This is a genomic window from Archangium sp. Cb G35 (genome assembly GCF_001896145.1).
GTDB classification, from domain to species: Bacteria; Myxococcota; Myxococcia; order Myxococcales; family Myxococcaceae; genus Archangium; species Archangium violaceum.
The window spans coordinates 1-57,671 of the sequence record NZ_MPOI01000018.1; the positions used below are offsets into that span (position 1 = coordinate 1).

At 70.2% G+C, this 57,671-nt stretch carries 40 protein-coding genes and 1 rRNA gene (1 of these 41 running past the window's edge); 25 read left to right on the forward strand and 16 right to left on the reverse strand.

Annotation, left to right across the window (positions count from 1 at the left end):
* Positions 1 to 66: 66 nt before the first annotated feature.
* Positions 67 to 183: ribosomal RNA gene (gene rrf / locus BO221_RS43585) — 5S ribosomal RNA — on the forward strand.
* A 470-nt stretch (positions 184 to 653) separates the two neighbouring features.
* Here rrf and BO221_RS43590 read toward each other — a convergent pair.
* Both BO221_RS43590 and BO221_RS43595 read right to left on the reverse strand, forming a co-directional pair.
* Complete coding sequence (locus tag BO221_RS43590; protein WP_233166195.1) at positions 654 to 1,871, reverse strand: IS701 family transposase; 1,218 nt, start codon at positions 1,869 to 1,871, stop codon at positions 654 to 656.
* 8 nt (positions 1,872 to 1,879) lie between these two features.
* Complete coding sequence (locus tag BO221_RS43595) at positions 1,880 to 2,170, reverse strand: hypothetical protein (protein WP_073566848.1); 291 nt, start codon at positions 2,168 to 2,170, stop codon at positions 1,880 to 1,882.
* A 234-nt stretch (positions 2,171 to 2,404) separates the two neighbouring features.
* Between BO221_RS43595 and BO221_RS43600 the strand changes: the two genes are divergently transcribed.
* Both BO221_RS43600 and BO221_RS54410 read left to right on the forward strand, forming a co-directional pair.
* On the forward strand, positions 2,405 to 3,166 hold the full coding sequence (locus BO221_RS43600; protein ID WP_073566849.1) for an SDR family NAD(P)-dependent oxidoreductase: 762 nt from the start codon (positions 2,405 to 2,407) through the stop codon (positions 3,164 to 3,166).
* A gap of 331 nt (positions 3,167 to 3,497) precedes the next feature.
* Positions 3,498 to 4,355: a class I SAM-dependent methyltransferase gene (locus BO221_RS54410; RefSeq protein ID WP_143196029.1), complete on the forward strand. Its 858-nt coding sequence runs from the start codon at positions 3,498 to 3,500 to the stop codon at positions 4,353 to 4,355.
* A 13-nt stretch (positions 4,356 to 4,368) separates the two neighbouring features.
* On the opposite strand, the gene BO221_RS43610 is transcribed toward BO221_RS54410, so the two are convergent.
* Positions 4,369 to 4,986, reverse strand: a complete 618-nt coding sequence (locus BO221_RS43610) for a TIGR02265 family protein (RefSeq protein ID WP_073566851.1) — start codon at positions 4,984 to 4,986, stop codon at positions 4,369 to 4,371.
* A gap of 62 nt (positions 4,987 to 5,048) precedes the next feature.
* Entirely contained in the window at positions 5,049 to 5,330 is a 282-nt protein-coding gene (locus BO221_RS43615; RefSeq protein ID WP_073566852.1) for a hypothetical protein, read from the reverse strand.
* A 137-nt stretch (positions 5,331 to 5,467) separates the two neighbouring features.
* On the opposite strand from BO221_RS43615, the gene BO221_RS43620 reads away from it, so the two are divergent.
* From BO221_RS43620 to BO221_RS43655, 8 genes are all read left to right on the forward strand, one after another.
* On the forward strand, positions 5,468 to 6,670 hold the full coding sequence (locus BO221_RS43620; RefSeq protein WP_073566853.1) for an ABC transporter substrate-binding protein: 1,203 nt from the start codon (positions 5,468 to 5,470) through the stop codon (positions 6,668 to 6,670).
* Positions 6,671 to 6,815: 145 nt separating this feature from the next.
* Complete coding sequence (locus BO221_RS43625) at positions 6,816 to 7,247, forward strand: universal stress protein (protein WP_073566854.1); 432 nt, start codon at positions 6,816 to 6,818, stop codon at positions 7,245 to 7,247.
* 138 nt (positions 7,248 to 7,385) lie between these two features.
* Positions 7,386 to 9,203 carry a hypothetical protein gene (locus BO221_RS43630; RefSeq protein ID WP_073566855.1) on the forward strand — a complete coding sequence of 606 codons (1,818 nt, stop codon included), beginning with the start codon at positions 7,386 to 7,388 and terminating at the stop codon, positions 9,201 to 9,203.
* Positions 9,204 to 9,372: 169 nt separating this feature from the next.
* On the forward strand, positions 9,373 to 10,155 hold the full coding sequence (locus BO221_RS54415; protein ID WP_143196030.1) for a hypothetical protein: 783 nt from the start codon (positions 9,373 to 9,375) through the stop codon (positions 10,153 to 10,155).
* Entirely contained in the window at positions 10,152 to 12,878 is a 2,727-nt protein-coding gene (locus BO221_RS43640; protein WP_073566856.1) for a DUF4105 domain-containing protein, read from the forward strand. The genes BO221_RS54415 and BO221_RS43640 overlap by 4 nt, the downstream gene beginning before the upstream one ends.
* An 85-nt stretch (positions 12,879 to 12,963) precedes the next feature.
* Positions 12,964 to 14,301: a cytochrome P450 gene (locus tag BO221_RS43645; protein ID WP_073566857.1), complete on the forward strand. Its 1,338-nt coding sequence runs from the start codon at positions 12,964 to 12,966 to the stop codon at positions 14,299 to 14,301.
* Positions 14,298 to 14,924 (forward strand): TetR/AcrR family transcriptional regulator, encoded by a 627-nt coding sequence (locus BO221_RS43650; protein ID WP_073566858.1) that lies wholly within the window; start codon positions 14,298 to 14,300, stop codon positions 14,922 to 14,924. Before BO221_RS43645 ends, BO221_RS43650 begins: the two co-directional genes overlap by 4 nt.
* A 103-nt stretch (positions 14,925 to 15,027) precedes the next feature.
* A complete protein-coding gene (locus BO221_RS43655; protein ID WP_083682385.1) occupies positions 15,028 to 17,076 on the forward strand; it encodes an MASE1 domain-containing protein in 2,049 nt (682 codons plus the stop codon).
* Between the two features lie 2 nt (positions 17,077 to 17,078).
* Here BO221_RS43655 and BO221_RS43660 read toward each other — a convergent pair whose 3' ends face one another.
* Both BO221_RS43660 and BO221_RS43665 read right to left on the reverse strand, forming a co-directional pair.
* Positions 17,079 to 18,656 carry a DUF4388 domain-containing protein gene (locus BO221_RS43660; protein ID WP_073566860.1) on the reverse strand — a complete coding sequence of 526 codons (1,578 nt, stop codon included), beginning with the start codon at positions 18,654 to 18,656 and terminating at the stop codon, positions 17,079 to 17,081.
* Between the two features lie 21 nt (positions 18,657 to 18,677).
* Positions 18,678 to 19,457, reverse strand: coding sequence for a lipopolysaccharide assembly protein LapB (locus BO221_RS43665; RefSeq protein ID WP_073567036.1), 780 nt, complete (start codon positions 19,455 to 19,457; stop codon positions 18,678 to 18,680).
* A gap of 292 nt (positions 19,458 to 19,749) precedes the next feature.
* On the opposite strand from BO221_RS43665, the gene BO221_RS53165 reads away from it, so the two are divergent.
* Together BO221_RS53165 and BO221_RS43680 are read left to right on the forward strand one after the other, a co-directional pair.
* Entirely contained in the window at positions 19,750 to 26,556 is a 6,807-nt protein-coding gene (locus BO221_RS53165; protein WP_083682387.1) for an Ig-like domain-containing protein, read from the forward strand.
* A 103-nt stretch (positions 26,557 to 26,659) separates the two neighbouring features.
* On the forward strand, positions 26,660 to 27,676 hold the full coding sequence (locus tag BO221_RS43680) for a metallophosphoesterase (RefSeq protein WP_233166527.1): 1,017 nt from the start codon (positions 26,660 to 26,662) through the stop codon (positions 27,674 to 27,676).
* Here BO221_RS43680 and BO221_RS43685 read toward each other — a convergent pair.
* On the reverse strand, positions 27,666 to 27,998 hold the full coding sequence (locus tag BO221_RS43685; protein ID WP_073566861.1) for a cupin domain-containing protein: 333 nt from the start codon (positions 27,996 to 27,998) through the stop codon (positions 27,666 to 27,668). The genes BO221_RS43680 and BO221_RS43685 overlap by 11 nt on opposite strands.
* Before the next feature lie 27 nt (positions 27,999 to 28,025).
* On the opposite strand from BO221_RS43685, the gene BO221_RS43690 reads away from it, so the two are divergent.
* Positions 28,026 to 28,664 (forward strand): hypothetical protein, encoded by a 639-nt coding sequence (locus BO221_RS43690; RefSeq protein ID WP_073566862.1) that lies wholly within the window; start codon positions 28,026 to 28,028, stop codon positions 28,662 to 28,664.
* Here the strand turns inward: BO221_RS43690 and hemW are convergent.
* Positions 28,645 to 29,868, reverse strand: a complete 1,224-nt coding sequence (hemW, locus tag BO221_RS43695; RefSeq protein WP_073566863.1) for a radical SAM family heme chaperone HemW — start codon at positions 29,866 to 29,868, stop codon at positions 28,645 to 28,647. The two genes, BO221_RS43690 and hemW, sit on opposite strands and share 20 nt — an antisense overlap.
* 6 nt (positions 29,869 to 29,874) lie before the next feature.
* Positions 29,875 to 31,638: a hypothetical protein gene (locus tag BO221_RS43700; RefSeq protein ID WP_073566864.1), complete on the reverse strand. Its 1,764-nt coding sequence runs from the start codon at positions 31,636 to 31,638 to the stop codon at positions 29,875 to 29,877.
* A 192-nt stretch (positions 31,639 to 31,830) separates the two neighbouring features.
* Here BO221_RS43700 and BO221_RS43705 point away from each other — a divergent pair, with 192 nt between their 5' ends.
* On the forward strand, positions 31,831 to 34,434 hold the full coding sequence (locus BO221_RS43705; RefSeq protein ID WP_073566865.1) for a pitrilysin family protein: 2,604 nt from the start codon (positions 31,831 to 31,833) through the stop codon (positions 34,432 to 34,434).
* Between the two features lie 111 nt (positions 34,435 to 34,545).
* Here BO221_RS43705 and BO221_RS43710 read toward each other — a convergent pair whose 3' ends face one another.
* The 5 genes from BO221_RS43710 to BO221_RS43730 are packed head-to-tail and all read right to left on the reverse strand — an operon-like array spanning position 34,546 to position 42,855.
* Positions 34,546 to 39,801 (reverse strand): hypothetical protein, encoded by a 5,256-nt coding sequence (locus BO221_RS43710; RefSeq protein ID WP_073566866.1) that lies wholly within the window; start codon positions 39,799 to 39,801, stop codon positions 34,546 to 34,548.
* Positions 39,802 to 39,810: 9 nt separating this feature from the next.
* Positions 39,811 to 40,323, reverse strand: a complete 513-nt coding sequence (locus BO221_RS43715) for a hypothetical protein (RefSeq protein ID WP_043401591.1) — start codon at positions 40,321 to 40,323, stop codon at positions 39,811 to 39,813.
* 11 nt (positions 40,324 to 40,334) lie between these two features.
* Positions 40,335 to 41,501, reverse strand: coding sequence for a prepilin-type N-terminal cleavage/methylation domain-containing protein (locus BO221_RS43720; RefSeq protein ID WP_073566867.1), 1,167 nt, complete (start codon positions 41,499 to 41,501; stop codon positions 40,335 to 40,337).
* On the reverse strand, positions 41,501 to 42,067 hold the full coding sequence (locus BO221_RS43725; protein WP_073566868.1) for a hypothetical protein: 567 nt from the start codon (positions 42,065 to 42,067) through the stop codon (positions 41,501 to 41,503). Before BO221_RS43725 ends, BO221_RS43720 begins: the two co-directional genes overlap by 1 nt.
* Before the next feature lie 5 nt (positions 42,068 to 42,072).
* Entirely contained in the window at positions 42,073 to 42,855 is a 783-nt protein-coding gene (locus tag BO221_RS43730; RefSeq protein ID WP_073566869.1) for a Tfp pilus assembly protein FimT/FimU, read from the reverse strand.
* A 260-nt stretch (positions 42,856 to 43,115) separates the two neighbouring features.
* On the opposite strand from BO221_RS43730, the gene prmA reads away from it, so the two are divergent.
* Complete coding sequence (prmA, locus tag BO221_RS43735; RefSeq protein WP_073566870.1) at positions 43,116 to 43,988, forward strand: 50S ribosomal protein L11 methyltransferase; 873 nt, start codon at positions 43,116 to 43,118, stop codon at positions 43,986 to 43,988.
* Positions 43,989 to 44,020: 32 nt separating this feature from the next.
* Positions 44,021 to 44,509 carry a DUF962 domain-containing protein gene (locus tag BO221_RS43740; protein ID WP_073566871.1) on the forward strand — a complete coding sequence of 163 codons (489 nt, stop codon included), beginning with the start codon at positions 44,021 to 44,023 and terminating at the stop codon, positions 44,507 to 44,509.
* An 84-nt stretch (positions 44,510 to 44,593) separates the two neighbouring features.
* Here the strand turns inward: BO221_RS43740 and BO221_RS43745 are convergent, their stop codons facing one another.
* Together BO221_RS43745 and BO221_RS43750 are read right to left on the reverse strand one after the other, a co-directional pair.
* Positions 44,594 to 45,913 carry an adenylate/guanylate cyclase domain-containing protein gene (locus BO221_RS43745; protein WP_073566872.1) on the reverse strand — a complete coding sequence of 440 codons (1,320 nt, stop codon included), beginning with the start codon at positions 45,911 to 45,913 and terminating at the stop codon, positions 44,594 to 44,596.
* A gap of 17 nt (positions 45,914 to 45,930) precedes the next feature.
* Positions 45,931 to 46,932 (reverse strand): asparaginase, encoded by a 1,002-nt coding sequence (locus tag BO221_RS43750; RefSeq protein WP_073566873.1) that lies wholly within the window; start codon positions 46,930 to 46,932, stop codon positions 45,931 to 45,933.
* 152 nt (positions 46,933 to 47,084) lie between these two features.
* On the opposite strand from BO221_RS43750, the gene BO221_RS43755 reads away from it, so the two are divergent.
* From BO221_RS43755 to BO221_RS43790, 8 genes are all read left to right on the forward strand, one after another.
* Positions 47,085 to 47,390 (forward strand): hypothetical protein, encoded by a 306-nt coding sequence (locus BO221_RS43755; RefSeq protein ID WP_073566874.1) that lies wholly within the window; start codon positions 47,085 to 47,087, stop codon positions 47,388 to 47,390.
* Positions 47,391 to 47,412: 22 nt separating this feature from the next.
* Complete coding sequence (locus BO221_RS43760; protein ID WP_073566875.1) at positions 47,413 to 48,654, forward strand: endonuclease/exonuclease/phosphatase family protein; 1,242 nt, start codon at positions 47,413 to 47,415, stop codon at positions 48,652 to 48,654.
* A 51-nt stretch (positions 48,655 to 48,705) separates the two neighbouring features.
* Positions 48,706 to 49,440, forward strand: a complete 735-nt coding sequence (locus BO221_RS43765; RefSeq protein WP_073566876.1) for a 16S rRNA (uracil(1498)-N(3))-methyltransferase — start codon at positions 48,706 to 48,708, stop codon at positions 49,438 to 49,440.
* 125 nt (positions 49,441 to 49,565) lie between these two features.
* Positions 49,566 to 49,832, forward strand: coding sequence for a hypothetical protein (locus tag BO221_RS43770; RefSeq protein WP_073566877.1), 267 nt, complete (start codon positions 49,566 to 49,568; stop codon positions 49,830 to 49,832).
* A 126-nt stretch (positions 49,833 to 49,958) separates the two neighbouring features.
* Positions 49,959 to 51,248 (forward strand): RDD family protein, encoded by a 1,290-nt coding sequence (locus BO221_RS57495; protein ID WP_304528734.1) that lies wholly within the window; start codon positions 49,959 to 49,961, stop codon positions 51,246 to 51,248.
* A gap of 68 nt (positions 51,249 to 51,316) precedes the next feature.
* Complete coding sequence (locus tag BO221_RS43780) at positions 51,317 to 54,067, forward strand: FrgA protein (RefSeq protein WP_073566879.1); 2,751 nt, start codon at positions 51,317 to 51,319, stop codon at positions 54,065 to 54,067.
* A gap of 19 nt (positions 54,068 to 54,086) precedes the next feature.
* Positions 54,087 to 55,628 carry an ATP-binding protein gene (locus BO221_RS43785; RefSeq protein ID WP_073566880.1) on the forward strand — a complete coding sequence of 514 codons (1,542 nt, stop codon included), beginning with the start codon at positions 54,087 to 54,089 and terminating at the stop codon, positions 55,626 to 55,628.
* 69 nt (positions 55,629 to 55,697) lie between these two features.
* Positions 55,698 to 57,671, forward strand: partial view of a serine/threonine-protein kinase gene (locus BO221_RS43790; RefSeq protein ID WP_233166528.1) — the 5' portion only. The gene runs 1,281 nt beyond the window's last position; the window shows 1,974 of its 3,255 coding nt (coding positions 1-1,974); it begins with the start codon at positions 55,698 to 55,700; the stop codon falls past the right edge of the window.

Sequence of the window (57,671 nt, forward strand, 5' to 3'; positions counted from 1 at the left end):
AAGAAGGCACCAGCTTCTCTGAAGCAGAATTGAAAACTACCCTTTGTATGCACGAGTCACTCAGTTTCCGGTGGCAATGTCGGAGGGGTCCCACCCGTTCCCATCCCGAACACGGAAGTTAAGCCCTCCAGAGCCGATGGTACTCCGCGGGAAACCGCGCGGGAGAGTAGGTCGCTGCCGGATTTTTTTTGAAGGCCCCGAGTCCTCACAACACGTGAGAACTCGGGGCCTTCGCCTTTGCGGGCCCACGAGGCATGCGTCGCGTTCCGCACCGTGATGTCGGCGTACTCGCATTAGGGCGGGGAGCGCTGGGTCGGCACTTGGCTCGATCTGCGGACCCCATTGCTCCGCATGGTCGCACGAGGAGTTCGGACGCAGATGCTCGCTCTGACTTTGAGCGATTCTGCCCGCGCGAGGCACCGTCCGCCAGCTCCGCCTTTGATCAATTCCCTCTCGCCGATTTCGCGACCATGTTGGCCGCACCCGAGTTAGCACTACTGCGTCAGGGCCCGGACGGATGAACGGAAGAGCCCAGGGGCCCGCGAGATGAGTTCGGGCACCTCCGATGGCATGTGGGGCAGCGGGGCAGCCAGGAGGCAATCACCCGGGCGATGGCGAGCCGTGCGGTGATGACGCTGTCGTGGAAGTGGCGCTCAGGCCTGGAGCGGCTGCGCGTAGGCTTCATCCGCCCCTCTGGCCGAGGGGGGGAAATGCCGCACGCGTTCAGCAATGATGAACGCGTAGCAGCAAAGGGCCACGGAGACGTGGTGGTGCCAACCGGGAAAGCGACGGCCCTCGTAGTGGTCGAGTCCGAGCTCTCCCTTCAAGTCCTCGTAGACGCGCTCGGTTCTCCAGCGCTGCATGACGAGGCGGATGAGTTGCTTCTTGGTGATGCGGTCCGGCACGGAGATGAGGAAGTAGTTGGCCGGCTCGGGCTCGCCCTCGCGCCACTCGATGAGAAGCCAGAGGGGCTCTTGTTGGCCCTTGGGCACTCCCGCGGCGAAAACGCGACGCAGGGCAAAGCGCGCCGAGAGTTCCTCGCGGGTGCCGCTACGCCAGATGCAGCGTCGAAAGCCCCCACGCTCGTGGATGCTCAAAGCCATCTCTTTGACGCTCACCGCCTGGCCGTGAGGGCGCCCCTCGTTGTCGAGGAGGCAAATGGTTGTCTGCGGCTCTACCCCCACCGCATAGTGCAACCCCAAGGAGCGCACCTGCGCGCGGAAGTCACTGGAGGTTCCGTACGCGGAGTCCGCCAGGACGACTCCCTTGGAAACGCCGTCCGCCACGGCCCTCTCAATCATTTGCACAGCCAGCTGGGGTTTGGTCTTGAAGCCAATCCCTGGAGGGATTCGGGCCTCTTGGCGGCGAGTCGAGTCATTGGCCCAGGACTCGGGCAGGTACAGTTCAAAGTCGATGGGGAGGTGCTCGGTACGGGTGGCGACGCTGAGGCTGACGCCAATCTGGCAGTTGGTGATTTTTCCCGCCGAGCCGGTGTATTGCCGCTGCACTCCCACCGAATGCTTGCCCTGTTTGAGGAAGCCGGTGTCGTCGACAATCCAGGCTTCCACGGGCTCGCGTCGCGTCATGGCGGAAAGGGCATAGCGGGCAGCCTCCCGGCGTACATCCCGGTCGCTCCAGCGCGAGTCGACGGCGAAATGCAGCAGTCGCTGGTGCATCGCATCCGTCTTCGTGGGGTCAGGGCAGGCACGAGCCGCAATGGGTTCGATGCTCTTGCGCTCCCCATCTCCGAGCAGCCCCATGGCGTAAACAGCAAAGGAACTCCGGCGGCTCTCCTCTCCCAGGATGTCGCCAATCCTTCGGAAGTACTCCTCGAGCCGTTGAACCCCGCCAGCGTCCATGAAGGTGTCCATCGCCTGACTCACTGAATCGTGCTCCACCTCCCAAGTAGTACGCACGAGTCGACCTTTGACACCAAGCGACCGGCCAGCCGCTTCCTGGCTGCTCCGGTAGGGCTCCTCACGCTACTAACGCAGTAGTGGTAATCACCCTGCGGGCCCGGCCGGGACACACACAGCGCCATGTAATCCGCTGGCGTCAGCCGGAACAGCAGGTCCTCGGCGTTGGTGAACACCTCCGAGAGGTTCAGAGAGCTGGTCAGGGCCTCCGTCAGCTTGGAGATGAGTGTCCGTTCACGTGAGTCACGGCTCATGCGGTCGCTCCTCGGCGGGGAAGTGAAAGGGATGTCATGGTGACACAACCCATGGAGTCTTTCTTCCCGTACAAACCCCAACAAACGCTGTCACTACCACCTGAGTGGTATTGACAAGCCAGGTGGGAAAGAAGGCGCCACGGCGCCCGCTGGATTCACGTGGAGAACAGATGAAGCCACCGCCGCTGGCCGCTTCCACGCTCCCCGCGTCAGGCTCCGCCCAGGAGGAAGCCCATGAACGAGATGAGCTATCGGACGGCGCTGGTGACGGGAGCCTCCAGCGGCCTCGGACGCGGTCTGGCGCTGTGGTTGGGCAAGCGGGGCGTGAAGGTGTACGCCGCCGCCCGGCGCGGTTCCCACCTGGAGGCGCTCGCGCATGAAGCCAAGGCGGCCGGCGCCCACGTCGAGCCCGTGGAGTTGGATGTCTCCCACGCGGATGCCACGCTCGAGCGCATCCGCGCGCTGGATGACGCCTGTGGCGGCCTGGACCTGGTGGTGGCCAATGCCGGAGTGGGCGGGCAGACGAACGCCCGGGACTTCCCCTGGGAGCACGCGAAGCAGGTCATCGACGTGAACGTCACCGGGGCCGCCGCCACGCTGTCCGCGGTGCTGCCCCGCATGGTGGAGCGCGACCGCGGGCACCTGGTGGGCGTCTCCAGCCTCGCCAGTTGCCGGGGCCTTCCCCAGAACGCCGCCTACTCGGCCTCCAAGGCCTTCCTCAACACCTTCCTGGAAAGCCTGCGCGTGGACCTGCAGGGCACCCGGGTGCGCGTCACCTGCATCAAGCCCGGCTTCGTGAAGACCGAGATGACCGCCCGCATCCAGCACACCATGCCCTTCCTCCTGGAGGCGGACGCGGCCGTGGAGTTGATGGGACAGGCCATCCTTCGCGCCGAGGCCGAGTACGGTTTCCCCTGGCAGATGGCCAGCGCCGTCGGCGTGGCGAAGTGGGTGCCCAACCTCCTCTTCGATGCCGTCGCGAGCAAGGTGCTCTGAGCCTCGCGCGGATGATTCCTCTCACGCATCGTCCCGCCAGGGCAGCAGGCAGGAGGCATTTGCCGAGGAAGAGGCGGACCGTCACAAGCCATTTTACTCAACGTGGGCATCAGCCCATACAAACGGACCTCCAGGCGCAGGAGCCCTCACCTGGGGGGGAGAGGGGGGCGAGCCAACGAGAAATGACATGCAGGAACACGCGCATCAGGTGAATGGCAACTCTCACGAATCAAACGTGACGGAGGAGTGGGCCTCGCGGTGGCGGGCTCCCCTGACGGAAGGACTGGACTTGGCCCATGCGCAGATACTCGGCGGGGAGGTCTCCCAGGGCATGCGCACCCTGCTCTCGTCCCTGGGACATGCGCGCGCCACGCTCGTCCCCGAGGACTGGCGGCGCTTCTGCATCGAGACGTGCCGCCCCCACCCCGTTCATTCCCTCGTCCGTCAGGAGCCCTTCACCCGCCGGGGCTTCGAGAAGCCACGCCGGTACGCCGGTGATGCGGTGATGCTCGACTTCGTCTACGAGGATCTCGCCCCCGAGCGCCTCGGCACCACGGACACCGGAGTGGAGCTCAACCGGTTCTTGTGTGCGCAGAGGAGCACCGCCTCCCTCCGGGGGCGCAGGGACTATCTGGCGCGGTACATCGACCAGGTGTCGGCGGAGCGAGCCGATGCCCGGATCCTCTCCGTGGCGTGCGGCCACCTGCGGGAGTCCCGGCGCTCGCGGGCCGTGCAGCAGCGGCAGGTGAGCGAGTTCCTGGCGCTGGATCAGGATCTCCAGAGCCTGGGGGTGATCGACAGTGAGCTCGGATACCTGGGCGTCAAGCCGGTGGCCGGCTCCGTGAAGGACATCCTGCGCAACCAGTTGCGCTTCGAGGACATGGACCTCGTCTACGCGTCCGGGCTCTACGACTACCTCCCGCAGCCCGTCGCCATCCGCCTGACCGCCCAGCTCTTCTCCATGCTGCGCCCCGGCGGCCGGCTGCTCCTGGCCAACTACGCCGACCCGCACAAGGACTCCGCCTTCAAGGCATACATGGAGGCCTGCATGGATTGGTGGCTCATCTACCGCGACGAGTCCGAGGTGGCGGGATGGATGAGCGACATTCCCAGGAACCAGCTCCGCCGGCAGGCGCTCTTCCGGGACGAAACCGAGAACCTCATCTACCTCGAGCTCACCCGCCGCTGAACCCGCGCCCCGCCTATTCCCAGGAGAGCTCCAACTCCAGACTGAGCGGTCCCGTGGGCCGCGCATGTGCCTCCACGTTCTTCAAGCCCAACATGGCCCCGAGGGTGAGCGCTCCGCCCTCGTGATACGCGAGGGGCGTGAAGGTGCGTTGAACGGTGAGGACTCCTCGCTTGGGCCCCTTCCAGACCACCGTGGGCTCCGAGTAGACCATCGACACCTTGTAGAGCGCCTCCAGGGTCCGCACCAGGCGCATGGGGTCCGTCGAGGACACCAGTTGCGCGGACCTGCCCACCACGGACGTCATGTAGAGCTCCACGGTCCGCTTCGCGATGTACCGCAGGACCTCCGCGTAGCTCCCCTGGCTGCCGCCCAGCGACCCGGCCGCGGTGCCCAGCATCTGGAGGAGGGCGCTGGTGGGATAGTTGAAGAACTCCACGAACTCCGACTCCCCGCTCGCCTCCACGCAGCGCTTCACCATCTCCTCACCACCGAGTTCCCGGACGGACGCCAACGTGGCCAGGAACAGGATGCCGCGCGTGGTGTACTCCGGCGTCGCCAGGCGCAACCGGCTCTCCAGATCCTCCCGCGCATCATACGAGGGTCCCCGGCCCTCACCCGTCTCATCGCTCATTCGTCGGCCTCAAGCCTTCTCACAGGTCCCTCGCCGCCGGCCTGGGAGTCTACCCCTCGTGGCTACGACGGCCTGTCGCTCACACACTCCTTTGTCGGGCATTTGCAGATCTTCGGACCGCTCGGGTCGCTCAACGCCTCGCAGACATCGGCCCTCGGGGGGCAGTCCGTCAGGGTGGTACACAACTGCACGCACACCTTGTCCGTCGGATGGCAGAGCTCGGACTCGAGACAGTCCTCGGCCCCGGAGCACGTCAGGTCGTACCCTTCCGATCCACAGGCCGCCAGCACCATGCCCACCGCGACTGGCGCGATGAGCCTCCATGTCATTTCCCGAAGCCGCATTCCGGTGTCCTCCTGAGGGGGCCGAAGGAAAATCGGCCCCCCTACCGGGTGTCAACGTGGGCACGGAGGAGCCAGGCAAGCCAGCGGGACGGGAGTGCGCTAGAAGGCGGGCGACGCCATTCGTGGAGGAAGTACGCATGCGCCGTTCCGCCGTCCCGATGCTGCTCGCCGCACTCACCGTGCTGATGGCCGCTTGTGAAAAGAAGGCCCCTCCCGCGCCCGCTTCCCAGCCCGCCCCCTCGCCGGCCTCGGCCTCCACCGGGGCTCCTCCGGTGGACTCGGACACCATCCTCCTGGGCCAGGTGGGCAGCCTCACGGGCAGCGAGGCCACCTTCGGCGTCTCCGCGCGCAATGGCATCGCCATGGCCGTGGCGGAGGCCAATGCCGCGGGCGGGGTGAAGGGCAAGAAGCTGGAGGTGCGCGTCTACGACAGCCAGGGCAGGCCCGAGGAGGCCGCCCAGGCGGCCACGCGCCTCATCTCCCACGACAAGGTGTCCGTCATCCTCGGCGAGGCCGCCTCCACCAACTCCATGGCCATGGCGGAGAAGGCCCAGGCGGCCGGCGTGCCGATGATCACCCCCACCTCCACCAACCCCGCCGTCACCCGCAAGGGCGACTACATCTTCCGCGTCTGCTTCATCGATCCCTTCCAGGGCTTCGTGATGGCGAAGTTCGCCCGCGAGAACCTGAAGCTCAACCGGGTGGCCGTGCTGCAGGACAACAAGAGCGACTACTCGGTGGGGCTGACAGGCGTGTTCAGCCGGAAGTTCTCCGAGATGGGCGGCGCCATCGTCGCCAACGAGAGCTACTCCAAGGGCGATACGGACTTCCGCGCGCAGATCACCGCCTTCAAGCAGGCCCGGCCCGAGGCCCTCTTCGTGCCCGGCTACTACACCGACGTGGGCCTCATCGCCCGGCAGGCGCGCGAGCTGGGGCTCTCCGTGCCGCTGCTCGGCGGCGATGGCTGGGAGTCCGACAAGCTCTTCGAGCTGGGCGGCACCGCGCTCGAGGGCAGCTACTACTCCAACCACTACTCGGTGAATAACCCGGATGCGCGCGTGCAGGAGTTCATCGCGAAGTACAAGGCGGCCCACGGCGGCGCCTTGCCGGACAGCGTGGCCGCCCTGGCCTATGACGCCGCGAAGCTCGCCATCGACGCGATGAAGCGCGCGCCGGACCTGTCGCGCGCCTCCATCCGCGACGCCATCGCGGCCACCAAGGACTTCCCCGGCGTGGGTGGCACCATCAACCTCGACAAGAATCGCGACGCGGTGAAGGAGGCCGTGATTCTCCAGGTCGAGGGCGGGAAGACGAAGTTCGTCACCACCGTGAAGCCGTAACCGCCCTGGCGGCCCGGCTGACGGGCGGGCGGGCGCCTTCCCCCCCGCCCACGTCCGGGACCGGCTCCCGCTTGCCCCTGGCGCGCCCCGCCCCACCCTGACGGTATGGGGGTCCTCGCCCCCGGTTCCTTCCCTGGAGGCGGACGTGATCCACCACATCCTCGTCGCCATCGACGGCTCGCAGACCTCTCGCAAGGCCGCGCGCTTCGCTCATGACCTGGCTCAGCAGACGGGCTCGCGCATCACCCTCCTCTTCGTGCTCGAGCCCCCTCGCATGCTCTCCCTCGGCTTCCTGGACTCGGAGATCATCTCCGGGCCCCAGCGCTCCCCCGAGGAGTTGGACGCCGTCCGGCGCATGCTCGATGAAGTCGCCGCCGATCTCCCCAAGGCCCAGGTGGAGAAGGTCGTGGAGATCGGCCGCCCCGCCGATACCATCGTCTCCATGGCCGACAAGCTCGGCGCCGATCACATCGTCGTCGGCGCCCGCGGCCTCAATCCCGGCGGCAAGTGGTTACTCGGCTCCGTGAGCGACCGCGTCGTTCAGCACGCCGGACGGCCTGTCACCGTGGTGCACTGAGACGCGGTGATTCTCATTCGCTGACCCTCACCCCAACCCTCTCCCAAAGGGAGAGGGGGTTTACACGGGTTCAACCTGGGAGCCGGGTACCCTCACCCCGTCCCTCTCCCGGAGGGCGAGGGGAAGTAGGCTCCGGGGATGGTCCGGTTTCTTCTTCCGCTGTTCCTGGCCTCGGCCTGTGCGACGCCTCCTCGTCCCACGCCTCCCGCTCCTCCTCTTCCTCCCGTCGTCGCCGAGCCGCTTCGTCCTCTTCTACGGTTGTACCGGCTCCTTCCGGACGGCACTGCCTTCGACCTCGGGGCATTGCCCGCGGAATCCGGTTTCGCCAGGCCACCGGACGCCCGCATGTACGCCGTCCCCCTGGCTACCGTCCGCACCGAGGCGGAAGCCCTCGCGCTCGCATCGGTGCTGCGCGAGTACCAGGTCCCGGGTCTCTCCTTTGGCGAACAGGGACTCCCCACGCCCGCCCTGCTCGCCCGGCTCGTCGAGGGCACCCGCCTCACCACCCTGTACCTCTCGGATACGGCCCTTGGCGATGCGCATCTCGCTGCCCTCCGCGGCCTGGAGACGTTGACGTCGCTCCACCTCGAGCGCACCCGCGTGACCAACAAGGGACTCATCCACCTGGAAGGAAGGACAGGGCTCTCCGAGCTGCTGCTGAACGAGACCGCCGTGTCGCTCCGGGGCCTGCCGTCCCTCGCCAGCCTCACCGGGCTGCGCCGTCTCGGACTCGGAAGCACCGCCGTCGGACCTCCGGGACTCGACTTCCTCGCCCACCTTCCCCACCTGGAGTGGCTCGACCTCTCCGACACCATGTCCGATGACACCGTGCTCGCCCTGCTGCCCGGCTCGCACCTGCGCACGCTCATCCTCAGTGGAACCCCGGTCACCGACACGGGGCTCGCCGCCCTCCGCCACATGCCCCAACTGGTGGAGCTCGGCCTGGCGAGGACCGCCACTACCGACGCGGGGCTGGTCCATATCGCCGGGCTGCGAACCCTGGCGGCGCTCCACCTGGGCGGCACCCGGGTGTCGGACGCCGGGCTCGAGCACCTCGCCGGACTGGGCTCCCTGTCCGCCCTCGTGCTCAGCAAGACACGCGCCGGAGGCACCGGGCTCCGCTGGCTCTCCGGCCTCCAGAAGCTGGCGGTGCTCCAGCTCGAGGACTCGGCCCTCACCGATGCTGGTCTCCAGCACCTCATCTCCCTGCGCTCGCTGCGCGAGTTGGACCTGTCCCGCACCGCCGTCACCGCCACCGGGCTGCGCCTCGTCGGAGGTTTCGAGCGGCTGGAGTCCCTCGCCCTCTCCGGGCTCACGCTCGACGACGCCTCCCTGGAAGCACTCGAGCCCCTGCACTCCCTCGCCCGGCTCGACCTCAGCGCGACAACCCTCGGCGCCGAGGGCCCACGCCAGTTGGGTCCGCGCGAGGCCCTGCGTCACCTCGACCTGAGCCGCACCGGCATCACCGATGAGGGGCTCGCCACGCTGCGGCTCTTCCCGCGCCTCCAGTCCCTGCACCTCGTGAAGACGCAGGTGACGGACGCTGGGCTCCAGCACCTCACCGCGCTGACTGATCTGGAGACACTCTATGTCCGCTCCTCGCCCATCCAGGGGCCAGGGCTCTCGGCGCTCGAACGGCTGCCTCGCCTCACCGCCCTGGACCTCGGTGGCACGAAGGTCGAGGACTCGAGCGCTCCGCTGCTCACGAGGTTGAGCCAGCTCACCTGGCTCAGTCTGGCGAGCACCCGCATCACGGACGCGGGCCTCGCACACCTGCCCCATTCGCTTCGCACACTGTATTTGACGCGTGACACCGTAACGGACGCGGGAATGACGGCACTCCTCCAATTGCCGCGGCTGCGCGAGCTCGACCTGCGCGGCACGGGCGTGTCCGCCGAAACGCAGGCCCTGTTGGAGCGCGAGCACGGCGTGCGGCTCAAGCAACCCCAGCCCTGAGCGCACCGCGTCAATGCGCGGGACTCGTGCATGGGCCTGCACATGAGCGCCAAGTGCGCTTCGCATGGACCCGGAGTGAGTCCCCGCAACCCCCTGGAAGTCCGAGGCAGGACCGTCGGCACGCCAATGGCTAGGCTGTCCGCGCGTGAACATCACCTCAGGGGGCGACATGAAGATGAAGGGTCAGCGGACACGCGTCATCGGGGCAATCACCTGGCTGTTGGTCTCGGGATGTCAGACACCTGGAGCCGTGGGCGCGGGCTCCATGAGTGCCTCGGACTCAGGCTCGGGCGCCTCATCCAACGCGTCGAGCGACTCCAACTCGGGCAACTCGAGTGAGTCCAACTCGGGCAACTCGAGCGACTCCAACTCGGGCAACTCGAGTGAGTCCAACTCGGGTGACTCCAGTCAGTCCCAGTCCAGTGAGAGCTCGCAGGGGCCCTCGAGTGAGTCCAACTCGGGCAACTCGGGCGAGGGTGAAGCCAGTCAATCCCAATCCGGGGGGACCTCGGAGAACTCCCAGAGCAGCAGGGGCGGCAACGTCGTGTCCTTCAGTGTCGTGGGTGCCACCCTGGGCGGGCTGGGCCTCGCCTTCTGGATGATCATGAAGGCCCCGTCCGCTGGCCCCCCGCCTCCCGCGAACGTGGGCGAGGCCGCCCAGGCGTATCTGCGCGCACGCACCCATCAGCTGCGGGAGGACCTGGCGCTCGGAGCCGGCCCCAGCATCGAGGACCTCGCCGCCATGGCGCGCATCCGCCGCGAGAACCTCCGGGTCTTCGGCCGGGTGCTGCGCGAGCACCGGGGCGAGCTGCTCGCGCTCGCCGAGTCTTCCTCGCTCACGCCCGAGCGCGCCCTCGGATGGCTCGCGCGGGTGGGGCAGCTCGCTCGCACCGAGCAGCGGCTGGAGGAGGACCGGCTCGCGTTCCTCGCGGCCTACGGAGTCATGGAATGAGGACCCTGGTGGCGCTGGTGACCGGGCTCGTGGTGGCGCAACCCGCCGCCGCGCGGACACTGGCCGAGCGCGTCCGCACACTGGAGACGGAGCATGGACTGGTGCTGCGCGCTCCGGCCTCGGAGGTCGCGGCGCTCGTCACGGAGGTGGAGGCCGGGCTCACCGCGCTTCCCCCCGCGCTGCGCCGTCCTCCCGGCGGACCGCTGGAGCTGGTGCTGCACCCGGAACCGGCGCCGCTGGGCATGGGCAACGACTCCGAGCGCCGGCCGGACTGGAACGAGGACCGGCGCCAATTCCACCTCTATGACTTCGTTCCCACCCAGGAGCGGCGGGCCACGCTGCGCACGGCCCGCCTCACCGGCGCCGAGCTGGAGCGGTTGTGGCGCCGCCGCGCGGTGGTGCACGCGGTGATGCAACGCTGGGACGATGCGCGCCACTGGAGCCGCGCTCCAGGCTGGCGCCGTCTGTCCGGTTGGCTCGCCCCCTTCGATCGGCCGCTCACCCTGAGCGAGCAATCCCTCCTCTCCTATGCGGGAGCCTTCAGCCGGGCGCGCGGACAGAAGAGCGCGTCCCTGGACCTGGTCACCTTCGCCGAGGAGCTGTTCGTCCCGGCCGAGTCCCTGCGCGAGGAGGCCCTCCCGGTGGATGACCGGGTGTCCTGCCAGGAGCTCTCCAAGACGCGGGCCCTCGGGGAGCTGCTGGCCGCGCAGGGGCTCTGGACGCCGCCGCCCCGCGCGCCATGCCCCGCCTTCGACAGGTGGGCCAACGCCGGAGAGCTGTCACACTTCGAGCTGCTCATGGTGGCTTCCACGGGCCGGCAGCCCGAGTCCCTCTTCGGCCACCTGTTGATGCGGCCGGTGTGGCACGAGGGGGACATCCCGCGAGGGCCGGGCTTCGAGGCGGTGGTGCAGCCCGTGGCCCTGACGGGGGTGGAGACGGGAGGCCCGCGCTACATCGCCAAGGGGCTGGCCGGAGGCTTCTCGCTGGGCTTCCTCACCTCGACGATGGGGGACCTCGCGCACGAGACGCTGGAGTTGGAGCAGCGCACCATCCGCCGCTTCCGCCTGCGCCTCACCCCGAGCGAGCAGGTGCGGCTGCTGGAGCGCGTCTGGGAGATGGAACGGCGCGGCTACCTGCCCTACTACTTCCTGACCGACAACTGCGCGAGCGCGCTCGTCTTCCTCGTCAACGGCGCGCTGGAAGAGGGCCGCCGGGTGCGCTCGCCCGGCTCCCTCTGGGTGCTGCCCGGTGCCGTGCTGGATGCGTTCGCCCGGGTGGAGCTGCTGGAGCACATCCCGGACGACTTCGAGTCCACCGGCGAGCGGGCCCTGCGCGCCCACGAGTCCCGGGAGGAAGCACTCGAGGCCCTGGCCACGCGGGTGGGGCCCGAGGCGCACACGAAGCTGCGCCTGCTGCACCGGCGGCTCCAATCCCCCGAGCCGGAGAAGCGCCGCGACGCATGGTCCCGGGTGCCCGCGCTGGCCGAGGCCGTGCTCGCCTCCGCGCCGGAGCGGGAGCGCGAGTCCGTGCGCACGCTGCTGCATGCGTACCTCGCCTGGTCGGTGCGGGTGGAGCGCTCGGAAGTGGACCGGGCCGAGGACGAGCGGCTGAAGGTGGAGCGGGAGCTGCTGGTGAAGATCCACACGGCCGTGTCCACGCCCGAGGAAGACGTGCGCGAGCGCCAGCTCCTCTTCGAGCGGGAGGACGTGCTACAGCGCAAGCTCGCGACGCTCGATCGCATCACCCTGTTGCAGCAGGCGCTGGCCACCGCGGACAAGCGGGAGCCCACGGAAGAGGAGGCACGGATCCTCGCGCGGGCCGAGGCCATCGAGTCCACCTTCATCACCGCCACCGAGGTGCAGGGAGGACTTCAGACGGAGCTCTTCTCCGAGGTGGATCCCCTCGCCTTCCTGGAGAGGGATCGCGCGCGCAAGACGCGGGTGGAGCAGGAGCTTTCCTCACGCGCCCCGCGGAGCTCGGGCGCGGCGCGGACGGCGGTGATGGTGGGCATGGACCTGGCGCCCTCGGGACGGGTGCGGCCCGTGGTGGGGCTGCGGACAGCGGGCCTGAGCCAGGCCCTGGGCGAGTCGTACCTGCACGGCTACCGCTCCAGCAGCGAGCTGCGCGTGCTCGACGGTGAGATACGCCTGGAGCCCCGGCGGGGCCTGCCGCGCGTGTTGGACTCGCGGCTCACGCTCCTGGGCTACCGGACGTTGCTGCGCGAGCCACCCTGGCACCGGAGCACCCTGCTCGATGAGCTGGGCTGGGGCATGGAGGCCCAGCTCGAATCGAGGGAGCAAGGACAGACGCTGCCGCACCGGGCCACCGCCCAGGCCGAGGCGCTCCTCGTACTGGACGAGGGCCGCCACTTCGAGCACTACGCCGCGCTGGGCCTGGGTGCCCGGGCCGCGCTGCGCTGGGGGCGTGACGAGCTCGCGCCCGCCGTGGGTCCCCGGCTCTCCTTCTCGCAGCGCGTGGACCTGCCCGGCTCGCTGGCCAACGCGGTGCGCCTGGAGGCCGCCTGGTCCCCCACGTACACCCTGCACCGAGGACTGCGGCACGAGGCCGAGGCCTCGCTCCGGATGGACCTGCTCCTCGGACAATGGGGCCGCCGGGGTGTCCGGCTCTCTCCCCGGGCCCAGGTGCGCTGGGAAGGACAGCTCGACGCCCTGCCCTCGGGCCAGTTCGAACCCCGTCTGGACCTGGCCGTCGAGCTGATGTGACCCGAGCCCCGGGAAGGGTTGCCGGAAACTCTGGAAACGCTTATAGTTTCCTCAGTTTCCAGTGCCGTTCCCAGGAGGACGAGCCATGAGCACGCCGCAGCTGCCGTCCGGGCCCCGCATCACCCCGGTGCAGACGTTCCGCTTCATCCGGGACGTCACCCGCTTCTTCGTCGACTGCCGCGAGCGCTACGGAGATCCGTTCACCGCGCCGCTGCCGGTGGGCAACGTGGTCATCACGGGAAGCCCGGAGGGCATCCGCGACATCTTCAGCGCGGACCCCGCCACCTTCGAGCCGCTGGGCCAGCTCCCCCTGGCGCCCGCGGTGGGAGACAACTCGCTGCTGCTGATGGGCGGGCAGCGCCACAAGCGCGAGCGCAAGCTGCTCATGCCCCCCTTCCATGGCGAGCGCATGCGCGCCTATGGGCAGCTCATGCAGGAGCTCACCCTGCGCGCGGTGGAGACGCTGCGCCCGGGCGGCCCCTTCCGCGCCCAGGATCTCACCCAGTCCATCTCGCTCGAGGTCATCATCCGCGCCGTCTTCGGCATCGAGGAGCCGGAGCGCGTACGGCGCTACCGCGAGGTGCTGGCGGGCTACATGGAGGCCTATACGCCGCTGCTGATGATGGCGGTGCCGCTGCGCCGCTCCTTCGGCGGCATGGGCCCCTGGGCGCGATTCCAGCGCTACGTGACGGAGTTGGACCAGTTGTTGACGGAGGACCTCACCACCCGGCGCGGACACGAGGCCGGCCACACCGACATCCTCAGCCTGCTGCTCACCGCGCGGGACGAGGACGGCCAGCCCATGACGGACGGGGAGCTGAAGGACGAGCTGCGCACCCTGCTCATCGCCGGCCACGAGACGACGGCCATCGGCATGGCCTGGGCCCTCTACCACCTGCACCGCATCCCCGAGACGAAGCAGCGGCTGCTGGAGGAGCTGGCCCCGCTGGGCCCGGTGCCCGACCCGGAAGCGCTCGCGAAGCTGCCCTACCTCACCGCGGTGTGTGACGAGTCGCTGCGCCTCCATCCCATCGTCGCGGTGGTGGGCCGCCGCACCGTGGCGCCCTTCACCCTGCGCGGGCGCGAACTGCCGCCCGGCACCGCCCTCATGGCCGCCATCGCCCTGGCGCACGTGGACCCGGCCACCTACCCCGAGCCCGAGCGCTTCCGCCCCGAGCGCTTCCTCGAGCGCAAGTACTCGCCCTTCGAGTACCTGCCCTTCGGCGGCGGCGCGCGGCGCTGCATCGGGGCCGCCTTCGCGCAGTACGAGATGCGCATCGTCCTGGGCACGTTGCTGGCCGTGCACCGTTTCTCGCTCGCGAGCGACACGCCGGAGCGTCCGGTGCGCCGCAACGTCACCATCGGCCCCGGCGGCGGCGTGGGGATGGTGTACGAGGGGCCTCGCCAGGGAGCCCTCGCGTGACGGAAGCGGACGAGGCACGCACCCGCATCCTGGAGAAGGCCGAGCAGTTCTTCCTCACCCACGGCTACTCGCGCGTGACGATGGACGACCTCGCCACCGAGCTGCGGATGAGCAAGAAGACGCTCTACCGGCACTTCTCCAGCAAGGAGGCGCTGGGCGAGGTGGTCATCGAGGCCGGCCTCGCACGCCTCGGTGCGGCGCTGCAGGCCATCATCGAGGACGAGCGGGTGGAGTTCGGCGTGCGGCTGGAGACCTTCGTCCGCACGCTGGCGGGCCGCTACGGGAGCTCGGCCACGCTGCTGCGGGATCTCCAGCGGGACGCCCCCACGCTCTGGCAGAAGCTGGCGGAGCTGCGGCGCGAGTCGGTACAGGCGCGCTTCGGTGCGTTCCTCGCGGCGGGAGTGAAGGCCGGTGCGCTGCGCGCGGACGTGGAGCCCCGGCTCGTCGTCCGCATGATGCTCACCCTGGTGGACCAGCTCCTGCGGCCAGACGTGCTCGAGGAGCTGGAGATCACGGCGGAGCAACTCTACCCCCGCATGCTGGGAGTGATTCTCGACGGCATCCGCATGAAGCCGGAGGGCCCGCCGGCCCCAGCCCGGAAGCCGCGCGGCCCCCGGGCCTGACCGGGAAGCCTGGGCAGGTCCGTCTCCAGGCAGGGGAGCACTGGCGCCTGCTCGTGGGAAGTGCACCTGGGAAGCGGGGCATAGCCTTCCGGGTGGGGGCAGGATGGAACCTTCCAGGACAGTGTGGCTCCGCGCACTGGTGCTCGGGGCGGCGTTCATCGTGACGGGATGGTTCTCCAACCACTTCGTCATCCCGCCCCACCCGAGTGCCGTGCTCTGGCTGCCGAGCGGGCTCTCCCTGGCCTTCCTGCTGCGCACCCGGCCCCAGGGCTGGCCTGTCCTGCTGGCCGCCATCTTCCTGGCCGATCTCGTTTCGATACGGCTCCGTGGCTTCCCCATCCCCCTCTGGACATCCGTCATCTGGGCCCTGGCCAACAGCCTGCGCGCCCTGCTGGGCGCGTGGTTGATCTGGCGGTTCGTGGGCACCGACGTCCGGCTCACCCGCCGCTGGGAACTCGCGGGACTGCTCCTCTTCGGAGGACTGGTGAGCCCCCTGGTCAGCGCCACGCTCGGTGCCCTCGGCTATACCTTCTCGCACAGACCGGCCTCCTTCCTGGCGGACTGGGCCAACTGGTGGCTCAGTGATGGGCTGGGGACGATCCTCGTCGCGCCCCTGCTGTTGACGTGGACGCCCGCCGCCTTCCGCTCGAGACGGTTCCGCCACCTCGCGGAGCTCGGGGTGATGCTCTCGCTGACGGCGCTGGGCGCGCACCTCATCTTCGGCCACCCCGCCCCCAGAGGGCTCCGGGCCTCGCTGATCTACGTCACCTTCTTCTTCATCCTGTGGGGAGCGCTGCGGAGAGGCCCCCAGGGTGCGGCGAGCACCTCGGTGGTGGTGGCCTTCATCGCGCTCTGGCACACCCTCTTCGGGCGAGGACCCTTCAACACCCTGGCCGCCTCGCAGCCCGAGAAGTTGCTCACCCTCCAGGTCTTCCTGGCGATCCTCGGCCTGACGGCGCTGACGCTGGCGGCGGTGGTCTCCGAGCGGTGGCGCACCGAGGAGCTCCAGCGGCTCCTGGTGAAGACGGGCACGGTGCTCGCGGCGTCGCTGGACGTCCGGGAGACCCTTCCGCGCGTGGCGCGCCTCGTCGTCCCACGGACGTGCGCGGGCTGCGCGGTGTGGCTGGTGGGCGGAAACGGTCTGCTGGAGCGGGTGGCGCAGGCGGGATGGAGCCCCGCCCGGGAAGCGCGTCTGCGCGGGTACGTGCCGCCACTGCCCACCACCTCCAGGCGCTGGAGCACCCGGGAGGGCACGGTGGTGCTGGCTCCGATCTGGGTCCGGGACCAGGTCCAGGGAGTGCTCGTGCTCATGAGCGACGAGCAGGCCCACGGCGCGGAAGCGGCGGAGCTCTCCCTGGCCGGGGAGCTGGCCTACCGCTGCGGCATGGCCCTGGAGAGCGCGAGGCTGTACGCGGAGGCCCAACAGGCCATCGAGGCCCGCAACGAGTTCATCGCCATCGCCGCCCACGAGCTGCGCACACCGCTGACCGTGCTCATGCTGCGCATGCGGAGCCTCGACACGCTGCTGCGCCGGGAGCGGGCCTCCGAGGCCGCGCGCGAGAAGGTCCGCGCGACGTCACGCCAGCTCGAGCGGCTGAGTCAACTCGTCGAGCGGCTGCTGGACGTGGGACGCATCACCACCGGCAAGCTGGAGCTCCAGCGGGAAGCGGTGGACGTGGCCGAGCTGGTGGAGCAGGTGCTGGACACCTTCGACGAGGAGGCCACGCGGGCCGGCAGTCCGTTGCGCCTGGAGGCCGAGCCGGGCCTCACCACGTGGTGGGACCGGGGCCGCATCGAGCAGGCGCTCATCAACCTGCTGGCGAACGCGCTCAAGTTCGGCGCCGGGCGCCCCATCGACATCCACGTCTCCGCCGAGGGCGGTCTGGTGCGCATCGCGGTGAGGGACCATGGCATCGGCATCGCCCCCGAGGCGCTGGAGCGCATCTTCGAGCGCTTCGAGCGGGCGGTGTCGTCCCGCAGGTACGGAGGGCTGGGCCTGGGGCTGTTCCTCGCCCGGCAGATCGCCGAGTCCCATGGCGGGACGATTCACGTGGAGAGCCGCCCCGGAGAGGGCTCCACCTTCATGCTGCTGCTCCCGCCAGGACAGCGGCCCGGAGCCGGAGAGGCCACGGAGCACCCGCCCCCGGCGTGAGCTCAGCGCTTCACGCGCTTCATCGTGTCCTGGATGAGGTCCACGTACTGCCGGTTCTTCGGGTTGAGCTTGAAGGCCTTGCGGTACGCATCCTCCGCCTGCGCCCACTGCCCCTCGCCGCGCGACACCTCGCCCGTGAAGAACCACGCCTCCTCGCACCCGGGCTCCTGCTTCACCACGTCCAGCAGCTCCTGGAGCGCCAGCTTCCCGTGCGACTCCGGCTTCATCAGGTAGCGCGCCCACGCCCGGTACGCCCGGTACACCGGCTTCGGGTCGATGTCGCACGCGTACTCGAAGTACTCGAAGGCGCCCGCGTAGTTCTCCGCCTTCAGCCGCTTGCGCGCCTCATCGTACTGCGTGCTCGCGTCCAGCAGGTCCGTCCGGATGCGGAACTGCTCCGCCGTGGACGGCCGCCCCGTCCCCACCTTCTTCTCCCGCGCCGCCGCCCTCCGCTTGCGCCACAGCGCCGCCTGCTCCACCTCCGACAGCGCCCCGTACGCCCTCGCGTACCCCACCAGCAGCCCCTCCGCCTTCTCCTTCAGGTCCGCCGTCTGGAACCGCAGCGGCGAGAACTTGTCCGTCAGCGCCAGGAACGCCTTGCGCAGCGCCACCGGCTGCACGTCTTCCGGCACCCCCAGCAAGTCGAACGGATCCTGGCTGCGGTGCGACATGAAGGCGCTCAGCAGCGCGTTCTTCACCGCCTCGTCCTCGTCCGAGAACGGCAGCCCCGTGGCCGCCTGGGCCAGGGCCGCGGGGTCCACCGTCTCGAGCGAGCCCGGCATCGGCGTCAGCGCCGGACCCGGCATGGGCATGGGCGCCGCGGCCACCGCCGAGGGCGCCGGCGGCGGACGCTTGTCCACCTCCTCCGCGAAGTCCGCCAGCCCCAGCAGGCAGAAGGCGTAGAGCCGGCGCAGCGTGGCATCCGTGTCCAGCCCCGAGCGCTGCTGCAGCTCCGTGAAGGTGGGCCGGAAGCGCAGCGCCTGGAACAGCCGCGCGTCCTTCGAGGACAGCCTCGGCCCCTCCACGCCCGGCACCTGCGCGAAGTGCCGGTCATCCGTGAAGGTGAAGTGCGTGGCCACCTCGTCGAAGGGCATCATCGTGGAGATGCCCGTGAGGATGAGCTGCGACGTGTTCATCCGCACGCTGGTGTCTGGCGGCTCGATGTCCGCGATGAGCCGGAAGCGCGCGTCCGTCCACCGGAAGCAGTCCAGCAGCTTCAGCGCCATGTTCGCCTGCATCTGCTTGTACAGGTCGAACGGGCTGATGAGCCCCTTCTGCACCAGCAGCCCCCCGATGGGCACCTCCGTCTGGACGCTCTCCGCCAGCGCCTTCTGGTAGTCCACCTCGGACAGCTTCCCCTTCTCCACCAGGAACTTGCCCAGCGTCTCGTGCAGCAGGTTGCTGGAGCACGCCACCGGCGCGCCGTCCTCGAAGGTGATGCGCTTCTCGCGCTGGCGCACCTTCAGCTCCAGCGTGCACGTGCGCTCCTCGATGGCCAGCGCGTGCAGCAGCAGGGGGAATGGAGTCTCGGCGAGCGCCCCCTCGCGCTGCCTCAGGACCTGGGCGGGGGTCGGAAACATGGAAGTCGCAGCTTAGCAGGATTACTCGTCGTAGAAGCCGTAGCCGTCCGGAGAGGGCTCAGGGGCCGTCACCCGGCTCAACACGGAGAGGCCGACGGCGAGCACCATCACCAGGGCCACCCCGTAGGCCAGGGGCCGGCTGGGACGCGCCCGCCAGGCCCACAGGCGCTCCCGGCGGCGCTGGAAGCCGGGGGCGGCCACGTACTCCTTCCAGGCCTCCTCGCGCATCAGCGCCGCGTCCGCGTCCCGGCCGCTCTTGTCCAGGGCCTGGGCCAGCAGCACCCGCCCCTCCACCGTCCCCTGCCGCGCCTCGCGCAGGCGGTTCAGGGCCTCGATGGCGCCCTTCGTGTCCCCGCGCGCCAGCCGGAAGCGCCCGCGCTCCAGGTCCACCGCCCCCATCTGGTAGCCCGGCTCCTGCTTCGCCGCCTCGTCCAGCAGCAGCTCACCCCGCGCCGCGTCACCCGCCCCCAGGTACGCCACCCCCAGCAGGAACAGCGTCCCCACATCGTCGTCGCCCGCCTCCAGGTTCGGCTTGAGCACTTCCGCCGCCGCCGCGTACTTCCCCCGCCGCACCCACAGGTCCGCCAGCTCGTAGCGCGCCCGCCGGTCATGGGGGTTGGACTGCAACAGCCGCTGGAGCTTCGAGGCTCGCTGCCACCGGCCAATGGCCCTCAGCGGGCTGGGGAGGATTCCCACCGTGTAGCGATCCACCAGGATCACCAGGGCCAGCACCGCCAGGCCGGACAGCACCGGGCTGCCCGTCAGCGAGGAGAGGACCATCCACAGCAGCCAGCTCATCATGCTCATGGGCGCCGCTCATATCAGGTGGGCGCACGCCGCCCCATGGGTGTGGCGTGGCGTTTCGCCACAGGGGCGTTCCGCCACGCTCCCCCGCCCTCTCGGGAAGCAGGCCCTCCTCCGCCACATGCTTGTAGTCGCAACGGACTCCCGAGGAGGGCCAGGCAAGCGGGGGCCCGAAACTCGCGGCCGGGAATCAAAGTGACCTAAGCTGAACACCCGACTGACCGCTGGCGTCGAGTTTGCACAGGGGGCGTCCCGGTCATCCTCCACCCCCGATTCCCCCGTGGCACCTATGAGAAATCACGTACCGCCACTCCCCACCGAGAGCCGGAGCCTCGCGCCGCTGAAGGGCGCGCCGGCACTGCTGCTCGCCCTCGCGGTGCTGCTGACGGCCGGCAGCGCCCGGGCCCAGGCACCCACCAACAACGCGGCTCCCAAGCTGCGTTACACAGCCGACCTGTACGGCAACTTCGCGCTCATCGGCAACACGCTCGGCCAGGACTGCCGCAGCACCACGCCGCGGCCGCTCACCGGAAGGGCACCGCCGAACGACTTCGTCTACGGCGAGCGCAGCTGCTCCGGGCGCGACACCTCCCCGGACTTCTTCTGGACCCTGGACGACTGGACGCTCGAGAACACCGGCGCCTCCACCCGGCCCTACCTGCCGCCCACCGGCTCGCCGGCCGCGGCCAATCCACTGCACGCCCGTAGCCAGGCGGTGCTCACCCTGCCCCCCGGGGCCCGGGTGGCGCACGCGCGCATCTACTGGGCTGCCACCCGCTTCAACTCGTCCGCCGGTGACGGGATCACCGCGCCGGACCTCACCGCAACGGTGTCCCGCTCGGGCGTGGCCGGCTTCGAGAGGTTCCTCACCGCCGACGACTACGCCTTCCAGCAGGACTCGGGCTCCGAGTACCAGTACCAGTCCACGGCGGACATCACGGAGCTGGTGAAGGCATACGGCTCGGGCGTCTACCAGGTCAGCGATGTGCAGGCCATCCCCTTCGACACCACGACGGGCGAGTACCTCTTCGACGCCTGGTGGATGGTGGTCTTCTACGAGGAGCCGGGCTCCATCACCAAGCGGCACCTGAAGCTCTTCGACAGCATGCGCGTGGTGGCGGGCACGCCCGGTACCACCATCTCGCTGGCGGGCTTCCACGTGCCAACGTATGCCCAGGACGCCAAGCTGGGCGTCATCGCCTTCGAGGGTGATGATCCGGCGCCGGACATCAACGACACGTTCGAGTTCAACGGCACGCTGCTCAGCAACGACCTCAACCCGGCCAACAACTTCTTCAACAGCACGCGCTCGTGGACCACCAACAGGACCGGCGTGCGCACCGACACGCCGCTGACCGGCGTTCCCACCGGCTCCGACGGAGTGCTCGACACCCTGCCCATCAGCCACCGGTATGACCGTCCCCAGCTCACCGGCACGCCCGGCAGCTTGTCCGGCATGGACCTGGACGTGGTGGACGTCACGGTGGCCGCGGGCGCCAAGTCCGCCACGGTGAGGGTCAACACCAGCGGCGACAAGTTCTGGCTGGGCGGCTTCATCACCTCCATCACCACCCAGGCCCCGGACTTCACCAACACCCTCAAGTCCGTGCGCAACATCACCCGCTCCGACGGCACGGTCCGCCCGGGCGACATCCTCGAGTACACCATCACCACCCGCAACGTGGGCGATGACCACTCGCGCGACACGGTCCTCACGGACAAGCTGCCCGCGCTGCTCGACTACGTGCCGGAGTCCATCCAGATCCTCACGGTGGCGGCGAGTGACACCGCCACGCCCGGCCCTCGCACCGATGCCAAGGGCGATGACACCGCCTTCTACGACTCCGCCACCCACTCCATCACCGTGTACCTGGGCACGGGTGCCACGCCCACCGCGGGCGGCACCATCCGGGGCATCGTGGCCCTGGGAGACGAGGGCGAGAGCACCAGCATCGCCTTCCGGATGCAGGTCAAGACCACCACCGTGGGCTCCGTGGAGAACCAGGCCTTCATCACCGCGGGTGGCCTGCTGGGTATCGACCCGGTGACAACGCCCTCGCGCAGCCCGGCCGGCAGCGGCCCCACGCGCATCGAGGTGGCCATCGTCCCGACGCCCGTCATCACCGCGCCGGCCAAGGGCTCCATCACCAACGACAACACGCCCACGTACACCGGCACGGCCCTGCCGGGCACCACGGTCACCGTGAGGAACACGGGTGGCACGGTGCTGTGCACCGCGACCACGGACGCCGCGGGTAACTGGTCCTGCACGGGCACCACGCCGCTGGGCGAGGGCCCCCACACCGTCAGCGCGACCGCCACGGACAGCACGGGCACCCCGAGCCAGCCGGCGAGCACCAACTTCACGGTGGACACGGTGGCGCCCAACCCGCCCGTCATCACCGCGCCCACCTCGGGCGCCGTGCTCACCATCCAGCGGCCCCTGTTCACCGGTACCGCCGAGCCCAATGCCACGGTCATCGTGAGCGTGGATGGCAAGGTGATCGGCCGGGTGGTGGCGGACAGCACGGGCACCTGGTCGTTCCCGGCGCCGGATCCGCTCACGGACGGCCCGCACACCGTCAGCGCCACGGCGAAGGACGCGGCGGGCAACACCAGCTCCGCGACGAGCGTTCCCTTCACCATCAGCGCGAACCCGCCGGATACGCGCATCATCACCATCACCCCGCCGGAGCTCGAGACCCGCAGCACCACCATCTCCTTCACCTTCGACGCCCTGGGCCGGGGCGACGTCGGCAGCTACGACTGCAGCCTCGATGGCCGGACCTTCGTGACGTGCACCAGCCCGAAGGCCTACGCGGATCTGACCGACGGCTGGCACACCTTCGCCGTGCGCTCCAGGACCTATAGCGGCGTCGTGGACCCCACGCCGGCCACCCACCGCTGGTTCATCGGCGTCGACACCGACAAGGACGGCATCGCCGACAGCATCGAGACGGCCACCGGCACGGATCCGAACGATGACGACTCCGACGACGACGGCATCCTGGACGGCAACGAGGACGCCAACCAGGACGGCTACCTGGACCCGGGCGAGACCGACCCGCGCAACCGGGACACCGACGGTGACGGCCTCCAGGACGGCACCGAGCTGGGCCTGACCGCGCCCCAGGGCACGGGCACCAACACGTCCATCTTCCAGCGGGATGAGGACTCCACCACCACGACGGACCCGCTCGACTCCGACACCGACAACGGCAGCGTGGCCGATGGCATCGAGGACTCGAACCGCAACGGCCGCGTCGACCCGGGCGAGCGCAATCCGCTCGACCCCGCGGATGACCGGAGCGTCACCGACACCGACGGCGACGGCATCCCCGACAGCGTCGAGACCGCCACCGGCACCAGCCCCACCGATGACGACTCCGACGACGACGGCATCCTGGACGGCAACGAGGACGCCGACCGCGACGGTGTGGTGGACCCGGGTGAGACCAACCCGCGCAACAAGGACACCGATGGTGACGGCCTCCAGGACGGCACCGAGCTGGGCCTGACCGCCCCCGAGGGCACCGGCACCGACACGACCGTCTTCCAGAGGGATGAGGACCCCGCCACCAAGACGGATCCGCTGAAGGTGGACACCGACAGCGGCAGCGTGTCCGACGGCGTCGAGGACGCGAACCACAACGGCCGCGTCGACCCGGGCGAGCGCAATCCGCTCGACCCCGCGGATGACGTGCGCCCCACCGACACCGACGGCGACGGCATCCCCGACAGCGTCGAGACGGCCACCGGCACGGATCCGAACGATGACGACTCCGACGACGACGGCATCCTGGACGGCAACGAGGACGCCGACCACGACGGTGTGGTGGATCCGGGTGAGACCAACCCGCGCAACAGGGACACCGACAACGACGGCGTCCAGGACGGCACCGAGAAGGGCCTGACAGCGCCCCAGGGTAGCGGCACCAACGCGTCCATCTTCCAGCCGGATACGCACCCGGCCAGCACCACGAACCCGCTCGACGATGACTCGGATGACGACGGCCTGCTGGACGGCACCGAGGACGCCGACCGCGACGGCGCCGTGGACGCCACCGAGACCGATCCGAAGAAGCTCGACACGGACGGCGACGGCCTCCAGGACGGCACCGAGAAGGGCCTCTCCTCTCCCGAGGGCCTGGGCACCGATCTGGCAGTCTTCATCCCGGATGCGAACCCGTCCACCCGGACGGACCCGCTCGACACGGACACCGACAATGGCAGCGTGTCCGACGGCGTCGAGGACGCGAACCACAACGGCCGCGTCGACTCGGGCGAGCGCAACCCGCTCGACCCCTCGGACGATGTTCCCCCCACGGACACCGACGGCGACGGCATCCCCGACAGCGTCGAGACCGCCACCGGCACCGACCCGACCAAGGCCGATACGGACGGCGACGGCATCCCCGATGGCGTCGAGGACAAGGACCACGACGGCGTCGTGGACCCGGGCGAGACCGATCCGCGCACGGCCGACACGGACGGCGACGGCATCCCCGATGGCACCGAGGACGCCGACCACGACGGCGTCGTGGACGCGGGCGAGACGGATCCGACGAAGACGGACTCGGACAACGACGGCCTGCCGGATGGCATCGAGGACAAGAACCACAACGGCGTCGTGGACCCGGGCGAGACCGACCCGAGGAACCCCGACACCGATGGTGGCGGCGTGCTCGACGGCGCCGAGGACAAGAACCACAACGGCGTCGTGGATCCGGGCGAGACCGACCCGCTCGACCCCGAGGATGACGACGCGAGCCGCGACACGGACGGCGACGGCATCCCCGACGTCCGCGAGGTAGAGCTTGGCCTCGACCCGAACGACTCGGACAGCGATGACGACGGCGTGCCCGATGGCCAGGACGGCATCACCGACACGGATGGTGACGGCCTCATCGACGCGCTCGATCCGGACAGCGACAACGACGGCATCAATGACGGCACCGAGCTCGGTGTGACGCGGGCCAACGCTCCCGCGGGCACCAACCTCGACTCGCCCAACTTCGTGCCGGACGAGGACCCGAGCACCACCACCAACCCGAAGAAGGCCGACAGCGATGACGACGGCCTGAAGGACGGCGAGGAGGACAAGAACGCCAATGGCCGCCTGGACTCGGGCGAGACCGATGCGAGCGACATGGACACCGACGACGGTGGCCTGTCCGACGGCGACGAGGTGAAGTTCAACACCAACCCGCTGGACGACACGGACGACTTCATCATCGCCGGCCGTGGCTGCAGCACCTCGGGCAGTGGCTCTCCGCTGGTGTGGCTGGCGGCGCTGGTGCTGCTCGTCATGCCCGCCCTGCGGCGCACCTCGCGCCGTGGCACGGCGCTGGCCGGTGGACTGCTGGGCCTCGTGGGCGTGCTGGCCGCTCCGGCGGCGGACGCCCAGGGTCCCACGCCGTCCCCGCTGTCCCAGTCCATCGACGTGCAGCGCTACAAGCCCGGCCCGGGCGCCACCGACATCCTCGGCGTCCATGGCGCCAGGGTGGACGGACACCTGGGCTGGCACCTGGCGGCCTCGGTCAACTACGCGAGCAACCCGCTGGGCTTCCTGGATCCGCGTCAGGACGACTTCATCTACTCCATCGTCGCCAACCAGGTGACGGCGGATCTGATGGGCTCCATCTCGCTGTGGGACCGGTTCGAGCTGGGCGTGGCACTGCCCATCACGTACCAGTCCTCGGAGAGCGGTGCCTCCGTCACGCCGGCCTTCCAGAACGGCGTGAGCGGCGCGGGCCTGGGTGACCTGCGGCTGGTGCCCAAGGCCCACCTGCTCAACGCCGGTGGGTTCGACCTGGGCGTGGTCGTGCCCGTGCTGCTGCCCAGCGCGGGCGGCAATGGCTTCCGCGGCGGCGCGGGCGTGAGCGCGCGTCCGCAACTGGTGGGCGAGTGGGGCAACGGCAACGGGCTGCGGCTGGTGGCCAACCTCGGCGCCAACCTCCAGCCCGAGCAGCAGGTGCGCAATCTGCGCACGGGCACCGAGCTGATGTTCGCGGTGGGTGCCCAGGTGCCCCTGACCGAGAAGCTCGCGGTGCGCGCCAACCTGGCGGGTGCCTTCGGGTTGAACGACCAGGACATGGAGGGGCGTCCGCTGGAACTCCTCGCGGCGGTGCAGTACCGCATCACCCCCGGACTGGCGGCCCACGTGGGCGGTGGCCCGGGCCTCACCCGCGGCTACGGCACCCCGGGATTCCGCCTCTTCGCCGGGGTGGACTGGACGCAACCCGGTGAGCGCGCTCCGGCCCAGCCGGCCACTCCTCCCGCGCCCGCCGATACGGACGCGGATGGCGTCACGGACGACAAGGATCAGTGCGCCCAGGGCCCCGAGGACATGGACGGCTTCCAGGACGACGACGGTTGCGCGGACCCGGACAACGACCAGGACGGCATCCCGGACACGAACGACAAGTGCCCCAACGAGCCCGAGACCGTGAACGGCTTCCAGGACGAGGACGGCTGCCCGGACAAGGAGCCGGTGGACTCGGACAAGGACGGCCTGATGGACGACCAGGACAAGTGCCCGGCCCAGCCCGAGGACAAGGACGGCTTCCAGGACGAGGACGGCTGCCCGGATCCGGACAACGACAAGGACGGCGTGCCGGACTGGGAGGACCAGTGCCCCCTGCAGCCCGAGGTCATCAACGGGGTGAAGGACGAGGATGGCTGCCCCGACGAGGGCAAGTCCAAGGTGCGCCTGGAGGCCAAGCGCATCGTCATCCTGGACAAGGTGTACTTCGCCACCAACAAGGACGTCATCCTGCCCAAGTCGTTCGACCTGCTGAATCAGGTGGCGGCCATCCTGCGCGCCAACCCGCAGATCGAGCTGCTGCGCGTGGAGGGCCACACGGACAACCAGGGCAAGCCGGCCAAGAACCAGAACCTGTCGGAGCGCCGCGCGGCCAACGTGCGCGCCTTCCTCATCAAGGAGGGTGTGGCGGCGGAGCGCCTCGAGTCGGTGGGCTACGGCCAGACGAAGCCGGTGGACACGAACAAGACGGCGGCGGGCCGTGAGAACAACCGCCGCGTCGAGTTCAACATCCTGAAGGTCGCCGGCGAGGAAGCCGAGCAGCCGAAGTAACGGAGCACCCGGCCCCGGCCGGACACACGCGGCGCGAGCAGGCGAACGTCCTGCTCGCGCCGTTTCCGTTTCGAGTCCCCTCTCCCTCTGGGAGAGGGTTAGGGTGAGGGTCTTCCCCGAGGAGCGCACCGTGCCCCCCACCCTTCGCCCGCTCGTCCTGCCCCTGCTCGTCCCCCTGTTGCTGGCGGCGGCGCCCCCCGCGGCCGCACCGGCCCCGCCCCGCCTGGAGGATGCCGTGCCCGATACCTTCACCGGAGTGGAGCGAGTGGTGGCGGTGGGGGACGTGCACGGGGACGTGGAAGCCCTGAAGGAAGTGCTGCGGCTGGCGAAGCTCATCGACGAGAAGGGCCGGTGGAGCGGCGGCAAGGCCCACCTGGTGCAGACGGGGGACATCCCCGACCGGGGGGAGCACACGCGGGAGGCCTTCGAGCTGTTGATGCGGCTGGAGGGCGAGGCGCGCGCGGCGGGAGGCCGGGTGCACGCGCTGCTGGGCAACCACGAGGCGATGAACATGCTCGGGGACCTGCGCTACGTGGCCCCGGGCGAGATGGCGTCATTCGCGGACCAGAGCCCCGAGCCAGATGCCTCCGGCTCGCCACGAGGGCTCAACGGGCATCGCGTGGCGTACGGGCTCCAGGGGCGCTATGGCCGGTGGCTGCGCACGCATGCCGCGGTGGTGCGCATCAACGACACGCTCTTCGTGCACGGCGGCGTGTCCCCGGAGGTACCGGCGAAGACACTGCCCGAGCTCAACCGTTGGGTGCGGCAGGACCTGTTCCCCGGCAACCCTCCGGGAGGAGCCAAGGACTCGCAGGGGCCGTTGTGGTTCCGCGGCTACGCACTGGGGCAGGAGGAAGAAGCGGCTCCCGCGCTCGAGGCGGTGCTGAAACGCTTTGGCGCGAAGCGCATGGTGATGGGGCACACCACGGACCGCGATGGGAAGATCCGGACGCGGCTCGACGGGAAGGCGGTGTTCATCGACACCGGGCTGAGCACCGGCTACGGCCGCCACCTCTCGGCGCTGGAGCTTCGAGGCGGCAAGGTGACCGCCCTCTATGTCGACGGCCGCGTGGAGCTGGTGGCGGGCAAGGCAGGCAAGGCGGGCAAGGTCAGCCCCTGACGCCTCGCAGGTCGCCGTGCACCGCGAGCCAGATGCAGGGCGGCTCGCGCGAGGTCCACTCCACGCGGTGCCGCTCGTGCGCGGGGAGGAAGAGATGGTCGCCCGGACCGAGCTCGCGGGAGCGCCCATCCTCCCAGACGAGCTTCGCCCGTCCCTGAAGGAGCACCACCCACTCGTCCCGCTCCTGGTCGTACCAGTGGCCCGGAGGAGAAGCCTGTCCCGTGGAGATGATGCGCTCGATGAGGAGCCCATTGTCCGGAAGGAGTGGCTCGAAGGTCTCCTGCTCCGGCAGGGGATGGGGGAGCTCGAATAGATTGGCCATCCCGGTGAGGGTAGCGCGGGAGGCACCATGCGTTGGTACGGAACGGTTGGGACGGCCCTGCTGTGGAGCTTCCTGGGCGGCGACGCCTTCGCCCAGACGCCCAGGGACAAGAACGAGAAGTTCGTCGCGGCGGCGCGCGAGGTGCTCGGGGTCTCCTACCAGTTCGGTGGCCGGATGCGCCGGCCGGGAGAAGGCATCGACTGCCAGGGAGTGCTCTTCTACGCGGCCGAGCGCGTGAGCCGGTGCGGCTGGAAGTCCTACTCGGTGTTCCCGACCCAATCCGTGCCATCGGGCGAGCTGGGGCAGCCGGTGGAGGGGATGGCGCCCATCGCCACCTCGGAACTGGACGTCTCGCGGCTCCAGCCCGGTGACGTGCTGCAACTGGTGGGGTTCGACGAGAACCCGGCCGAGCCGCGCATCGGCCTGCTGAAGGAGCGGCCCGTCTGGGTGTGGCACACCGGTGTCTACAGTGGCGGGGGCAGGTGGATCGTCGGTGACCACTTCGCGGGCCGGGTCGTCGAGGTGGACCTCGCGGCGTACCTGACCGAACACGCGAACGTGTACGCGGGGCTCGTGGTCACCCGGATGAAGGACGGCCCCCGTCCCACCCGGTGCCGGCAACACCGGCCGATGAAGGCCCCGAGCCCTACAGAAGCCGCGCGCTGATGGCGCTGTGCACGTCCGCGCCCGCCTCGGTGAGCACGAGCCTCGGGCCGTCGAGCCTCGCCAGGCCATGCTGCACCAGCCGGGCGATCTCCTTGCGGCGCGGCTCCGGATCCTGCCCGTAGCGCGTGCACACCGCCTCCCAGTCCACTCCGGAGCGCAGCCGCAGCCCCATGGCCAGGCGCTCCTCGAAGAGCTCCAGGGGGCTCAGCTCCTCGCGGCTGGACTCCGGAAGCGTCCCCTCCTCCGCGGCCCGCATGTACGCGTCCGAGCCGCGCAGGTCCACGTAGCGGTAGCCCGAGGGCCGCTCGCCGGGCGCGGACGTGAGCAGCATGCCCGTGGCGCCCACGCCCAGCGCGAGGTACTCGCCCCCCGTCCAGTAGAGCGCGTTGTGCCGCGAGCCGTACCCGGGCCGGGCGTGGTTGGAGATTTCATACCGCAGCAACCCGTGCTCGCCGTAGGCGTCGCGGATGGCCTTCGTCATCTCCACCACCTCCTCGTCCGGAGGCAGCACCACCTCGCCCTTGTCGAGCTGCCGGGACAGGGGCGTGGCCACCGCCAGCGACTCGCGGTCCACCGTCAGCGCGTAGGTGGACAGGTGCTCGGGCCCGAGTGCCGCCGCCCGGCGCGCATCCGACTCCGCCTGTGCCCGCGTCTGCCCGTGCACCCCGTAGATGAAGTCCATGGACACCACGTCGAAGCCCGCGCGCCGAGCCGTCTCGTACGCCGCCACCGCCTCCGGACCGGTGTGCTCGCGCCCCAGCGCCTTCAGCAGCGAGTCCTCGAAGGACTGCACGCCCAGCGAGACGCGGTTGACGCCCGCCGCCCGGTAGCCCGCGAAGCGCTCGGCGTCCGCGACACTCGGGTTGGCCTCCAGGGAGATCTCCGCCCCCGGCGCCACCTTCAGCCGAGCCGCCACGCCCTCCAGCACGAGCGCTACCCAACGCGGGTGCCAGAGGGACGGCGTGCCGCCACCGAGGAAGATGGACTCCAGCGTGCGCTCGCGCAGCGAGGGCTCCGCCGCCAGCCGTGCGTCCAGTTCCGCCAGCACCGCGCGCGCATAGCGCTCCTCGGGCACCTGGCGCACCACGGCCACGGCGAAGTCGCAGTAGGGGCACTTGGAGAGACAGTACGGGAAGTGCACGTACAGCCCGAATCGTGCCGCTGCCGTCCCCGTGAGGGGGTCGATGGGGCCCGCGAAGTCCATTCCGCGCTACTTCGCCCCCCGGAGTTGAGCGAGCTGCGCTTCCAGCTTCGCCACCTTCATCTTGTAGCTGGCCGCCGACTCCAGCGCCGACTCCGCCGCCATCAGCTTGCGCTTCATCGCCGCCACGTCTTCCTTGAGCTGGTCACGCTCGGCGATCACCTCGTCCTCGGCCGGGCCTCCTCCCTTGGCGCGAGAGGCCTCCAGCGCGCCCTCCAGCATCTTCACCCGCTGCCGCAGCCGCTCCGCCTGCTCCTCGGCCTCGCGGGCCTGGCTGCCGGCGTCCAGCTCCTCCACGTCGAGCTCCGCCTCCGCCGCGCGCACATCCTGCTGCTCCTCCACCTGCATCCGCACGCGCTCCAACTCCGACTCCACGTCCGCCAACGCGCGCGCCATGTCCTGGCGGTCCGCCTCCAGCGCCTTCAGCTCGCCCTCCAGCTCCGCGTTCCGCGCATCGGCCGCCGCCGCGCGCTCGGAGTCCTGTTGGGCCCGCGCCTGGACGCGTCCCAGCTCCGCCTCCACGTCGGCGAGCGCGCGCGCCATGTCCTTGCGGTCCTCCTCCACCGTCCCCAGCTCGGCCCGCAGCGCCGCCACCTGCGTCTCGGCCTGCTCCGCCGCCTCCGACAGCGCCGCCGCGTCCGCCTCCATCCGGTCGCGCAGCTGCACCGCCTCCGTCTCGCTCAGCGCCAGCGACTCGCGCAGCGACGTCAGCTCCGCCTCCGCCGCCTCCAGCCGGGGCGACAGCTCCGCCAGCTCCGTCCGCGCTGTGTCACGCTCGGATTCCAGCTCCCGGGTGCGCGCCTGCGCCTCGTCCAGCGAGCTGTTCGACCACTCGGACTCCGCGAGCGACGCCTCCAACTGCGCCACCCGCGCCTTGAGCCCCACCTTCTCCGCCACGACGAGCTCCTGCTCCCGCAGGACCGCCTGCAACTGCTCGTGGATGTTCTCCAGCTCGGCCAGGTTGGCCTGGTACTGCTCGCGCACCGCCTCCAGCGCCCCCTGCATCTCGGCGCGCTCCGCCGCCAGCTCCCCTACCCGGTCCTGCGCCAGCGACAGGGCTTCCTTCGCTCCGACGAGCTCCTCTGCCAGCGACGCCCTCGAGTCCCGCTCGTGCTTCAGTTCCCCGGTGAGGCGCGGCAACTCCGCCTCCACCTCGGCCAGTGCCCGGGAGAGGTCCCTGCGCTCCTCCTCCACCGTCTGCAGCTCGCCCTCCAGCTGCGCCACCCGCGCCTCGGCCACCGCCGTGCGCGCCGCCTCGCGCGACACCGCCGCGGAGGCCTGCTCCAACTTCGCGGGCGCGTCCTTCAGCGCGGCGAGCTGCTCACGTGCCTCCGCCACCTGCGTCCGCAGCGAGGCCTCGGACACCCGCAGCGACTGCAGCTCCGACTCGCGCTCGGCGAACAACGTCCGCGCACGGGTCAGCGTCTCCGTCTTCTGCTTCAGCACCGAGCGGAAGTACTCGACCTTGTCCTCCGGGGAACCCCCGAGGGCAAGGCGCGGCTCGGGGGGCTCGGCGAAGGGGTCCGCCGCTCCCACCGGACGGGCGGGAATGGGCGGCGGCTCCGGGGGCCGGGCCGAGGACTGCACCGAGGGCAGCGACATGGCGGGCCGGAAGGCGGCCGGTGCGGCGGGCGCTCCCTTCCGGGGAGGCAACGGCGGCGGGGCCGCGGGACGCACGGATACCGACGACGCGGGCGCCACGGACGCCGCTTCCTCTCCCAGGCTCTCCCGCAGATCCGCGAGCGGATCCAGCTCCTCTGACGACGACCCCATGCGTGCCGAGGTTAACCCCCGGACCTCCTCTTCTCCACAGTGCTCCACACGTCTCGAGCGACCCGCCCTCCCGTCTGGTCTCCAGGCTCACAACAGGGTCGCGGCCCACACGCCCAGGCGTTAGGGACTGGTCGGAAGGGTCTCCGGCTTGCCTTGCCTCCCCACACTGCCGGTGTCAGGTTCAAACGTTCCATGGCTCAGCGCTACACACTTTCCAACGGACTCACCGTCGTCTTCGAGGAGCAGCACGCCGCCCGGGTGGCCGCCTTCCAGGTGTGGGTGAAGGCCGGCAGCGCCGACGAGCGTCCCGACCAGGCCGGCCTGGCGCACCTGCACGAGCACATGCTCTTCAAGGGCACGGCCCGCCGCGGCCCCGGTGAGGTCGCCCGCGACGTGGAGGCCCATGGCGGGGAGATCAACGCCTGGACGTCCTTCGACCAGACGGTCTACCACATCGTCATCGCCAGCCAGTTCGCCCGAATGGGCCTGGACATCCTTGGTGACGCCATCCGCTCCTCCGCCTTCGACACGGACGAGCTGGCCCGGGAAATCGAGGTGGTGTGCGAGGAGATCAAGCGCAGTCAGGACACCCCGGCCCGGCGCGCCTCGAGGGATCTCTTCTCCACCGCCTACCAGGAGCACCCCTACCGCTTCCCCGTCATCGGCACGGCGGAGAGCGTGCGCGGTTTCTCCCGGGACAAGGTGCTCGAGTTCTACCGGCGGCACTACACGCCGAAGAACCTGGTGCTGTCGGCCGCGGGGGACTTCACCGAGGCGGAGCTGCGCCAGTGGGTGGAGGAGCTCTTCGGCGGTGACTGGGGCCGGCCCTACGAGGGCGGCGTGGCGCGCGCACGCGAGCCCGAGGTGGCCCGCCGCCGCGTGCTGCTGCGGCCGGACGAGGTGAAGGAGGTCTACTTCAACCTCGCCTTCCCCATCCCCCAGGCGGACCACCCGGACGTGCCCGCGCTGGATGCGCTGGCGATGATCGCCGGCCAGGGTGATGCCTCGCGGCTGGTGCTGGAGGTCAAGCGCAAGCGCAGCCTCGTCAACGACATCCACGCGTACGCCTATACCCCGAGGGATCCGGGCCTCTTCTCCGCCAGCCTCACGCTGCCGCCGGAGAAGCTGCCGCAGGCGCTCGAGGAAACGGTGAGGGTGCTGAGCGCGCTGCGCACGGGCCTGGTGCCCGCGGACGAGCTGGCCACGGTGAAGGCCCTCATCGAGGCCGAGGCCGTCTACCAGCGCGAGACGGTGCAGGGACTGGCGCGCAAGATGGGCCACTACCAGTCCTCCATGGGGGACCTGGAGGCGGAGGCGCGCTACTACGAGGCCATCGCGAAGCTCACCCCCGAGCGCATCCGCGAGGTGGCCGAGCGCTACCTGCGCTTCGACCGGGCCGTCGTCACCGGGTTGCTGCCCCCGGGCACGCCCTTCGGCGCGGAGCAGGCCGAGGAGATTCTCGACCGGGTGTCTCGCGAGACGCCCGCCGCGCCGGCCGAGCGCCGCGCCCCGAAGGCCGCACCCGGAGGGCCCGCGCTGCAGGTGGGCCGCACCGTGCCCGCCTCGCCCGGAAGGATAGTGGAGGAGCGGCTGCCGTCCGGGGCGCGCGTCATCGTGCGCGAGGAGCGGGCCGTGCCCCTCTTCGCCATGCGCGCCGCCTTCCCCGGCGGGCTGCGCTACGAGACGCAGGAGAACAACGGCCTCACCACGCTGCTGGGCCGCAGCCTCACCCGGGGCACGCCCTCGCACGACGCCGAGGAGATCTCCCACCTCATCGACAGCTTCGCCGGCTCGCTCTCGGGCCAGGGCGGACGCAACTCGGTGGGCCTGCGCGGCGAGTTCCTCTCGCGCCACTTCCAGGCCGCCTTCCGGCTCTTCGCCGACTGCCTCCTGAACCCCAGCTTCCCCGAGGCCGAGGTGGCCCGCGAGCGCGCCCTGCTGTTGCAGGACATCCTCACGCGCGAGGACAAGCCCAGTGGCGTGGCGTTCGATCTCTTCGGCCGCACCCTCTTCCACACGCACCCCTACCGGCTGTCCTCGCTGGGCGAGCAGTCCTCGGTGGAGAAGCTGGGGCCGGACGCGCTGCGCGCCTACCACGCGGCGTACATGGACCCGTCGCAGCTCACCCTGACGGTGGTGGGAGACGTGAGGACGGACGAGGTGCTCGCCCTGGCGCACGAGGCCTTCGGTGCCTCCCGTGGCCGCGCGGCGCCTCCGCCCGAGGTGCGGCCCGAGCCTCCGCCCGAGTCCTCGCGCTCGGCCAAGAAGCAGCTGGCGCGCGCGCAGTCCCACCTGGTGCTGGGCTTCCAGGGGGTGCGGGTGAACGACCCGCGGCGGCACGCGCTGGAGGTGCTCTCCACGCTGCTCAGTGGCCAGGGCGGACGCCTCTTCGTGGAGCTGCGCGACAAGCGCTCCATGGCCTACAGCGTGAGCAGCTTCTCCATCGAGGGCGTGGATCCGGGCTACTTCGCCGTCTACATGGGCACCAGCCCCGAGAAGGTGGAGGCCGCGCTCGCCGGCATCCGCGAGGAGCTGGCCCGCGTACGCGACGAGCCCATCCCCGAGGCCGAGCTCGCCCGCGCGAAGCAGCACCTCATCGGTACCCATGAGATTGGCCTGCAGCGCAACGGCGCACGCGCCGCGCTGCTCGCGCTGGATGCCTGCTACGGCCTGGGCCAGGAGAACTTCCTGCACTACGCCGAGCGCGTGGCGGCGGTGACGGCCGAGGACGTGCGCGCGGTGGCCCGCCAGCTCATCGACTTCGAGCGCGGCGTGCTGTCCCACGTCGGGCCCTGAGCCGGGCCGCGCTTCCCCGCAAAACAAAATCCCCTCTCCCACGTGCTGGGGAGAGGGGATGAAGTCACCGGAAGTCACCGGGCCTCGAGGAGGCCCGGCTCACCGGAGGGCCTACGGCTGGGCGCAGGCCTCGGCGTTCTCGTGGCGGCACGCGTGCAGGTTGCGCGGCACCTCCATCCAGTAGATGTCCGGGGTGACGTTGGCCTTGTCACGCAGCCTTTCCGTCTTGGGCGCGTCACCCGGGCTCGTCACCGCCACTTCGAAGCGGATGCCGCCCGTCTTCGACAGCGAGACGATGGGCACGCCCTCGCTCGGAGGAGCGGTCGTCGGGCGGCCCTTGCTGTCGATGTAGCCCAGGCCCGTGCGGAAGCCCTCGGCCATGTCCGGCAGACCGGTGATGGCGTCCGCCTGCCACGAGTAGGACATGTCACCCGCACCGGACAGCGAGCAGGCCGAGCCACTCTTGCCCGCGGCCGGAGAGAACGAGGGCCAGAAGACGACGCCCGCGAGCACCGTCGAGCCCGCCGCCGTGCGCTCCAGCATCGAGTTGTTGTAGCGGACGAACCAACCCGCGTCCTCGGAGGTGGCGCGCTTGAGGCCCAGCATCCTGGCCGTCGGGACGTAGCGCTGCCTGAAGCCCGTGTCGTCCGGCGCCATGTACTCGTAGGCCGTGTCCGGAATGGTCACGTCCACCAGCGAGCACTTGACGCCCGAGGGGCAGGTGTAGCCGCTGGTCCTGTCCGACACACGCATCTTGTCGAACGTGACCGCTCCGGCCTCGTCGGTGAACTTGCGCTGCCAGCCACCGTACGCGTGGAAGCCGAAGAAGCGGTTGTTGCCCACGGCCACCTTCTCCTCGTCGCTCAGCTTCAGGTCCGGGTGCTCGCTCGTGTTGAGGTTGAGGTGATCTCCCGTCCACTTCGAGCCGGACACCTTGGCGAACGACTCCGTCTTGAACGTCTTCTTGGCATCCGCCACCCAGGGCGTCGGGTACGTGGTGGCGCCGAGCGCCGCGGCGGGGCAGCTGATGGAGAGATCCGTCAGCTCCATGCGCGAGCTGGAGCACGCATCACCCAGGCCACTGACCCAGTTCTCCTTGTTCTCCTTGAGCACACCCAGCTCGTACTCGAGCGTGGAGATGCGCTTCTGGCCGTTGACCTCGGAGATCAGCGTGGCCGACACGTTGCACTTGAGCCGGATGCACGCCAGCAGATCGTCCGGACCGCAGTCCGAGCCCGCCGTGGTGCGCATGTGCTGCCGGTCACCAGTGCCCATGAAGCTGCGCAGCCAGCCCGTCTCCGGCTGCAGGACGTTGGAGGCCACGTTGAAGAAGGGCGCCTTCTCATAGGCGTTCCGCGGCCCGATGGTAGACCCGTCCTCACGCTGCATTTCCAGCGAGCGCGCGCCGAACCAGTTGGTCACCACGCCCGAGCCGTCCACCGTGCCCGGGTTCTTGAAGCGGAACGTCCACACCTGGCCGCCCATGTCGCCAATGACCATGGTGTCGAAGAAGCCGTCCAGGTCCCGCTCCACGGTCTCCGCCTTGCCGATGTCCACCAGCGCCGCGGAGGCCGCCACGGGCATCATCTGGTTGAGCACGTCGTTGTAGGGCGTGGACGCCTTGGTGCCCGGCTGGGCCTCCGCGGACCACAACATCTTGCCCGTCCACGCGTCCACCATGTAGACGCCGCGGCCGCGCGACAGGTCCGAGCTGTAGCCACCGTTGAGCACGGCCACCCAGCGCTCCTCCCACCCACGCTTGCCATCCTCGCCAGCGGTGGCCGCGAGGCGCACCGGTCCGATGGGAGGCGGCTTGGGAGCGAAGTTGGACCAGGACTGGCCCATGCTGGCCGACTGCGGCTCACACGCGTTGGGGAACATCCAGCGGAACGGCTTGTTCGCGGCCGGGTCCTCCAGGCTCTTGAGCATCTGGTACGGGTCCGTCATGTCCAGCGCCACGTAACGCTGGCCGCCGCCACGCTCGGTGATGACGGCGATGGTACGGAACTCGTTGGCCTGCTTGAAGCCGTCCTTGGCGGACGCATCCTCCGCGGTCGTGTTGAGTCCACCGTCCGCCCAGATGTCTCGCACCATGGGCGTGCCATCCACGTAGTACTCGTGCTTGGCGCCCACCATCAGGCTCAGCTTGGGCAGCAGATCCGGCGGGATGAAGGCCCAGATCTCCTCGCCCGTGCCCACGGTGTACGTGGTGCCGAAGCCCATCTTGCCCGAGGCCACGTCGCCCTCGGCCGCCACCGAGTCACCCACGTGGATGGCGTGGAGCATGCCGCCGTTGGAGCCCACCAGCGCGACGCGGGCACGGTTGTACATGCTCTTCTGGTAGTCGCCGTAGGCCGCATTGCGCGCGCCCTTGGTGCTCGCCACCATGGGAGTGGGCTGGTAGCAGGGCTTGGCGCCGCCACTCACCGCGCACCGCGGCTCGGAGGACACCGAGGGAGAGAAGTCCTCGTAGAGCGTGGACACGCACTGGCCATTGAGGCCCAGCGAGCAGAGGAACGGCTCACCCGGCGCCTCCACCGTCACCGGCGTGGAGTGGAAGATGTCCGCGAGCTTGCAGGACGCCTTCTCGCCCGGCTTGTTGTCCGCGCACGGCCGCTCCTCGTTCTTGTTGGAGTCACCGTCGTAGTCGAACACGTCCACGCCGCGCACGAAGCGGATGAGCGTCTCGGCACACGTCTTCTGCTGCGCGGGAGTGCCATCCCACGGCCCCAGGCCCGCCTTGGCGTAGAGCGTGCTGCAGAAGGTGTCGCCGCCCGCCATCACGTACTTCTGCAGATCCGTGATGTGGTCCGGGTGGAACTCGATGGGCGGGTTGTCCGCCACGTCGAACTTCCCGTTGTTGTCCCGGTCGATCATCGTGAAGATGCAGCGGCCCACCGTGTGATCCGGCTTCGGCGTTCCGCCGGGCCGCCAGGTGGGATCGCACTTCTCGACGGCCGAGCGCTTGCCGATCGTCTCACCCAGGTTCCAGAAGGGCTTGGCCTTCACGCCCCCCTCGACCTTGCCATCTCCCACGGGGGTGGCCGTGGCCTGCTTCACCCACTCGCCCTCGATGTTCTCCTGGACGATGTTGGTGACGCTGAAGCTCTTCGGATCCGGAACACCGGGCGACAGGTAGGAGATGCCCTCGCTGTCCACGAAGAAGGTGTCGTCGCAGTCCTTGTCCTTGTTCAGGTCGAAATCGTCCCCGGCCGTGGTCTTGGCGCGGGCGGCGTCGCAACCCTGGGCGAACTCGCTGAAGTAGAAGAAGCGGTAGAGGTGACCCTCGTACGGCCGGTTGCGGCGCGGGATGAAGCGCGGCACGAACACGGAGGACTGCGCACCGGAGGCCTGCACGCCGGAGATGTTGGCGGCGGCGAACGAGGTGGACAGCTGACGGATGTCGCCGAGGGCGTCCAGGATGGCGGTGCGCAGCTGCACGGCATCGTTGGCCTGGTAGAAGTTGCCCTTGCCGGCCCGCGCGATGCTCTGGAGCATGGCGCTGTTGTCGCCATAACCGATGGTGTACGTGCGCACCGACTGCACGCCGGCCATGTCATCGCGCAGGTCCATGTTGGCCAGGAAGAACGACACGTCATCCATGAAGTTCTTGTTGCCCACGCCATGGCCCACCGGCCAGTTGTAGTCGGTGTAGTCGCAGTCCGCCTTGGTGAAGTACACGTCCGGGGTGGGGTCCGTGTTGTCCACCTTCACGAACTGGTCGCAGTAGTTGATGCCGCCCACGTCCGGGTTGAGCTCGGGGTCGATCGGCTCGAACTTCACCGGCGTGCCCTCCAGCAGGCCCGTGCGGGCGCCGTGCTTGACGCCCTTCTCGACGAGCAGCTGCATCATCTTCGTGATGGGCACCGAGTTGTCGTACTTGGGCGCGCCGTCCGTCAGCACGATGACGGAGCTGACCTGGCAGCCGAAGCACACGGAGCGGCGGCCACTGAGCTGATCCTCCCAGGGCTGGCCCGGCAGGTACTTGCCGGTGGCGTCCACGAAGGGCGGCTTGACCCACTCCTTCTCGTGCACACCCCAGTAGATACCCTCCTTACCGGTGTAGGGGTCATCGTAGGTACCGCCGTTGCAGCAACCCGGCCAGCCGAAGTCGCCAGGGCTGAGAGGCTGCTTGAACCAGCTCTCCCACTTGTTGTCCGACTTCTGCGAGGAGAAGTAGCCACCGAGCGCGAACAGCGCCTCACCGATGGAGCGCTCGTTGTTGCGGAAGTTCACCTCGTTGACGGCCGCCGTGAGCCGGGGCCGGTTGAGGCCCGTCGACGAGACCGAGTCCTTGATCTCCGGGAAGGAGTCATCGCAGCTCGGGCGCAGCGGCTCGAGGATGAGCGCGGGGTCGAACCAACCGTGGTCATCACCGAAGGTGGCCACGCCCATGCGCACGTTGGGGGCGATCCGGATGACGTCCTTGAGCACCTTGCGCGCCACCACGAACTTGGGCGGACGCACGTTGAGCACGCGGCCGCTGAGGACCCACTTGCGGAACGCCTCGGGACGCAGCGCCGGCTCGTCCGGCTCCTTGAGGGGGCCGGCTCCGCCCGGATTGATCGCCTGGGTATTGGCGGTCACGACCGGACCACGCCACCAGCCCTTGCTCGCCAGACACGCCCGGCACTCGGTCATGAGGGGCGAGTCAATGGAGCCATAGGGGTAGTCCGTCGTGTTCCAGCCCACGCTCGCGTAGCAGGCCGACAGGATGTCACCCTGGCTGTTGAGAGGGCCCTCGAAGTCGTTACCGTTGATGGTGTACGGCCCTTCCCGCACGTTCCAGCCGAGGCGCCGGCCGCGCGAGAAGTAGAAGCGGTTCGGGTCGAAGAACGGCGACGACAGGGCGCCGTCGGAGTCGTAGACGATGGAGCCGTTCTTCTCCGCGTCGAGGCTGTTCTTGTCGAACCAGCTCATCGCGGCGACGAGCGCCGGATCCTCGCAGCCCGTGTCAATGGCGAGACCGGCCGCGCCCTCGCTCCCTTGATCTCCCTTGGGAGTCACCGGAGTCTTGGGCACCGCGTTGGCCGCGTACCAGCCCGGCGTGAAGGCCTCGGGCAGGTCCTGGGGGTAGTCCTGCATGGACTCGTTGTTGCCCAGCAGGAACATGGCGCTCGGAGGGCTGGAAGGCACCTCGAAGAAGTCCTTGTCGCCGCCCTGCGAGGGGTTGATCATCGCGTCACCGATGGCCAGCGCGCTCGTGCAGCACGCGGCCTTCGGTGGAATGTCCACCTCACCCGAACGGCTCTCCCGGGCCAACAGTCCCACGGCCCCCGCAACCACCACGCCCGCGGCCATGCCCACCCCGCGGACCGATGGCTTCCGCAGGGCACGTCGCATGGTGTCGAAGTCGATGCGCATCATGAAAGGCTCCTAGAGACCGAACCGCACCACGAATTCCACTTCGGTCCCACGACCGTTTTCGTCCACACAGTGGACCGTAATCTTATGCGGAACGCCACCCAAGGTGGTTTTTCCGACAGTATTGGACAGATCTCTTACCGACTTCCGGTCACCACCGGCCCTTCCCTCGACGGCCGTGATGCCCGCCACTGACACCGTCTGGCCGATGTGGCCGCTACGCGCACATCGGGAGTCCTCGGGGACGGCGCCGGGAGGGCAGTCGGTGGCACCCGCCGCGTTGAGGTCCACGTTGACGGGGGAGAGCTCCACGGGCGCGCCATCCAGGAGGCTGAAGCGCGAGAGCATGTACTGACGGCCCGCGTCGGCGCACGCGAGCAGCTCATCGCCGGAGCGCTCGTTGCGAGCCGCACCCAGCTCACTGTGGGAGAAGGAAACGGCGGCCGCGGCCAGCAGGCTGATGACCGCCAGCAACACCACCACCAGCAACAATACGGAACCGCGTCTGCCGAGGCGTTTCTTCATGGCAAGTCCTCCTAGCCTCCAGCGCAATTGAAGTCATCCTTGGGAAGGGCGCCCTTGCAGGCGTCCGGAGTCGTAGCGTCCAGCGTATAGACGGGCACGGGCATCTCCGAGGAGCGCATGTTACGCACGTGCACCGACATCTCGGAGACGATGCGGCGGAAGCCGTAGTCCGTGGGCTTGGGGATGGGATTCTCGGCAACGGGGACGAGCGTGCTGCCCGAGACGACCAGCCTGCTGCCGAAGGAGGGAATCTGGTTCATCGTCTGGGGATTGGCGGCCGAGTCGCGGGTGCTGCTGCGGGCCACCAGGCCCACCACCACGGCGCGGATGTTGGCCGGGTTGTCGTTGTTGCGCTTGTCGTCGTTCAGGGGCGTCTCGTAATCGGGCGCCGGGTGGGCCGAGTCGTCGTACTTCGTGGGGATGAAGTAGGTGCCGTTGCCGCGCAGGAAGGAGACGCGCAGCGCCTCGATGTCCTCGGCCACCGGCTCGCCGAACGAGTTCGGATCCATCTCGGCCAGCCCGTGACGGCGGAACAGGTAGGGCCGCGCCGGGGTGTCGGGCCTGCCATCCTCGTCGATGAGCTGGATGGAGTAGTCGTAGACGTCGATCTTGAAGACGGACACGCTCATGCCGCCAGCGCCGGAACCGAAGCAGCTCGCGGTGAACTCGTTGAGCCGGGGGAACCTGCTGTTGGCCGCCTCCAGCGCCAGCTCCGTGGTGCCCTTGGCGGCATCCGCGCTCAGCTGCGCGTAGCTCCAGGAGAGCGCGCCCGGGCACACCACCTGGATGATCTGCCCCTTGCGAAGGGTCTCGGGCAGACCCCTGGACAGGGAGATGGACGAGGCCGACAGGGTGGAGGCGAAGGCGTTGAAGGCCGGGTTGCGCATCCGGAAGACGAGCCGGTCCGAGCGGTTGACGGCGCCGAGCGAGTCACGCGACCAGTCGTCCGGGAAGTCGAAGGCGAGCGGAGGCTCGATGCCATAGCCGGCCATGCGCAGGTTGCGCACCACCATCATGTGCGTCTGGCGCAACGAGGCCTGCCCGCCCCGGATGCCCGCCTGCGTGTAGAAGGACTGGGTGTAGCCGAGGAAGGCCGCGGAGACCGCGAGCACCGTGAGGAACGTCACGGCCGAGCCCACCATGAGCTCGATGAGGGTAAATCCACGCTGGCGCCGCATCACACTCCTCCCATCTGGATGCGCATCGTCTGGGTCGTCACGACGCGCGGCTCCCCCGCATCCATGTAGAGCACCTTGACCCAGACCTGCATGCGCTGCACCCCTTCGCGCACGGGCTCCGTGCGGACGATGTAGAAGCGCTGATAGACGGTCTCGTTGCGGCCCTCCACCTTGTCCTCGTCCTTGAAGCCGGGCCGCTGCAGACCGCCGAACGCGGCGCCTCCCAGGCGCAACATCAGCTCGCCGTGCATGCACGCGACGTAGGCGTTGTAATCACCCGTGCCCGGCTTGAGCAGCTTGTGATCCTTGTCCAACGGATCGTTCGCGCACAGGGCGGCGTTGGCGGCCAGCCGGGGATCATCGAAGTTCCACAGTTGGATCTGCTCGGCCAGGTCGTTGGCGACATCGGTGGCCTGCATGAGCCTGCGGGCCTGGCCGGTGGCACCACGCGCCTGCACGAGCGCACCGAGCAGACCCGCGAGCCCCACCAGGAACACCACTGCGGCGATGAGGGACTCGATCGTCGTGAAGCCGTGGCGTGGGCGGAAGGAAGCACGTCGCAGCATGGCAATCACCTCGCGGCCGAGAAGGTCCGCACGAGACCGGTGTTGGTGATGACGATGGCCTGCGCGCTCTGCAGGCCGCCGCCACCCACCGGGAGGAAAGAAATGGAGGCCGCGCCATCCGTGGACGGATTGCCCTCGGCATCGGCGAACATCACCGAGCCATCCGGCTCGAAGAAGATGACACCCCGAATCTGCCTGGTGGAGCCATCCCCGGAGCAGAAGGTGCAGGGCTTCTCGCTGGGGACGAAGCAGAAGGGCGGCGGGAAGATGTCGGTGCTCGCCGCGGGCTGGCCCTTGGCGAGGCCAATGCGGCTGGCCAGCAACGAGGTGCAGCCCTTGTGCGCCACACGGCCCACGGCCTCGATGAAGCCGCCCGTCAGTACGCGCACCGAGGGGTTGAAGTGGCCCGAGTCGAACAGCGGGAACTCGGAACCGGAGGGCGCGGGAGCACCGGGCGCCAGCTCCCTCAGCTCCCTCCAGTCGGGATTGGACCTCATCGCGGCGACCAGGTTGGACCAGGGATCCACCACCACCCAGTAGCGGATGGGATTGCCCATCGTGGGTCCGTCCGCGTTGAGCAACACCGCCACACGCTGGTTGCGGCCATACGCGTGCGAGCGGGCACTGGAGATGACCGCGGCGAACTCGAGCGCGCCACCTGTCAGACGCGTGCGCTGCGGCAACACCTCCAACGCGGCGTACGCGAGCGCGGCGAGTACGGCGACGATGCCCGTGACTGTCGCCATCTCGATGAGGGAGAAACCGGTATTGCGGCGGGTTCGCTTCATAGGGTGTCCATCGTCCGGCGCCCCCGAGCCGAGCCCCACACCATCCAGAACACCGGGCGCACGAAAAAGGCTGGGCTTCGAGGGCTACTACATGGTCCTTGGTGGAGCAGCTTACCGCAAATTCCGTCGAGGGATCATCGCATCCTCGGCTCCCCTACGGGACGAGCAACGGAGCGGACCCACCGACTCGGAAATTTCTTTCCCCGCTGCAGGCATCCCGGCATCTTCGGGAAAGCAACGCCAGACGCGAGAAGGGCTACATGACGGGGACGTATCAGACACTCACGGTGGATCTGCCGGAAACGGAGTCGGAGGCCGCCCAGGACCTGCTGCACGAGCTGGGCGCCATGGGACTGGAAGTGAGGGACCGGGAGGGTCCCACCATGCCGGGAGTGCGGGCCCCCGCGGCGGGCGAGGCCATCATCGTGGCCTACTTCGACGACGCGGACACGGCCGAGCAGGCACGCGCGGAGATGCACGAGGCCTACCCCTCGGCGAGGCTTCAGCTGGCAGAGGAGCAGCAGCAGGACTGGAGCAATGCGTGGAAGGCCCACATCAAGTCCGTGCAGGTGGGACGGCTGTGGGTAGGTCCCCCCTGGGAGGCGCAGAACGCCCCCGCCGACAAGGTGCGCCTCGTCATCGAGCCGAAGATGGCCTTCGGCACCGGCGACCATCCCACCACCTCGCTGTGTCTGGGTGCGGTGGACGACTACATGAGCACCCATCCTGGGGCGAGCGTGCTGGATGTGGGCACGGGTACGGGCGTGCTGGCGATTGCCGCGAAGAAGCTGGGCGCCGGACGGGTGGTGGGCACGGACAACGATCCGGTGTCGGTGGAGCTGGCGAGGGAGAACGCCGTGGACAACGGCACGCCGGACGTGGAGCTGTCGGGCAAGGAGCTGACGGCGGTGGAAGGCAGCTTCGACCTGGTGGTGGCCAACATCCTGGCCAACACGCTCATCGAGCTGGCGCCCCTCATCGCGCCGAAGGTGAAGGACAGGCTGCTGATGGCCGGCGTGCTCGCGCACCAGAAGGCGGAGGTGGAGGCGGCGTACGTGAACCTCGGCCTGGTGCCAGAGCCGGGCGCCCAGCAGGGCGAATGGGTCCGGCTGGACTTCCACCGCGCGAAGTAACACCGGGCCCCACGGAGGGTTAGAGTCTCCCCATGCTGAAACCACAGACCCAGGCGCTGTTCGACGAGTACATCTCCGCCCACCAGCACCCCACCAACCGCCTCACCCACAAGGTCGCCATCCCCGTCATCGTCCTGCACATCGTCGCGATGCTGGACTGGGTGCGGCTGGTGCCCGTCCCCGCCCTGCCCGGTGGCTCGCTCACCCTCGCCTACGTGGCCTGGGTCCTCGCGTCCATCTGGTTCGTGCGCGCCGACTTCAAGCTGGGACTCATCGTCTCCATCGCCGCCGCCCTGTGCATCCCGCTCGGCCGCATGCTGCCTCGCGAGGCCATCATCGGCATCGCCGTCTTCGGCTGGCTCGTCCAGCTCGCCGGCCACGCCGTCTGGGAGAAGAAGTCTCCGTCCTTCCTCACCAACCTCGTGCACGCCCTCGTCGGCCCCCTGTTCTTCGTTGCCCTGCTCACCGGGGACTACAAGATCGCGCCCCAGGCGCAGGTGGCTCCGCAGACGGCACAGTGAGCTTCGGGTAGGACCTCGCGGCTCAACCCGAGGTCCCTGGCACCCTCACCCCGACCCTCTCCCGAGGGGAGAGGGAGTGCTCGCTCAGTGAGACTCGGCGGTTCTCGGCATCCCGGGCGCGGGCTCCGTCTTCTCCGGCGGCGCCCGCCCCTCGAGGGCGTAGACCACCACCGCCTCCTTCCTCCCCTTCACCCGCTCCTCCGACATCCGCTCGCCCCGGAAACGGCCCTGCCCCGCCTTCCAGGTGCTCTCGCTCACCAGGATGTCCACCCCCAACGCCTTCGTCAGTCCCTCCACCCGCGAGGCCAGGTTCACCGCGTCCCCAATCACCGTGTACTCGTGCTGCTCCGCGCCTCCCAGCATCCCCGCCGCCACCACCCCCGTGTGCAGCCCGATGCCCACGCGCAACACCGGCTCCCCCCGCTGCGCCCTCCACGCGTTGAGCTCCTCCAGCTTCTTCCTCATGTCGAGCGCCGCCTGCATCGCGTGCACCGCGTGATTCGCGTCCCCGTCCGGCACTCCCCAGCACGCCAGCATCCCGTCCCCCAGGAACTTGTTCACGATGCCCCCGTGCCCCATCACGATCTGCCCCATGTGCCCGAAGTAGTCGTCCAATAGCCCCAACACCGCCCTCGGTGGCAGGGTCTCGCTCAGCGTCGTGAAGTCCCGGATGTCGCTGAAGAGGATCGTCACCTCCCGCTGCACCGGCTCCAGCGTCCCGTCTCCCGTCTGCAGCACCCGCTCCACCACCTGCCTCGGCAGGAAGCGCGAGAGGTTGTCGCGCCTCCTCAGCCCCAGGAACATGCTGCTCACCGCCGTGTTCGCCCACCCGATGAGCATCCCCAGCGCGATGTAGCAGCCCACCACGAAGCTCACCCTCGAGATGGAGAACTCTCCCATCACCCAGCACACCAGCGCGAACGTCGCCGAGGACGTCACCGTGGACAGCACCACGTGCAGCCAGCTGTAGCGCGCCACCGAGAACGCAAGCACCACCGCGCAGCTCGCCGCCAGCATCTGCGGGTTGAAGTCCCCCGAGCTGGAGGCTCCCCTCCAAGCCACGAAGCCGAAGAAGCCACAGTCCAACAGCGTGGTGAGCACCGGCATCCATCTCGCCCTGCCCAGGTTCGGCTTCTTCTGGAGATGGAGGATCAGCGTGATGGAGAGCGCGAACACCAGATAGGCCAGCACCGCCACCAGCCGCTGCCTGTCCTTCGGCCCCAGCTCGCCCGACATCCGCGCGATGACGACCTGACTGAACGTCACCAGCACGAACAACGCGAGGCGCACCCGCGACACCACACGCTCGCCGCGCAGCGCGCTCTCCGCCAACACCCGCTCCTGGTTGGCCCGCGCGACCTCGAACCGCGCCACCGTACTGTCGTCACTCGCCCGGCGCGCCATGGCGGCCTCCTTGCCCCTCATGAGAAGCGCAGCCGCCCCACCGCGCGCAAGCTGCCCGTCACCACGCCCCGGGTGTTGCGCTGCGGCGGCTCCACGTGGTGCCCCAGCCCCTCCATCGGCACCGATACGCGCCGCTCGTACCGCTCGAACACCTGCCGCAGCACCTCCAGCAGCGCAGGCGGCGAGCACCTCATGTCCCCGTCCTCCACCTTCAACGCGAGCCCCAGCCCCAACGCCGGCACCGCCGCGCTGTAGATGCCCTCCGCCCCCACCTTCGCCAGCACCACCCCGCGCCCCGCCGCCATCAGCTCCGTGCACAACCGCCCCGTCCCCGCCACCAGCTCCGGATGCGCCCACATGGCCTCGCGCAGCCGCCTCGCCGCCTCCAGCTCCGCCACCCCGAAGCGCGCGTACGCCATCGCCATGGCCCTCAGCGGAAGCCCGAAACACACCGCCGTGCACCCATCCACCGCCTGCAACAGCGAGCCCGCCGGCAGCCCCGTCCAGTGCGCCACCTCCTCGAGAATGCGCTCCTGCACCGGGTGCCCCGCGCGCTCGTACCCCTCCGTGCGCCAGCCGTGGTGCTTCGCCAACGCCAGCATCCCCGCGTGCTTGCCCGAGCAGTTGCTCCACCCCGGCGTGATGACCGTCCCCGCGCGCACCGCCTCGTCCGCCACCACCTGCGACAACGGGGGATGCGGCCCGCATGCCAGTTGCGATTCCTCACAGCCCGTGGCCCTCAACATGCCCGCGCACACCTCGCGGTGCACCGGCTCGCTCGAGTGCGAGGCACACGCGAGCGCCAGCTCCCTCGGGCCGAAGCCGAAGCGGTCCGCCGCCCCGTCCCGCACCAGCGGCAACGCCTGGAAGGCCTTGGCCGCAGAACGCCACATGGACACCCGCTCCGGGTCCCCCGCCGACGCCACCAGCGCCCCCCGCTCATCCACCACCGCCACGGACACCTGGTGCACTGACTCGACGTAGCCGGAGCGCGTCGATTCGATCAGAAGAGAGGACATGTCGCCCCGCGCATAGCAGGTGTGCCGCTTCTTTGCCTCGCTCCCAATGGCTCGCTCTCCCGCCTCCCCTCCCCCGGGGCCGGGTGGATGGGTTGGCGGGTGCCACCGGCCGCCCGACATTGAGGGAAGGCATACCTCCTCAGGAGCCCACCATGGCAGGCAAGTTCAGCAAGACCACGACACCCGGCACGGGCTACACGGACGCCGTCACCCAATCCCGGCCCCCCACGGATTCCTCCGGACGCGGCGTCCCCGATGAGCGGCGCGCCTTCTCGGAGCAGCGCGAGGGAAACTTCCCGGGCACCGCGGATGACGACACCGTCACGGGCCGCAAAGCCGGCTACGGCGCGGACCCCACCAACACGCCTCCTGGTCTGTCCGCCGAGGGAGCAGGCGACGCCGAGGACGCCGGCTCGGTGGGCAACGAAACGCCCGGTGAGCCCGTGCAGGGTGGGTAGGGCACCAACACATAGAGAAGTCATGCCAGGACAGGCCCTTTCGCGATTACTGGACCGCCTCCCCTTCGGGAGGAACGTCATCGACGGCGTGCCCGCCGCACCGCCCCAGCACCTGCCGCACCAGGAGCCCACCCAGGTCCACCAGGGCTTCGGGTCGCTACCGGCCGCCGACGGTCCGCGCCGGCTCGGGACGGGAACCACGCTGCTGGTGCACCACCCCCAGCCGCGCCCGCCCCGCGACCACGTGCTCCGCGTGATGACGTACAACATCCTCCTGGGCGGCGAGCGCCGTGCCCTGCTGGAGGCCTATTTCGCCTCGCTGGAGGAGCTCGGCCGGATGCCGGACGTCATCGCGCTCCAGGAGGCCAGCCAGCCCACCGCCATGGAGCTCGCCCGCGACTACGGCTTCCACCTCGTCTACCAGGGACGCGACGTGGCCGGGCCCGTCATCAACGGCAAGGCCATTCTCAGCCGCCACCCCCTCCTCGAGGCCGCGCACTACACCTATGCCTTCCCCGAGGACGCCCGCGCCGCCGCCATCGCCCGCCAGGGCTTCGTCGGCGAGCTGGACGAGGACCGCGGTGCCCTCTTCGCGCTCATCGACGTGCTCGGCATCCCCGTGGCCCTCTACAACGTGCACCACACGCTCGGAGACAGCGGCATCAACGCCGGCCAGCTCTGGCAGCTCCAGGCCACCCTCCATGCCCGGGATGGTGTGCCCTCCATCGCCCTGGGCGACTTCAACGCCAACATCAACGTCAAGCACCACTACTCGCTCCTGCCGAGCCCCATCCGCAAGCACGAGCCCACCGAGACGGTGAAGGACTACGAGTCGCGCTACGGCGACGTGCACCCCAGCGTGGGCGACTGGGGCGTGGGCAACATCGGCGACGTGCGCGTGCGCCGCGCCCTCCACGCCCTCGAGCACGAGCTGCCGGACCCGCTCCGCCGCGCCCGCGAGCTGCGCGTGCGCATGCCGGATGGCTCCCTCCTCAATCCGGACGAGGCCCGCGAGATGCTCGTCGCCGGCGCCTTCCCGAAGAACTCGGAGCCGTGGCTGCGCCTCCAGGACGTGGCCGACATGTCCACCCTCAACTCGCTGCCCGACGGCAAGGGCGTGGTCCCCGCCACCGGTAAGCGCTTCGACACCTTCTTCGCCTCCCGCCAGCTCGAGCCCCTGTTGCTCGAGGTGGACCACTCCACCGGCGCGTCCGACCACCTGCCCTCCGTCGCCGACTTCCAGCTGCGCGGCCTCCGCCACTGAGCCGGCCCTGGTAAGAAGGAGGGCCCCACCCTCCCGGAGGACAGCCCACCCGTGGTCCGACTCTTCGTCCCGCTCCCCGAGCCCGCTCCCCCCGAGGTGACGCTCTCGGGCGAGCGGCGCCACTACCTCGTCCACGTCCTGCGGCTCGCCGAGGGCTCCACGCTCGAGCTCTTCGACGGCGCGGGCCGCGCGTTCGAGGCGCGCGTGGCCTCGCTGGACGCGGAAGAGGTGCGCCTGGTGCTCGGCGAGGCGCGGCTCACTCCTCCCTCCCGCCCCCTGCACATCCTCCAGGGGCTCCCCAAGGGCGACAAGCTGGAGTGGGTGCTGCAGAAGGGCACCGAGCTGGGCGCCACCGCCTTCCACCCCGTGGCCACCGTCCGCAGCGTGGTGAAGCTCGAGCCCAAGCGCGCCGAGGAGCGCACCAGCCGCTGGACGAAGATCGTCGAGGAGGCCGCCCGCCAGTGCCGGCGCAATGACGTGCCCACCGTCCATGTCCCCTGCCCCCTCGTGGACGCGGCGCGCTCGCTCGCCCCCGGCACCACCCTGCTCGTGCTCGACGAGGAGGAGTCCGCCGTGCCGCTCGGCGAGGCCTTCCGCTCCTGCGCTCCCGGCGCTCCCGTGGCGCTCGTGGTGGGGCCCGAGGGCGGCCTGGCCCGCGAGGAGGTCTCCGCGCTCCGGGCCCTCGGCGCCCGCCCCGTCACGCTCGGCCGCCGCATCCTCCGCACCGAGACGGCCGCCCTCGCCGCGCTCACCGTCATGGGCTTCCTGGACGGAGAGCTCGGTTAGCGCTCGGACAGGTGCCGGGAGGACGGGCCCCCGGCGCCCGGCGTCTGCCCACTGCGTGACGCCGTCCCTATGTTTGCTCCGCAACGGCGCCCTCATCCCGAGGAGCCAGACAGGGAGCGGCACCCATGGCCATCTACGCCTACGCGCTCATCGGAATCATCGTGGGCATCCTCGCGCGGATCGCCCTGCCCCCCACACGCTCGGTGGGGTTCGTGGGCAGCGCGCTGCTCGGCGGAGTGGGCGGCATCATCGGCGCCCTCCTCAGTTCCGTCTTCGCCCCGGGAAGTGTCACCAGCCACATCCATCCCCTGGGCGTCGTGGTGGCCATCGTCGTCTCGGCCCTGGTGTCCATCGGGGTCATCGTCGGCACCCGGAACCGGCGCTTCGCCTGAGCGGACCGCCAGAGGTGTCCAGGCAGGGTATCCAGGCAGGGAACCCCGGCTTCCGGCGGTTTTCTTGCTCCCGGCTCCAGGAGGGCGTTTCATGGTGCTACAGCCTTCTCCATCCGGGAGGAACCGTTGTCCAAGTGCCTGAAGTGCGGAGCTTCGCTGCCGCCTGTAGGGGACTGCCCCACCTGCGCCGCCGCTTCCCAGCCCACGGCCCGGGCCGTCCCGAGTTTTCTGGACAAGGAGCTCCAGATCGACCGCCGCCGTCCGGATCGTGACGCGGCGGCGATGGCTCCTGGCCCCGCCGCCGCACCGCCCGGCATGACCGCCCGCGGCGCCGCGACGCCCCCTGGTATGACTCCGGCGGCTGGCTCGCGTCAGCAGGCCCCGGCTCCGGCCGCGCCTCGCGCTCCGGGTCTGCCCGTCATGCCCCCGCGCTCGCAGGCCCCGGCCGCCCCGATGGCAGCGGCTCCCGCGCCCCGGCCCCAGGCTCCCGCCGCTCCGGTCCCCCCGGCTCCGCGGGCCGCCGCGCCTCGTGCTCCGGCTCCCGCGCAGCCCGCCATGGCCCGTCCTCCCGCGGCCCCGGCTCCCGCCCAGGCCGCCGCGCCCCGCCCGCCGCCGGCGCCCTCGCCAACCCCCTCCTTCAACCTGCCCGGTGTCGCGGCCCCGGCCCCCGCCCCTCGCGCGAGCACTCCGGCCTTCGGTGTGCCGCAGGCATCCGCTCCGGCGGGTCTGCCCGTGATGCCCCCGCTCCAGCAGGCCACCTCCGGCCTGCCGGACATGCCCGTGGCGAAGGCGGCCGCTCCGTTGGACCTCTCCATCGAGGAGGAGTCCTTCCCCGTCGACCTGGAGGAGTCCGAGCCGGCCGCCCCGCCGCCCGTGGCCGCCGCCCCTGCCCGGAGCCCGGCGCCTTCCGCCCCCAAGCCCGTGGTCACCGGGGCTCGGGAGACGGAGATCCACGCCCGCCCGGCCTCGCTCTGGCGCCGGCTGCTGGCCCTCGCCATCGACACCGGCGCCATCGCCGGGGTGGCCGTGCTCTACCTCATGCTCGCCTCCTCGGTGGCCGGCGTGCAGGCCCCCCAGACGAACCTCTCCGGGCTCGACGCCATCGTCGTGCAGATCCGCGCCCTCCAGTCCGTGCTGCTGCCCGGCACCGCCCTCCTCCTGGTGCTCTCGCTCGTCTACTGCGCCGTGTCCGCCTTCCTCTGGAATGGACGCACGCTGGGCCGGCGGCTGCTCGGCCTGAGGCTGGTGGACACCCACGGCCTGGCCCCGGCGCCCGGCCGGGCCATCGTCCGGGCCATGCTGGCCAGCCTGTCCTTCGGACTCTTCCTGGCGGGCTTCTGGATGGCCCTCTTCGACCGCCGCGGCCAGACGCTCCACGACAAGCTCACCTCCACGTACGTCGTCCAGCCGAGCTAGTGCACCCCCGAGCCGATGCACGGATTCGTTGTGACTTCCGGCCGCGGCCGTAAGATGCCGCGTCCCCCATGCCTTCCCATCTTGCCAACACCCTGATCGCGCAAGGCCTCCTCCCCCAGGACAAGGCCGAGGAAGCCTTGCGTCATCAGACGGCGCAAGGTGGCTCCATCGACACCGCGCTGATGGAGCGCCGGCTCCTCCCCGAGCCCCAGGTGCTCCACGCGCTCGGCGAGGCCTCCGGGCTGCGCCCCGTCAACCTGGCCGACTTCGAGCCCAACGCGGACGTCGCCTCCTTCATCCCCCCGAAGATCGCCGACCGCCTGTGCGTGGTGCCCCTGTCGCTCGATGGCACCACCCTGCACGTGGCCTGCGGCTACCCGGTGCCCAGGAAGGAGCTGGAGGAGGTGGGCTTCCTCCTCGGCAGGCCGCTGGAGCTGTGGGTGGCCACCGAGGCCCGCGTCCGGGAGTGGATCTCCGTCATCTACCGGCAGCCCCTCTCCCCGCGCTACACCTCCCTGCTCGCCGCGCTCGACCCCGAGCGCATGGGCACGGCGGCTCCCGCGGCACCCCAGCCCCTTCAACCCGCGCAGCCCGCCGCCGTCGCGGCTCCCGCCCCGGCGCCGAAGCCCGCGCCCGCTCCCGCTCCACCTCCGAAGCCCCCGGACGACGCGGCCCTGACGTTGGAGATGGTGGAGCGGCTGGCGCGCTCCGTGGCCGCCGAGCCCTTCCCGGTCGCCCCTCCGCCAGTGCAGCCGCAGCCGCAGCCGCAGCCGCAACCACCGCAGCCGCAACAGCCGCGGCCCAACGGCGCGCCTCCCGCTCCAGCTCCGGCCGCCGCCACTGCCCAGCCTCAGCGCCCGGCGGCCCCCGCCGCGCCTCCCGCTTCCGCCGCGCCCGCGCCCGCGCCCGCCTCGACGCCCCCGGCCGCCATTCGTGAGCCCCTGCGTCTGAACATGCCCGAGCCCGCGCGTCCCGCGGCACCGGCTCCGCAGGCCCAGCCCGCTCCCGCCGCGCGTCCCGCCGCCGCGCCTCCTCAGGCCCAGCCCGCTCCCGCCGCGCGCCCCACGGCTCCGGCTCCCCAGGCCCCGGCCCCGCAGCAGTCCGCTCCCGCCGCCGCGCGTCCCCCGGCACAGCCTCCGCCCCAGGCGCAGCCCGCCGCGCCTCCCGCGCCGCAGCCCGCCGCTCCCGTGGCGGCCCAGCCTCGTCCTCAACTCGAGCCGCGCGCTCCCGCGCCCGCCGCGCCCCAGTCCCCTCGCGACGACGTGCCCGAATGGACGCTCGCGCAGGCCCGCGCCGCCCTCAAGGAGTCCACGCGCGACCGCGACCGCCTCATCGACACCGCCCTGCGCTTCGGCCGCCGCACCTTCGACTACGTGGCCGCCTTCGCCGTGCTGCGCGGCGCCGCCGTGGGCTGGGACGCGCGCGGTGACGGACTGGCCAGCGAGCAGCTCTCCCTGGTGTCCATCCCGCTCGACGCCTCCAGCGTCTTCCGCACCGTGGCCATCACCCGCGGCAGCTACGCGGGCCCCATGCCGCCGGACAGCCTGACGAAGCACTACCTGGAGCTGTTCGGCCGCCAGCCGCCCCGCACCCTCTTCCTCTACCCCGTGGAGGTGCGCGGCCGGCTCGTGGCCGTCCTCTATGGGGACTGCGGCCAGAAGCCCATCAGCCAGCGCCGCCTGTCCGACTTCATCCTCTTCTGCCAGGACCTGCCCGCCGCCTTCCAGGAGCTCATCCTCTTCCGCAAGCAGCGCCTGGGCGAGCTGCGCGGCGCGCTGGACTTCGACGTGGACGTGGACGAGCCCGCCGCCGCCAGCACCCCCTCGGCCCCGAGCGCTCCGGCGCCCTCCATGGCCGCGGGCCTGGGGTGGAGCCCCTTCGTCAACCGCACCGCCAACGCGCTGGGCCGCGCCGCCTCCATGGCCCCGCTCGTCATGTCCCAGGAGGAGCGCCCGCCTCCGGACTTCGGCCCACTGCTCAAGCGCCTCACCGGCCCGGACGCCAACCAGCGCGCGAACGCCATGGCCGAGCTGGCGCGCTCGCCCGAGGCCAGCGCCAAGGTGCTCGCCACGCACTTCCCCGGCCCCACCGCGTGGAGCCGCCTGCCCGTGGTGGAGCTGCCCGAGGCCGATGAGCTGGGCCCCATCCCCGGTGCCCTGTCCCGGCTCGGCCGGCCCGCGGCCCAGGCCCTGGCGCCGCTGCTGGACTCGAGCGACGCGGACACGCGCTACTTCGCGCTCCTCACCGCCGGCAGCCTCCCGTACGTGGAGCTGGTGGACGGCGTGCTGCGTGGCCTCTTCGACTACGAGCCGGACATCTCCAGCGCCGCGCGCGTGGCCGCCGCCGCCCTCAAGCACCTGCCCCGCCTGGACGCCGCCCGCAAGGAGCTGCGCCAGGAGCTCACCAGCCGGGACGCGTTGCGGCGCTCGCTGGCGGCGCGAGCCCTGGGCACGCTGCACGACCGCGAGTCCATCGAAGGCCTCATCAATCTCACCGGCAGCGACGACGAGATGTGCGCCCAGGCCGCCGCCGAGGCGCTGCGCGAGGTAACGCGCGCCACGATCGGCCTGGACAAGCGCGCGTGGACGGCGTGGTGGGCGGAGAACCGCGGCCGCCGCCGTGCCGACTGGCTCGTGGCCTCGCTGCGCCACCCGGAGCTGGACGTGCGCCTGGCCGCCATCGAGGAGCTCAGCCGGGGCCTCAACGACACGCTGGGCTACTACGCCGACGCGCCCGACGCCGAGCGCGAAGCAGCCGTGCGCCGGTGGGAGGCCGCGGTGGCCGATCCCTCCCGGTCGCGCCGGCTGGCCCTGCTGTAGGGCGAGGGCGACGGAGGACATGATGACGCAGGCGTGGATCAGCCTCGGGGCCTGCGCGGGGCTGCTGGCGGTGGCGGGACTGGCCCTGATGCGCGTGGGGCGCAGCGTGCTGGCCCTGCCGCTGTCGGTGCTGTGCATCGTCCTGTCCACGTGGAACTTCTCGGACTTCGCCCTGGCGCGCTCGGGTGGGCCGGGCTGGCGCTTGATGGCCACGGTGGCGGCGCTGATGAGCGCTCCGTCCTCGCTGCACTTCATCCTCTCCTTCGTGGGCGAGCGGCGCCGGCTGGCGGCGGCGATGTTCTCCGCGTACGGCGTCTTCGGGGTGCTGGCGGCCACGGCGTTGACGGGCCTGGGCTCGGCGCGCGTGGCCGAGGTGGTGAATTCACGGGGCTTCGTCCTGACGGTGCTGGGCTTCACCGCGCCGCTGCTGCTCGGGGGCTTCACCCTGCTCACCCAGCACGTGCGCCGCGAGGTGCGCGCCACCGAGCGCACCCGGGCGGTCCTGATGCTCACGGGGCTGGCGCTGCTGGTGATGCTGTTGGGCACGGACATGATGGCGATGCTGGGCCAGGAGGTGCCGCGCCTGGGCAACCTGGGCACGCTGCTGGGCCTGCCGGCCATCGCGGTGGTGGCCCTGCGCCTGCGCCTCTTCGACCAGGAGCTGTCCAACGTCCACGCGGTGTACGCACTGCTGCTGGCGCTCATGGGCGTGCTGGCCTACCTCGCCATCTTCCAGCTCTTCGCCGCGCAGTACGGCGCGCTGGTGGTGGGGACGGCGGCCATCACCCTGAGCCTGCTGGCCATCATGCGCCGGGGTGTCATCGCCTTCTCGGCCCAGCGCGAGCGGCTGGAGCACATGGCCACCCTGGGCCGCTTCTCCGCGCAGATGGCGCATGACCTGAAGAACCCCATCGCCGCGCTCAAGGGGGCCGCGCAGTACCTGAAGGTGGAGCACTCGCGGGGACAGCCCTGGGACGACAAGGGCGAGTTCCTGGATCTGCTGCTGGAGCAGGTGGAGCGGCTGGACCGGGTGGTGAGCACCTACCAGCGCCTGGGCCGGGTGGAGCCGCTGAGGCAGCCGCTGGACCTGAACCAACTGGCGACGAGCGTGCTGTCCCTGCAGACCTTCACCGGGCGCCCCGAGGTGGAGATCCACCGCGAGCTGGCGGCGGAGCTACCGCGCTGCTCGGGGGACTGGGACCTGCTGGCCAATGCGGTGGAGAACCTGGTGCGCAACGCCTTCGAGGCCATGCCGCGCGGGGGCACGCTGACGCTGCGGACGAGGCTCGACGGAACGGGCGTGGCGCTCAGCGTGGAGGACACCGGCGAGGGCATGAACGCGCGCACGCGGGAGCGGGCCTTCGACGACTTCTACACCACCAAGGCGACGGGGAGCGGGCTGGGGCTGGCCTTCGTGCGGCGGGTGGTGGAGGCCCACGGCGGAGAGGTGATGCTGACGAGCCACGAGGGACGCGGCACCACCGTGACGCTGCGCCTGCCGGTCTCCGATGCGCCCGCTGGGGAGACGGTGCCAGGAGAAGCGGAACCCTGGCCGGGTTGAGCCCACGCGACTTGAGGCACGGGAGGGCACGTGCCACTGTGCCAGCGGGGTCGCTCCCCCGCGCTGCCCATGTCGAATCCTGGTAAGGAAGAGCCGACGCTCGAACCGACGCTCACTCCAGAACGCGTCGACACGCCCATTCTGGAGCCCACGTTGCCGGGAGAAGGCGCGGCGCGGGCCGCGGAGCTCCCAGTACCCGTTGCCACTCAGCCTGGCGAGGAGTTCCCGGTCCCCCACTGGGACCGCTACGAGTTCCTCTCTCCCCTGGGCAGCGGAGGCATGGGCGAGGTCTACAAGGCACGGGACCGGCGCCTGGGCCGCGTCGTCGCGCTCAAGTTCATCCGAGGGGCGGACCCCGACAAGGTGATGCGCTTCCTCCAGGAGGCCCGCGCGCAGGCGCGCATCGACCATCCGAACGTGTGCAAGGTGTACGAGGTCGGCGACGTGGCGGGGAAGGCCTATATCGCCATGCAGCTCATCGGGGGCGAGCGGCTGGACAAGGCGGCCCAGGGCATGTCCCTGCCCGAGAAGGTGCAGGTGATGAAGGAGGTCGCCGAGGCCATCCACGAAGCGCACCGGCTCGGCGTCATCCACCGGGACCTCAAGCCCTCCAACATCATGGTCGAGCGCGGCGAGGACGGGCGCTGCTTCCCGGTGGTGATGGACTTCGGCCTCGCGTACGACATCGGCCAGGGGCACGGCCTCACGCAGACGGGGGCGCTCATGGGCACGCCCTCGTACATGGCACCGGAGCAGGCCCGCGGCGACGTGCGCAGCATCGACCGCCGCTCGGATGTCTACAGCCTGGGTGCGACGCTCTATGAGCTGCTCACCGGCGCGGTGCCCTTCACCGGCGACTCCCTCATGGGCACGCTGCAGAAGGTGCTCCACGAGGAGCCGCCCGCCCCGCGCACACACGTGCCCCAGCTCCCGGGCGACCTGGAGACCATCACCCTCAAGTGCCTGAACAAGGAGCCCGAGCAGCGCTACGCCTCCGCCCGCGCCCTCGCCGAGGACCTCGGACGCTACATTGATGGCGAGCCCATCCTCGGACAGCGTCCGAGCCTCGTGTACCGGCTGCGGCTGCGGGCACGGAAGCACCGGACCCTGGTGGCCGTCTCGGCGGTGTCCCTGGCGAGCATCCTCGTCCTCGCCGCCTTCGGTGCGCGCTCGTGGCTGGAGGCCCGCACCACGCGGCAACGCTCGGAGGAACGCGCCCGGCTGGCGGGGCAGCTCGGGCAGCAGGTGAAGGAGATCGAATGGTTCCTGCGCGCCGCCTACACCCTGCCCCTGCACGACACCAGCCATGAGCAACAGCTCGTCCGCGAGCGAATGACGCGGCTCGCCTCACAGCCCCATGAGCTGGGGAGCCACGGTGAAGGGCTCGTGCACTACGCGCTGGGGCGCGGCTACCTGGCCATGCACGAGCTGGAACGGGCCCACGAGGAGCTGACGCGCGCGCAAGAGAAGGGCGTCGACTCGCCCGAGCTGCATTACGCGCGCGGCCGCGTGCTCGGCGAGCTGTACCACCAGGCACTGGAGGACGCGCGCAACAGCGGCGGCAAGGAGTGGGTGGCCCAACGGCAGCGAGCCCTGGAGACGCAGTACCTGGAACCAGCGCTCCAGTCACTCGAGCGCAGCAGGGACCTGGACCTGGAGTCGCCCCGCTACCTGGAGGGGCTCATCGCCTTCTACCGGCGGGACTACGACGCGGCGGCACGGCTCGCGGCCCAGGCCGCGGCGGAGACGCCCTGGGTGTACGAGGCCCGGAAGCTCGCTGGTGACGTGGCCTACACCCGCGCCATGGAGCACCTGGAGAAGGGCGAGTACGACCCGGCACGCACCGGGCTCGAGCAGTCGGGCCACCTGTATGAGCAGGCCATCGAGTCGGGCCGGAGCGACGCGCGCAACTACGAGGCGCTCGCGGAGGTGTGGTTGCGGCAGTCGGTGGTCGACTCGCGGCAGGGACGCTCGCGCAAGGCCTCGCTGGAGCGCGCGTTGGAGACAGGAGACAAGGGCCTCCACGCCTCACCGCTGCGCGCC

What these genes read in the sequence shown, in the direction of transcription:
- BO221_RS43590 (WP_233166195.1), bottom strand. Translation starts at nt 1,871, where the DNA reads ATGGACACCTTCATGGACGCTGGCGGGGTTCAACGGCTCGAGGAGTAC.
- BO221_RS43595 (WP_073566848.1), bottom strand. Translation starts at nt 2,170, where the DNA reads ATGAGCCGTGACTCACGTGAACGGACACTCATCTCCAAGCTGACGGAG.
- BO221_RS43600 (WP_073566849.1), top strand. Translation starts at nt 2,405, where the DNA reads ATGAACGAGATGAGCTATCGGACGGCGCTGGTGACGGGAGCCTCCAGC.
- BO221_RS54410 (WP_143196029.1), top strand. Translation starts at nt 3,498, where the DNA reads ATGCGCACCCTGCTCTCGTCCCTGGGACATGCGCGCGCCACGCTCGTC.
- BO221_RS43610 (WP_073566851.1), bottom strand. Translation starts at nt 4,986, where the DNA reads ATGAGCGATGAGACGGGTGAGGGCCGGGGACCCTCGTATGATGCGCGG.
- BO221_RS43615 (WP_073566852.1), bottom strand. Translation starts at nt 5,330, where the DNA reads ATGCGGCTTCGGGAAATGACATGGAGGCTCATCGCGCCAGTCGCGGTG.
- BO221_RS43620 (WP_073566853.1), top strand. Translation starts at nt 5,468, where the DNA reads ATGCGCCGTTCCGCCGTCCCGATGCTGCTCGCCGCACTCACCGTGCTG.
- BO221_RS43630 (WP_073566855.1), top strand. Translation starts at nt 7,386, where the DNA reads ATGGTCCGGTTTCTTCTTCCGCTGTTCCTGGCCTCGGCCTGTGCGACG.
- BO221_RS54415 (WP_143196030.1), top strand. Translation starts at nt 9,373, where the DNA reads ATGAAGATGAAGGGTCAGCGGACACGCGTCATCGGGGCAATCACCTGG.
- BO221_RS43640 (WP_073566856.1), top strand. Translation starts at nt 10,152, where the DNA reads ATGAGGACCCTGGTGGCGCTGGTGACCGGGCTCGTGGTGGCGCAACCC.
- BO221_RS43645 (WP_073566857.1), top strand. Translation starts at nt 12,964, where the DNA reads ATGAGCACGCCGCAGCTGCCGTCCGGGCCCCGCATCACCCCGGTGCAG.
- BO221_RS43655 (WP_083682385.1), top strand. Translation starts at nt 15,028, where the DNA reads ATGGAACCTTCCAGGACAGTGTGGCTCCGCGCACTGGTGCTCGGGGCG.
- BO221_RS43660 (WP_073566860.1), bottom strand. Translation starts at nt 18,656, where the DNA reads ATGTTTCCGACCCCCGCCCAGGTCCTGAGGCAGCGCGAGGGGGCGCTC.
- BO221_RS43665 (WP_073567036.1), bottom strand. Translation starts at nt 19,457, where the DNA reads ATGATGAGCTGGCTGCTGTGGATGGTCCTCTCCTCGCTGACGGGCAGC.
- BO221_RS53165 (WP_083682387.1), top strand. Translation starts at nt 19,750, where the DNA reads ATGAGAAATCACGTACCGCCACTCCCCACCGAGAGCCGGAGCCTCGCG.
- BO221_RS43685 (WP_073566861.1), bottom strand. Translation starts at nt 27,998, where the DNA reads ATGGCCAATCTATTCGAGCTCCCCCATCCCCTGCCGGAGCAGGAGACC.
- BO221_RS43690 (WP_073566862.1), top strand. Translation starts at nt 28,026, where the DNA reads ATGCGTTGGTACGGAACGGTTGGGACGGCCCTGCTGTGGAGCTTCCTG.
- hemW (WP_073566863.1), bottom strand. Translation starts at nt 29,868, where the DNA reads ATGGACTTCGCGGGCCCCATCGACCCCCTCACGGGGACGGCAGCGGCA.
- BO221_RS43700 (WP_073566864.1), bottom strand. Translation starts at nt 31,638, where the DNA reads ATGGGGTCGTCGTCAGAGGAGCTGGATCCGCTCGCGGATCTGCGGGAG.
- BO221_RS43705 (WP_073566865.1), top strand. Translation starts at nt 31,831, where the DNA reads ATGGCTCAGCGCTACACACTTTCCAACGGACTCACCGTCGTCTTCGAG.
- BO221_RS43710 (WP_073566866.1), bottom strand. Translation starts at nt 39,801, where the DNA reads ATGATGCGCATCGACTTCGACACCATGCGACGTGCCCTGCGGAAGCCA.
- BO221_RS43715 (WP_043401591.1), bottom strand. Translation starts at nt 40,323, where the DNA reads ATGAAGAAACGCCTCGGCAGACGCGGTTCCGTATTGTTGCTGGTGGTG.
- BO221_RS43720 (WP_073566867.1), bottom strand. Translation starts at nt 41,501, where the DNA reads ATGCGGCGCCAGCGTGGATTTACCCTCATCGAGCTCATGGTGGGCTCG.
- BO221_RS43725 (WP_073566868.1), bottom strand. Translation starts at nt 42,067, where the DNA reads ATGCTGCGACGTGCTTCCTTCCGCCCACGCCACGGCTTCACGACGATC.
- BO221_RS43730 (WP_073566869.1), bottom strand. Translation starts at nt 42,855, where the DNA reads ATGAAGCGAACCCGCCGCAATACCGGTTTCTCCCTCATCGAGATGGCG.
- prmA (WP_073566870.1), top strand. Translation starts at nt 43,116, where the DNA reads ATGACGGGGACGTATCAGACACTCACGGTGGATCTGCCGGAAACGGAG.
- BO221_RS43740 (WP_073566871.1), top strand. Translation starts at nt 44,021, where the DNA reads ATGCTGAAACCACAGACCCAGGCGCTGTTCGACGAGTACATCTCCGCC.
- BO221_RS43745 (WP_073566872.1), bottom strand. Translation starts at nt 45,913, where the DNA reads ATGGCGCGCCGGGCGAGTGACGACAGTACGGTGGCGCGGTTCGAGGTC.
- BO221_RS43750 (WP_073566873.1), bottom strand. Translation starts at nt 46,932, where the DNA reads ATGTCCTCTCTTCTGATCGAATCGACGCGCTCCGGCTACGTCGAGTCA.
- BO221_RS43755 (WP_073566874.1), top strand. Translation starts at nt 47,085, where the DNA reads ATGGCAGGCAAGTTCAGCAAGACCACGACACCCGGCACGGGCTACACG.
- BO221_RS43760 (WP_073566875.1), top strand. Translation starts at nt 47,413, where the DNA reads ATGCCAGGACAGGCCCTTTCGCGATTACTGGACCGCCTCCCCTTCGGG.
- BO221_RS43770 (WP_073566877.1), top strand. Translation starts at nt 49,566, where the DNA reads ATGGCCATCTACGCCTACGCGCTCATCGGAATCATCGTGGGCATCCTC.
- BO221_RS43780 (WP_073566879.1), top strand. Translation starts at nt 51,317, where the DNA reads ATGCCTTCCCATCTTGCCAACACCCTGATCGCGCAAGGCCTCCTCCCC.
- BO221_RS43785 (WP_073566880.1), top strand. Translation starts at nt 54,087, where the DNA reads ATGATGACGCAGGCGTGGATCAGCCTCGGGGCCTGCGCGGGGCTGCTG.